Annotated in this window: 59 protein-coding genes, 1 tRNA gene, 1 other RNA gene, 1 pseudogene and 1 riboswitch; of the genes and pseudogenes, 30 read left to right on the forward strand and 32 right to left on the reverse strand. The window is 63.0% G+C overall.

Annotated elements, in window-relative coordinates; genetic code table 11:
- The 3 genes and pseudogenes from JOD78_RS13645 to JOD78_RS13655 form a co-directional block, all read left to right on the forward strand.
- A pseudogene (locus tag JOD78_RS13645) lies at nt 1-228 on the forward strand (ABC transporter ATP-binding protein); the annotation flags it as partial.
- A 15-nt stretch (nt 229-243) separates the two neighbouring features.
- Nucleotides 244-1011, forward strand: a complete 768-nt coding sequence (locus tag JOD78_RS13650) for an ABC transporter ATP-binding protein (RefSeq protein WP_034338203.1) — start codon at nt 244-246, stop codon at nt 1009-1011.
- A 15-nt stretch (nt 1012-1026) separates the two neighbouring features.
- Complete coding sequence (locus tag JOD78_RS13655; RefSeq protein WP_034331852.1) at nt 1027-1752, forward strand: ABC transporter ATP-binding protein; 726 nt, start codon at nt 1027-1029, stop codon at nt 1750-1752.
- A 125-nt stretch (nt 1753-1877) separates the two neighbouring features.
- On the opposite strand, the gene JOD78_RS13660 is transcribed toward JOD78_RS13655, so the two are convergent.
- Both JOD78_RS13660 and JOD78_RS13665 read right to left on the reverse strand, forming a co-directional pair.
- The gene (locus tag JOD78_RS13660; protein WP_034338206.1) at nt 1878-2342 is read right to left on the reverse strand and encodes a PA2169 family four-helix-bundle protein; all 465 of its coding nucleotides are present in this window, start codon (nt 2340-2342) and stop codon (nt 1878-1880) included.
- Between the two features lie 78 nt (nt 2343-2420).
- Entirely contained in the window at nt 2421-2582 is a 162-nt protein-coding gene (locus JOD78_RS13665; RefSeq protein ID WP_158601235.1) for a hypothetical protein, read from the reverse strand.
- A gap of 340 nt (nt 2583-2922) precedes the next feature.
- On the opposite strand from JOD78_RS13665, the gene JOD78_RS13670 reads away from it, so the two are divergent.
- From JOD78_RS13670 to JOD78_RS13735, 14 genes are all read left to right on the forward strand, one after another.
- Nucleotides 2923-3120 (forward strand): CsbD family protein, encoded by a 198-nt coding sequence (locus JOD78_RS13670; protein WP_034338209.1) that lies wholly within the window; start codon nt 2923-2925, stop codon nt 3118-3120.
- Nucleotides 3121-3158: 38 nt separating this feature from the next.
- Entirely contained in the window at nt 3159-3341 is a 183-nt protein-coding gene (locus JOD78_RS13675; protein ID WP_209568722.1) for a hypothetical protein, read from the forward strand.
- A 445-nt stretch (nt 3342-3786) separates the two neighbouring features.
- Nucleotides 3787-4101, forward strand: a complete 315-nt coding sequence (locus JOD78_RS13680) for a DUF883 family protein (RefSeq protein WP_034338215.1) — start codon at nt 3787-3789, stop codon at nt 4099-4101.
- 122 nt (nt 4102-4223) lie between these two features.
- The gene (locus JOD78_RS13685) at nt 4224-4787 is read left to right on the forward strand and encodes a ferritin-like domain-containing protein (protein ID WP_034338218.1); all 564 of its coding nucleotides are present in this window, start codon (nt 4224-4226) and stop codon (nt 4785-4787) included.
- Nucleotides 4788-4859: 72 nt separating this feature from the next.
- Nucleotides 4860-5072 carry a CsbD family protein gene (locus JOD78_RS13690; RefSeq protein WP_034338221.1) on the forward strand — a complete coding sequence of 71 codons (213 nt, stop codon included), beginning with the start codon at nt 4860-4862 and terminating at the stop codon, nt 5070-5072.
- Nucleotides 5073-5259: 187 nt separating this feature from the next.
- Nucleotides 5260-5637 (forward strand): hypothetical protein, encoded by a 378-nt coding sequence (locus tag JOD78_RS13695; RefSeq protein ID WP_034338224.1) that lies wholly within the window; start codon nt 5260-5262, stop codon nt 5635-5637.
- A 136-nt stretch (nt 5638-5773) separates the two neighbouring features.
- Nucleotides 5774-6103: a BON domain-containing protein gene (locus JOD78_RS13700; protein WP_209568721.1), complete on the forward strand. Its 330-nt coding sequence runs from the start codon at nt 5774-5776 to the stop codon at nt 6101-6103.
- Nucleotides 6104-6448: 345 nt separating this feature from the next.
- Nucleotides 6449-7078: a response regulator transcription factor gene (locus tag JOD78_RS13705; protein ID WP_006464715.1), complete on the forward strand. Its 630-nt coding sequence runs from the start codon at nt 6449-6451 to the stop codon at nt 7076-7078.
- A gap of 82 nt (nt 7079-7160) precedes the next feature.
- Nucleotides 7161-7658, forward strand: a complete 498-nt coding sequence (locus JOD78_RS13710) for a response regulator (protein WP_227022578.1) — start codon at nt 7161-7163, stop codon at nt 7656-7658.
- Nucleotides 7659-7697: 39 nt separating this feature from the next.
- Complete coding sequence (locus JOD78_RS13715; protein WP_166675041.1) at nt 7698-7838, forward strand: hypothetical protein; 141 nt, start codon at nt 7698-7700, stop codon at nt 7836-7838.
- On the forward strand, nt 7822-9855 hold the full coding sequence (locus JOD78_RS13720; protein ID WP_209568719.1) for a PAS domain-containing protein: 2034 nt from the start codon (nt 7822-7824) through the stop codon (nt 9853-9855). Before JOD78_RS13715 ends, JOD78_RS13720 begins: the two co-directional genes overlap by 17 nt.
- Before the next feature lie 289 nt (nt 9856-10144).
- Nucleotides 10145-10315 (forward strand): CsbD family protein, encoded by a 171-nt coding sequence (locus JOD78_RS13725; protein WP_034338233.1) that lies wholly within the window; start codon nt 10145-10147, stop codon nt 10313-10315.
- Nucleotides 10316-10575: 260 nt separating this feature from the next.
- Entirely contained in the window at nt 10576-10944 is a 369-nt protein-coding gene (locus JOD78_RS13730; protein WP_134134591.1) for a hypothetical protein, read from the forward strand.
- 44 nt (nt 10945-10988) lie between these two features.
- The gene (locus JOD78_RS13735) at nt 10989-11204 is read left to right on the forward strand and encodes a glycine zipper 2TM domain-containing protein (protein WP_008326509.1); all 216 of its coding nucleotides are present in this window, start codon (nt 10989-10991) and stop codon (nt 11202-11204) included.
- 117 nt (nt 11205-11321) lie between these two features.
- Here the strand turns inward: JOD78_RS13735 and JOD78_RS13740 are convergent, their stop codons facing one another.
- The gene (locus JOD78_RS13740; RefSeq protein WP_209568717.1) at nt 11322-11711 is read right to left on the reverse strand and encodes a hypothetical protein; all 390 of its coding nucleotides are present in this window, start codon (nt 11709-11711) and stop codon (nt 11322-11324) included.
- A gap of 226 nt (nt 11712-11937) precedes the next feature.
- Nucleotides 11938-12096, reverse strand: a complete 159-nt coding sequence (locus JOD78_RS13745) for a DUF3309 family protein (RefSeq protein WP_039788823.1) — start codon at nt 12094-12096, stop codon at nt 11938-11940.
- A 682-nt stretch (nt 12097-12778) separates the two neighbouring features.
- On the opposite strand from JOD78_RS13745, the gene JOD78_RS13750 reads away from it, so the two are divergent.
- From JOD78_RS13750 to JOD78_RS13765, 4 genes are read left to right on the forward strand one after another with little or no spacing between them, the layout of a single operon-like run.
- Nucleotides 12779-13951 carry a CmpA/NrtA family ABC transporter substrate-binding protein gene (locus tag JOD78_RS13750; protein WP_121040277.1) on the forward strand — a complete coding sequence of 391 codons (1173 nt, stop codon included), beginning with the start codon at nt 12779-12781 and terminating at the stop codon, nt 13949-13951.
- A 58-nt stretch (nt 13952-14009) separates the two neighbouring features.
- A complete protein-coding gene (gene ntrB, locus JOD78_RS13755) occupies nt 14010-14966 on the forward strand; it encodes a nitrate ABC transporter permease (protein ID WP_121040279.1) in 957 nt (318 codons plus the stop codon).
- Between the two features lie 13 nt (nt 14967-14979).
- On the forward strand, nt 14980-15792 hold the full coding sequence (locus JOD78_RS13760; RefSeq protein ID WP_121037827.1) for an ABC transporter ATP-binding protein: 813 nt from the start codon (nt 14980-14982) through the stop codon (nt 15790-15792).
- Nucleotides 15793-15848: 56 nt separating this feature from the next.
- Complete coding sequence (locus JOD78_RS13765; protein WP_121037830.1) at nt 15849-16538, forward strand: methyl-accepting chemotaxis protein; 690 nt, start codon at nt 15849-15851, stop codon at nt 16536-16538.
- Nucleotides 16539-16610: 72 nt separating this feature from the next.
- On the opposite strand, the gene JOD78_RS13770 is transcribed toward JOD78_RS13765, so the two are convergent.
- The 3 genes from JOD78_RS13770 to JOD78_RS13780 are packed head-to-tail and all read right to left on the reverse strand — an operon-like array spanning nt 16611 to nt 17983.
- Nucleotides 16611-16985, reverse strand: a complete 375-nt coding sequence (locus JOD78_RS13770; RefSeq protein WP_121037833.1) for a DUF423 domain-containing protein — start codon at nt 16983-16985, stop codon at nt 16611-16613.
- An 11-nt stretch (nt 16986-16996) separates the two neighbouring features.
- Nucleotides 16997-17515, reverse strand: a complete 519-nt coding sequence (locus tag JOD78_RS13775; protein ID WP_134040124.1) for a hypothetical protein — start codon at nt 17513-17515, stop codon at nt 16997-16999.
- A gap of 6 nt (nt 17516-17521) precedes the next feature.
- On the reverse strand, nt 17522-17983 hold the full coding sequence (locus tag JOD78_RS13780) for a hypothetical protein (protein ID WP_039788816.1): 462 nt from the start codon (nt 17981-17983) through the stop codon (nt 17522-17524).
- A 176-nt stretch (nt 17984-18159) separates the two neighbouring features.
- On the opposite strand from JOD78_RS13780, the gene JOD78_RS13785 reads away from it, so the two are divergent.
- Nucleotides 18160-19074 (forward strand): alpha/beta fold hydrolase, encoded by a 915-nt coding sequence (locus JOD78_RS13785; protein ID WP_121037839.1) that lies wholly within the window; start codon nt 18160-18162, stop codon nt 19072-19074.
- On the opposite strand, the gene JOD78_RS13790 is transcribed toward JOD78_RS13785, so the two are convergent.
- The gene (locus tag JOD78_RS13790; protein ID WP_166675531.1) at nt 19068-21242 is read right to left on the reverse strand and encodes a SulP family inorganic anion transporter; all 2175 of its coding nucleotides are present in this window, start codon (nt 21240-21242) and stop codon (nt 19068-19070) included. The two genes, JOD78_RS13785 and JOD78_RS13790, sit on opposite strands and share 7 nt — an antisense overlap.
- Nucleotides 21243-21573: 331 nt before the next feature.
- Entirely contained in the window at nt 21574-23421 is a 1848-nt protein-coding gene (locus tag JOD78_RS13795; protein ID WP_209568715.1) for an FUSC family protein, read from the reverse strand.
- A 131-nt stretch (nt 23422-23552) separates the two neighbouring features.
- Here JOD78_RS13795 and JOD78_RS13800 point away from each other — a divergent pair, with 131 nt between their 5' ends.
- Together JOD78_RS13800 and lldD are read left to right on the forward strand one after the other, a co-directional pair.
- The gene (locus JOD78_RS13800; RefSeq protein ID WP_034333759.1) at nt 23553-24290 is read left to right on the forward strand and encodes an FCD domain-containing protein; all 738 of its coding nucleotides are present in this window, start codon (nt 23553-23555) and stop codon (nt 24288-24290) included.
- Between the two features lie 25 nt (nt 24291-24315).
- Nucleotides 24316-25473: an FMN-dependent L-lactate dehydrogenase LldD gene (lldD, locus tag JOD78_RS13805; protein ID WP_134221639.1), complete on the forward strand. Its 1158-nt coding sequence runs from the start codon at nt 24316-24318 to the stop codon at nt 25471-25473.
- A 44-nt stretch (nt 25474-25517) separates the two neighbouring features.
- Here lldD and JOD78_RS13810 read toward each other — a convergent pair whose 3' ends face one another.
- The 11 genes from JOD78_RS13810 to JOD78_RS13860 all read right to left on the reverse strand — a co-directional run bounded on the left by JOD78_RS13810 (nt 25518) and on the right by JOD78_RS13860 (nt 34305).
- Nucleotides 25518-26720 carry a S1C family serine protease gene (locus JOD78_RS13810; RefSeq protein WP_121037850.1) on the reverse strand — a complete coding sequence of 401 codons (1203 nt, stop codon included), beginning with the start codon at nt 26718-26720 and terminating at the stop codon, nt 25518-25520.
- An 11-nt stretch (nt 26721-26731) separates the two neighbouring features.
- The gene (locus JOD78_RS13815; RefSeq protein ID WP_209568712.1) at nt 26732-27394 is read right to left on the reverse strand and encodes a hypothetical protein; all 663 of its coding nucleotides are present in this window, start codon (nt 27392-27394) and stop codon (nt 26732-26734) included.
- Between the two features lie 263 nt (nt 27395-27657).
- A tRNA-Lys gene (locus JOD78_RS13820) sits at nt 27658-27733 on the reverse strand.
- A gap of 102 nt (nt 27734-27835) precedes the next feature.
- Nucleotides 27836-28591 carry a tol-pal system protein YbgF gene (gene ybgF, locus JOD78_RS13825; protein ID WP_121037855.1) on the reverse strand — a complete coding sequence of 252 codons (756 nt, stop codon included), beginning with the start codon at nt 28589-28591 and terminating at the stop codon, nt 27836-27838.
- 5 nt (nt 28592-28596) lie between these two features.
- Nucleotides 28597-29118 (reverse strand): peptidoglycan-associated lipoprotein Pal, encoded by a 522-nt coding sequence (gene pal / locus JOD78_RS13830; protein WP_039788992.1) that lies wholly within the window; start codon nt 29116-29118, stop codon nt 28597-28599.
- A 43-nt stretch (nt 29119-29161) separates the two neighbouring features.
- On the reverse strand, nt 29162-30460 hold the full coding sequence (tolB, locus tag JOD78_RS13835; RefSeq protein ID WP_134134598.1) for a Tol-Pal system beta propeller repeat protein TolB: 1299 nt from the start codon (nt 30458-30460) through the stop codon (nt 29162-29164).
- 3 nt (nt 30461-30463) lie between these two features.
- On the reverse strand, nt 30464-31474 hold the full coding sequence (gene tolA / locus JOD78_RS13840) for a cell envelope integrity protein TolA (RefSeq protein WP_209568709.1): 1011 nt from the start codon (nt 31472-31474) through the stop codon (nt 30464-30466).
- Nucleotides 31475-31491: 17 nt separating this feature from the next.
- Nucleotides 31492-31926, reverse strand: coding sequence for a biopolymer transporter ExbD (locus JOD78_RS13845; RefSeq protein ID WP_039788988.1), 435 nt, complete (start codon nt 31924-31926; stop codon nt 31492-31494).
- Nucleotides 31926-32627: a protein TolQ gene (gene tolQ, locus JOD78_RS13850; RefSeq protein ID WP_034335154.1), complete on the reverse strand. Its 702-nt coding sequence runs from the start codon at nt 32625-32627 to the stop codon at nt 31926-31928. The genes JOD78_RS13845 and tolQ overlap by 1 nt, the downstream gene beginning before the upstream one ends.
- 235 nt (nt 32628-32862) lie before the next feature.
- A complete protein-coding gene (ybgC, locus tag JOD78_RS13855; protein ID WP_121037864.1) occupies nt 32863-33324 on the reverse strand; it encodes a tol-pal system-associated acyl-CoA thioesterase in 462 nt (153 codons plus the stop codon).
- Between the two features lie 228 nt (nt 33325-33552).
- On the reverse strand, nt 33553-34305 hold the full coding sequence (locus JOD78_RS13860; protein ID WP_121037866.1) for an SDR family oxidoreductase: 753 nt from the start codon (nt 34303-34305) through the stop codon (nt 33553-33555).
- 254 nt (nt 34306-34559) lie between these two features.
- A riboswitch (ZMP/ZTP riboswitch) is annotated at nt 34560-34659 on the forward strand.
- A gap of 141 nt (nt 34660-34800) precedes the next feature.
- Between JOD78_RS13860 and glyA the strand changes: the two genes are divergently transcribed.
- Both glyA and nrdR read left to right on the forward strand, forming a co-directional pair.
- Nucleotides 34801-36045, forward strand: coding sequence for a serine hydroxymethyltransferase (gene glyA / locus JOD78_RS13865; protein ID WP_008326559.1), 1245 nt, complete (start codon nt 34801-34803; stop codon nt 36043-36045).
- A 275-nt stretch (nt 36046-36320) separates the two neighbouring features.
- The gene (gene nrdR / locus JOD78_RS13870) at nt 36321-36800 is read left to right on the forward strand and encodes a transcriptional regulator NrdR (RefSeq protein ID WP_121037869.1); all 480 of its coding nucleotides are present in this window, start codon (nt 36321-36323) and stop codon (nt 36798-36800) included.
- Nucleotides 36801-36920: 120 nt separating this feature from the next.
- Here the strand turns inward: nrdR and ssrS are convergent.
- The 5 genes from ssrS to recG all read right to left on the reverse strand — a co-directional run bounded on the left by ssrS (nt 36921) and on the right by recG (nt 41140).
- Nucleotides 36921-37097, reverse strand: a non-coding RNA gene (gene ssrS, locus JOD78_RS13875) — 6S RNA.
- A gap of 183 nt (nt 37098-37280) precedes the next feature.
- Nucleotides 37281-37598: a cell division protein ZapA gene (locus tag JOD78_RS13880; RefSeq protein WP_121037871.1), complete on the reverse strand. Its 318-nt coding sequence runs from the start codon at nt 37596-37598 to the stop codon at nt 37281-37283.
- Nucleotides 37595-37831 carry a hypothetical protein gene (locus tag JOD78_RS13885; RefSeq protein WP_034330350.1) on the reverse strand — a complete coding sequence of 79 codons (237 nt, stop codon included), beginning with the start codon at nt 37829-37831 and terminating at the stop codon, nt 37595-37597. Before JOD78_RS13885 ends, JOD78_RS13880 begins: the two co-directional genes overlap by 4 nt.
- A 196-nt stretch (nt 37832-38027) precedes the next feature.
- The gene (locus JOD78_RS13890; RefSeq protein WP_039789792.1) at nt 38028-38714 is read right to left on the reverse strand and encodes a tRNA-uridine aminocarboxypropyltransferase; all 687 of its coding nucleotides are present in this window, start codon (nt 38712-38714) and stop codon (nt 38028-38030) included.
- 305 nt (nt 38715-39019) lie between these two features.
- Nucleotides 39020-41140, reverse strand: a complete 2121-nt coding sequence (gene recG / locus JOD78_RS13895) for an ATP-dependent DNA helicase RecG (RefSeq protein WP_209568747.1) — start codon at nt 41138-41140, stop codon at nt 39020-39022.
- A 220-nt stretch (nt 41141-41360) separates the two neighbouring features.
- On the opposite strand from recG, the gene queA reads away from it, so the two are divergent.
- Both queA and tgt read left to right on the forward strand, forming a co-directional pair.
- Nucleotides 41361-42377, forward strand: a complete 1017-nt coding sequence (queA, locus tag JOD78_RS13900; protein ID WP_039788976.1) for a tRNA preQ1(34) S-adenosylmethionine ribosyltransferase-isomerase QueA — start codon at nt 41361-41363, stop codon at nt 42375-42377.
- Between the two features lie 28 nt (nt 42378-42405).
- On the forward strand, nt 42406-43536 hold the full coding sequence (tgt, locus tag JOD78_RS13905) for a tRNA guanosine(34) transglycosylase Tgt (protein WP_121037880.1): 1131 nt from the start codon (nt 42406-42408) through the stop codon (nt 43534-43536).
- A gap of 56 nt (nt 43537-43592) precedes the next feature.
- Here the strand turns inward: tgt and JOD78_RS13910 are convergent, their stop codons facing one another.
- The 6 genes from JOD78_RS13910 to JOD78_RS13935 all read right to left on the reverse strand — a co-directional run bounded on the left by JOD78_RS13910 (nt 43593) and on the right by JOD78_RS13935 (nt 51802).
- Nucleotides 43593-45410 (reverse strand): hybrid sensor histidine kinase/response regulator, encoded by a 1818-nt coding sequence (locus JOD78_RS13910; protein WP_121037883.1) that lies wholly within the window; start codon nt 45408-45410, stop codon nt 43593-43595.
- A 3-nt stretch (nt 45411-45413) separates the two neighbouring features.
- Nucleotides 45414-46025 (reverse strand): response regulator transcription factor, encoded by a 612-nt coding sequence (locus JOD78_RS13915; RefSeq protein WP_121037886.1) that lies wholly within the window; start codon nt 46023-46025, stop codon nt 45414-45416.
- Nucleotides 46026-46152: 127 nt separating this feature from the next.
- Nucleotides 46153-47634, reverse strand: coding sequence for a PAS domain S-box protein (locus JOD78_RS13920; protein WP_121037889.1), 1482 nt, complete (start codon nt 47632-47634; stop codon nt 46153-46155).
- Nucleotides 47621-48589, reverse strand: a complete 969-nt coding sequence (locus JOD78_RS13925) for an HDOD domain-containing protein (protein ID WP_121037892.1) — start codon at nt 48587-48589, stop codon at nt 47621-47623. Before JOD78_RS13925 ends, JOD78_RS13920 begins: the two co-directional genes overlap by 14 nt.
- On the reverse strand, nt 48586-49623 hold the full coding sequence (locus JOD78_RS13930) for an HD domain-containing phosphohydrolase (RefSeq protein WP_209568707.1): 1038 nt from the start codon (nt 49621-49623) through the stop codon (nt 48586-48588). Before JOD78_RS13930 ends, JOD78_RS13925 begins: the two co-directional genes overlap by 4 nt.
- Nucleotides 49604-51802 (reverse strand): ATP-binding protein, encoded by a 2199-nt coding sequence (locus tag JOD78_RS13935; RefSeq protein ID WP_121037895.1) that lies wholly within the window; start codon nt 51800-51802, stop codon nt 49604-49606. The genes JOD78_RS13930 and JOD78_RS13935 overlap by 20 nt, the downstream gene beginning before the upstream one ends.
- 368 nt (nt 51803-52170) lie before the next feature.
- Between JOD78_RS13935 and JOD78_RS13940 the strand changes: the two genes are divergently transcribed.
- Complete coding sequence (locus tag JOD78_RS13940) at nt 52171-52470, forward strand: hypothetical protein (RefSeq protein ID WP_121037898.1); 300 nt, start codon at nt 52171-52173, stop codon at nt 52468-52470.
- A gap of 22 nt (nt 52471-52492) precedes the next feature.
- On the opposite strand, the gene chrA is transcribed toward JOD78_RS13940, so the two are convergent.
- A complete protein-coding gene (gene chrA / locus JOD78_RS13945) occupies nt 52493-53737 on the reverse strand; it encodes a chromate efflux transporter (protein WP_209568705.1) in 1245 nt (414 codons plus the stop codon).
- A gap of 271 nt (nt 53738-54008) precedes the next feature.
- Here chrA and yajC point away from each other — a divergent pair, with 271 nt between their 5' ends.
- A complete protein-coding gene (gene yajC, locus JOD78_RS13950) occupies nt 54009-54341 on the forward strand; it encodes a preprotein translocase subunit YajC (RefSeq protein ID WP_088757356.1) in 333 nt (110 codons plus the stop codon).
- Nucleotides 54342-54404 lie beyond the last annotated feature (63 nt).

The raw sequence follows: 54404 nt of genomic DNA on the forward strand, positions 1-54404 counted from the left end.
CTGGCCGCGCTGCCGGAAGTGTTGCGCCACGTGGTGGAGCCGCTGCAGATGGCCATCTTCGGCAAGGTGTGGATCGATGCGGAAGTGCTGCGCCAGCTGCTCTATGGCCTGGCCATGGTGATCATCATGCTGACCCGTCCGGCTGGCCTGTGGCCCTCGCCGCGCCATGAAGACCGTCCCGAAGTGGACCACACCAAAGTCGGTACCACCGGCGAAGTCAAAGCTTAATCTGGAGCACAGAACATGACACAAACACTGCTCAAGATCCGTGACGTCAGCAAGCGTTTCGGCGGCCTGCAAGCCTTGAATGGCGTGGGCATCACCATCGAGCGCGGCCAGATCTATGGCCTGATCGGCCCCAACGGTGCCGGCAAGACCACGTTCTTCAACGTCATCACGGGCCTGTACCAACCCGATACCGGCAGCTTCGAACTGGACGGCAAGCCCTATTCGCCGAGCGCCCCGCACGAGGTGGCCAAGGCCGGCATCGCCCGTACCTTCCAGAACATTCGTCTGTTCGGTGAAATGACCGTGCTGGAAAACGTGATGGTCGGTTGCCACGTGCGCACCAAGCAAAATGTTTTCGGTGCCGTGTTCCGCCACAAGGCAGCACGTGACGAAGAAGCGGCGATCCGCGCGAAATCGCAGCAGCTGCTGGACTTCGTGGGCATCGGCCAGTTCGCCAAGCGTACCGCGCGTCACCTGTCGTATGGCGACCAGCGCCGCCTGGAAATCGCCCGCGCCCTGGCGACCGATCCGCAACTGCTGGCGCTGGACGAACCGGCGGCCGGCATGAACGCCACCGAGAAACTGGCCTTGCGCGAGCTGCTGGTGAAGATCCAGGCCGAAGGCAAGACCATCCTGCTGATCGAACACGACGTGAAGCTGATGATGGGCCTGTGCAACCGCATCACGGTGCTGGACTACGGCAAGCCGATTGCCGAAGGCGTGCCGGCTGACGTGCAGAAGAACCCGGCGGTGATCGAGGCCTACCTCGGTGCAGGACATTAAGCGAGACCACAGAACATGACAACGAACATTCTCAAAGTCGACCAACTGAGCGTGGCCTATGGCGGCATCAAGGCCGTCAAGGGCATCAGCCTGGAAGTCAACGACGGTGAACTGGTTACCCTGATTGGTGCCAATGGCGCCGGCAAGACCACCACCCTCAAAGCCATCACCGGCACGCTGCCCAGCAGCAAGGTCGACGGCCACGTGTATTACATGGGCAATCCGTTGAAGGGCAAGAAGTCCTTCGAGCTGGTCAAGGACAAGCTGGCGATGGTGCCGGAAGGCCGTGGCGTCTTCACGCGCATGAGCATCCAGGAAAACCTGTTGATGGGCGCCTACACCAGCAATGACAAGGGCCAGATCCAGGCCGACGTTGACCGCTGGTTCGAGGTCTTCCCGCGCCTGAAGGAACGTGCGGCGCAGATGGCGGGCACTTTGTCGGGTGGCGAGCAGCAGATGCTGGCCATGGCGCGCGCGCTGATGAGCCATCCCAAGCTGCTGCTGCTGGATGAACCGTCGATGGGCTTGTCGCCGATCATGGTGGAGAAGATTTTTGAAGTGATCCGCAATGTGTCGGCGCAGGGCATCACCATCCTGCTGGTGGAACAGAACGCCAAGCTGGCGCTGCAGGCGGCGCATCGCGGGTACGTGATGGAGTCGGGCCTGATCACCATGGAGGGGCAGGCGCAGCAGATGCTGGATGATCCGCGGGTGAAGGCGGCTTATCTGGGTGAGGGTTGAGTCGATCGTTTAATTCGTAAATGATATAAATCATTTGTGATGTATCGACGAAAAAAGCGCAGCCGAGGCTGCGCTTTTTTTGCGTCATCCAACCACGATGACGCAGGGATGAACAATCGCTGCCATCAGGCCGCCTTGCGTGCCCGCACCTCATTGCGCAGGCTGCGCACCTTGTCATGGTTGGCCAGCACGCCCTGATACTGGCGCTCGATGACCAGGCGAATATCGGTCGGCAGCTCTTCACTCAAGGCCTTGCGATAGGCATTGACGGCGGCATCCTCGCCGCGTTCGCATTCGTCCAGAATGCTTTCGTCATCACGTCCGGTGATGGCGCTTTTCAGGTTCACCCATTGGCGATGCAGCGTGCCACCCAGCGTACTGTGGCTGGCCGGTTCGCCGCCCAGGCGCTGCACCAGGTCCTGCAGGTCCAGCGCGGCCTGGGCGCAGGCCGTCGCGCGTTCCCTGAAGGTTTCCTTGTAGGGGATATAGCGTTCCTGTGCATCATCGGCGCAGGCACGGAAGCCTTTTTCGCCATCGATGGAAATCTGGATCAGGTCGTTCAGGGTGGAAATCAGGTGGTCGTTGGTCATGTTGTCTTCCTTTCTTTTGGCTCGCCTTCTTCACGCACCGCTGCAGCGCGGATGCAAATGGAAGCGGCAGTGAGTCGGTCAGTGGACGAAGAAATAGATCAGCACCAGCAGAAATGCCGGGACGCCACACAGCCATGCGAGGAAATACTTGCCCATGATGTTCTCCTTGTCGGGTTCAGGTAAATGGTCAACGATCCGGTTTTCCCCTTGCTCACCTGCCGGACGAAACGGGACCGTCATTGCACGCTTCCATCCTAGGATCCGGGCGTATCGATTTCCATCGGACGGGACCGCAAGCCGATGTAGGAAACGGCCCAGCTTTTTGCTGCCTGAAACGCTACGGTGAGCAACACCCGACCCGGAGAAACGCCAATGCTGACAAGGCTTTCCGCTTTGTCCTACAAAACAATCGGCCGCCGTCCTATAGAGCAGAACAGTAGGCGCTCGCTATCATTTTTCCCATGATGTTCACGGTGACTCAGGCAGAAAAAAAGCTGCTGCGAATCGCGAACATGTCTACGCAAGACCTGCACCGCTCCTTTCAATCCATGTTGAACCCTTGACCACGAGGAACCACATCATGAACAAGAAGACGATCACCGGCCAGTTCAATTTTGCCCTCGGCAAGTTCCAGGAAAGCGTGGGATCGGTGCTGGGCAACGTGCAACTGCAGCGTGCGGCACAGCGCCGCCAGATGGACGGTCGCATCATGCACGCCGTCGGCGAAGCGCAGGATCTGATCAAGCGCTCCCTGCGCCAGCGTGCGGGTTCGCTGTAAGGCGACGCCGCTGCGACGCAAACCGAAGGAGAGCATTGATGAGTTTCGGAAAGACATTGTTGTGGGCCGCCGGCATCGCCGGTGTGGCCGTCGGTGCCAGCCTGCGCATGCTGGCTCGCCAGGCGCAGCGCCGCGACCAGCGCCAGCACGACATCGCCCTGCAGCGTTGGGAAGACGAGGGCGGCAGCCCGCCGCCGACGGCCCGCCGTCGCGTGCGGTGACAGGCGGCAAGGCAGGTTGATGGGCCTTTGTCCTACACGCCAATCGGGCTGACTCCGATACAAAGCGCAACAAGGCATCGGTATCGTGCACCTGACTCGCTGAGACAAGCGGCAACCCGCATCAGACATCGAGCGGATAGCGCGAAAGCAGCACCGTGCAATACAGGTAACAGACCAGGTAATACAAGGCAACACAGCAGCAGGACAGCATCAACGAAGGCGCCGGAAATTGCGTCGAGTCAGTCCGCAACCGCCCGGCATGACCAAGAACAAGGGAGGAGATCATGGACAAGCTCGTGCTCGGATGGCTTCTGGGTGTGCCGGTGCTGATGCTGATCGTGCTGCAGTACCTGATGTGAGCAACACCGTGAGAACGCCTCACCCCGGGTGGCCGGATCATCCCCGTCGCCCCGATCAAACCGTAACGCATACAAGGAGGCCAAGCATGCAAGCCAACAAGTTCAAGACCGCCCGTACCGACGTGCAATCCCTGCTGCAACAGGCGCAGGACCTGTTCGCCGAGGCAGCCAACGCCACCGGCAAGAAGGCCGACGATCTGCGCGCCAGCGCCCAGGATCTGCTGGAGCAGGCCCTCAACACCGCGCAGGATGCGCAGGCCGCAGTAGTTGAAACCGGTCGCCAGATCGTCACCAGCACCGACGATTACGTGCAGTCCAACCCGTGGCGTGCCATCGCCATCGGCACCGGCATCGGCCTGTTGGTCGGTCTGGCCGTGGGCCGCAGCGCGGACCGCTACTGAGCACTGCGCAGAGGATTTTCCCGGAACCCGGTGTGGCCCTCGCGGCCAGTCCGGATCCAGCCAGGCGCGCTGCCGGCGATGAAAGCTGAAGCGCGCATTAGTCAAGAAACCGGAGAGAAGGAATGACCATGACCAAGAATCCACCGAAAACCGACGTCAAGAGCAAGCAAAGCTTCCACCTCGACAAGGACGCCATCCGTGCCGCCGCCAAGAAGATCGATGACGGTGCCGTCACCGAAGGCTATCGCGGCAACCGCGAAGAAGTCGTGGCGATGTTGAACGATGCCCTGGCGACCGAGCTGCTGTGCGTGATGCGCTACAAGCGCCACTACTACACCGCCAAGGGCCTGAACGTGGAAGCGATCAAGGGCGAGTTCCTGGCGCACGCACAGGAAGAGCAAAGTCACGCCGACCAGATTGCCGAGCGCATCGTGCAACTCAATGGCGAGCCCGATTTCAATCCCAAGACCATTGCCGAGCGCAGCCATGCGCAATACGACGAGTCCGAGGACATCAAGGACATGATTCGCGCCAACCTGGTGGAAGAGCGTGTGGCCATCGAAGCCTATCGCCAGATGATCGAACGCATCGGCGACGACGATCCGACCACCAAGCACCTGCTGATCCAGATCATGGCGCAGGAAGAAGAGCACGCCGACGACATGAGCGATCTGCTGGGCCTGTAAGCCCGCTCAGAACGCACTGGAACAGCCGACCATTCCGGGAATTCGTTCCCGCAACTTTGCAAGGAGACTGACATGAACTGGGACATCGTTGAAGGCAACTGGAAGCAATTCAAGGGCAAGGCCAAGGAACAGTGGGGCAAGCTGACCGATGACGACCTCGACGTCATCGCCGGCAAGCGCGACCAGCTGGCCGGCCGCGTGCAGGAAGCCTACGGCGTGAGCAAGGACGAAGCCGAAAAGCAGATTCGCGACTGGGAAGATCGCAACAAGGATCTGCGCCAGTAAGCGCCCCTGCTTTTCGACGTACCGCCGCCGGGCGCGCAGTCCCGGCGTGGGTACGGCAAGGAGTTGGAGTGTGTGAGTGTGAGTGAGTGAGTGAGTGCAAGTGCAGGACGCAGGCCGGTCACCATGCCGGCCTGCATAAGAATACGGCCCCAGGCCGCAACCCAAGCAAACCATGAGGAAGGACACAATGAAAAAAATCATCGCAACCATGATCTTCGGCGCAGCCGCTATCGGCATGCATGGCGCAGTCTTCGCAGCCGATCCGGCAGCGGCCCAGTACAAGGCAGACAAGGCCAAGGCCGATGCCGACTACAAGGCGGCCAAGAAGAAGTGCGGTCCTTTGAAGGGCAACGACAAGGATGTCTGCGAGAAGGAAGCCAAGGCAGCTCACGAATCCACCATCGCTGACGCCAAGGCCAAGCGCAAGGGCGTGGAAGCCGACAAGGACGCCATGAAGGACAAGAACGACGCCAACTATGACGTCGCCAAGGAAAAGTGCGATGCCATGAGCGGCGACGCCAAGGACAAGTGCGTGGCCAATGCCAAGGCCAAGTTCGGCAAGTAATCCTGTCCCGCGCGATTGAGCGCAATGGCAGTGGATTTGCACCGGGCCAGGGGCCCGGGCGGATCCAAGGCAAATTCTTTATTTCGTTCCTGTCGCAGTCACCTGATTGCGCAAACCAACTCAAAGGAGTTTCATCATGTCGCTGACCAAAATGTCCCTGACCAAGCGTTTCCTCGGTTTCTTCCTGGCCTTGTTCATGGTTTCCCTGGTGGGCTGCGCATCCAGCCCGGGCAAGGAAGGCACCGGCGAGTACGTCGATGATGCCGTCATCACCACCAAGGTGAAGGCTGCCATCTTCAACGAGCCGGACCTGAAGTCCGCTGAAATCAACGTCGAAACCTACAAGGGCGTGGTCCAGCTGTCCGGTTTCGTCTCCAGCTCCACCTCCGCTGCCCGCGCTACCGAACTGGCCCGTGGCGTCAAGGGTGTGGTCTCGGTGCGTAATGACCTGCGCCTGAAGCAATAACGCGGGGAACTTGCAAGCGCGTGGCCGGTCTGTTGACCGGTCCGCGCTTTGTCAGCTTGTGGACGTGCCACTTGCAAAGCGCATCGGGCGATCCGGTGCGTTTCGCAAGAAGACAGGTCAGGGCCTGTCAGGTATAGTTGGAACCCGTTGCTGCCAGGCAGGGGCAGGCCAGCCGGCTTGTCAGGACAGGGAGGCAGCGATGCCGGCCGCAGGACGCGCGTGAATCGTGTACAGATTGCTGTACGGAATCGTGTGCAGGGTCCTCGCCGGAATCGAGTACAAACATAAAACAGGTCCAAGCAGCGCCAACGGCGCTGAAGTATCAATTCACCGCTCAAAAATGCCATGACAAAAATACTTGTAGTCGATGACCACGCGGTCGTACGGGCAGGTGTGCACCACTTCATTTCGGAAATTCCGTCGATGGAAATCGGCGGGGAGGCCAGCACGGCGGAAGAAGCCATTCGCCTGGTGCGAACCCAGGACTGGGATATCGTGTTGCTCGATATCGCCATGCCCGACAAGAGTGGCGTGGAAGTGCTGAAGCAGATCAAGCGAGAAAAGCCGGAATTGCCGGTACTGATGCTGTCGATGCACCCCGAGAGCCGCTATGCGGTGCAGGTGCTGCGCAGCGGTGCCTCCGGCTATGTGCAGAAGGAAGCGCTGGCGACCGAACTGGTCAACGCCATCAACACCATCCTGCGCGGGCACAAGTACATCAGCTATGGCGTGGCCGAGCTGCTCACCAGCGAACCGGTGGATTCGGAAAAGCCGTTGCATGAAACCTTGTCGCAGCGTGAGTACGAGATCTTCTACAAGCTCGGTCAAGGCCAGGGTGTGACGCAGATCGCCGACGAGCTGTGCCTGTCGGTCAAGACCGTGAGTACCTATCGTTCGCGCGTGCTGCAGAAGATGAGCATGACCAACAACGCGGACATCATTTATTACGCGATCAAGAACAATCTGATCGACTGAGCCGGGTTTCCCCCGGCGGATATGTCGCCGTCTCTGGCCATTCTGGCCAGGCGGCAGGCAAGGAAGAGTGGTACGGCGCATCATGGATGACAATCTCAACAGCAGGGCCCAGCGCGACAGCGACGGGACGCCCTTGCGGATCTTCCTGGTGGAGGATTCGGAGGACGTGCGGGACCTGATCGTGGAGAGCCTGTCGGAAATCGCCGGTGTGCGCCTGGTGGGCTACGCCGAAACCGAACTGGAGGCCTTGCGCCATCTGCAGCAGAACAGCTATGACGTACTGATCCTGGACATCCAGTTGAAGCAGGGCAATGGCATGAGCCTGCTGCAGTCCCTGGCGCGCTCCAATACGCGTCGCCAGAGCGAAGTGAAGGTAGTGTTCAGCAATCATGTGAGCCCGACTTATCGGCGCGTGGGAGTGCAATGCGGGGTGCAGCACTTCTTTGACAAGTCGTCAGAATTGCCGCTGCTGTGTGACCTGCTGGAAGAACTGGCACAGAAGAGAGCGGGCAAGTCCGGGCGCACCTCATCGAGCAGCAATACGCCGCCGCAGGGGCGGGCCCAGACGGGCGGAATGTAAGTTTATTTTTTGCTGCATCATGTGGTGCAGCTACCCAGCATGTCGCCAGGGCAGTTCGGCGCGACCTTGATGGATCAGACAATCAGAACCGATCATGGCAAGCAGGCCGCCACAGAAGGCGCGCAGGCGGCACGGGTCGCACCAAAGCAAGGGATTTTCGACGATGCAGAAGAACAATGACGGCCTTCGTCCGTCCTCCGCCGATCTCCAGAACAGCGCATCGGTGGAGTATTTTGCCGCGTCACACGCGCATTACAGCAGCATGGTGACGCTGGCCATGGGCCTGTCCATGGCGGTGATCCTGCTGGGCGTGGTGGTGCTGGTGACCGGCCTGCTGGGCGAAGAATATCGTCGCCTGCTCTCGGGCCTGCTGGCCGTGCGGGAGGTGACGGCGGGCGGGTTCATCCTGGGCGCTTCGGCGCTCTATTTCCGCTGCATGCATTCCGGCGCGCGCCGTCCTTCGGTGCGCAAGCTGGCCGTCGGCCTGGCGGTAGTGCTATTGGTGCTGGGCGTGGCCTCGCTGGTGCAGGGGATCATGTACTCGCCGGGCTGGTTGCCGCTGGATGGTGCGCATCCGATTTCGCCACTGGCCATTCCGCCCTTGCTGTCGGTGGGCTTCGTGCTGATGGCGCTGGCCTTGCTGCTGCACGACTGGCGTCTGCTGGGCGGGTACTACCCGGCGGAATACCTGGCTTTCACGCTCATGGCGCTGTCGGCCATTCCGCTGGTGGGCTACCTGTATGACGTGAGCCAGTTCATCTATCTCGATTTCCCGCTGCCCATCTCTTTGCTGTCGTCGCTGGTGTTTGCGCTGCTGGGCGCGGCCTTGCTGATGGCGCGTCCCTCGCATCCGCTCATGGCGGTGATCCTGCGCATGGCGCCCGGTGGCCAGATGCTGCGCCATCTGCTGCCGCAGACCCTGTTCCTGCTGCTGGCCTTCAGCCTGCTGCTGAACTGGGGCATGACGCATGGCTGGATCCTGCCGGAGCTGGTGCTGCCGACCCTGACGCTGATCAACGGCGTGATCGTGCTCTTCATCTTCTGGGGCTCGGCCAGCCGGCTCGACAGCGAATACGGTGAACGCACGCGCAACGCCCAGAAGCTGGCCGAAACCAGTGCGTTGCTCAATGCCGTCAGTGAAAGTACCAGCGACCCGATCTTCGTCAAGAACCGCCAGGGCCTGATGATCTTCGCCAACCCGGCCACGCTGCACAAGCTGGGCAAGACTTGGGAAGAGACCATGTACCGCTCGAGCCGTGAACTGTTCCTGGTCGAGGAAGAGGCCGACACCGTCGACCGCGATGATCGCCGCGTCATGGCCTCAGGCAAGCCCGAGAAGCTGGAGCAGACGCTCCACCTGCCCGAAGGCGTGGTGACCTTCCAGACTGCCAAGGTGCCGTGGTTCGGCAAGGATGGCAGCGTGCAGGGTGTGATCGGCATCAGCACCGACATCACCGAACGCAAGCAGGCCGAGGATGAATTGCGCGAGCGCGAGAGCCGGCTGGAAAAGACCGTCATCGAGCGTACGGCGCTGCTGCGCGAACTGACCAACCACCTGGAAACGGTGCGCGAGGAAGAAAAGCGTGCCATCGCCCGCGAGTTGCATGACAACATGGGCGCGTCGCTGACGGCCCTGTCGATGCACCTGGAAGGGGTCTACCAGATCCTGCCGCCGGATGAAAAATGGGCCGATCGCAAGACCCGCATGCAAGGCCTGATGAAGTCGCTGGTGGCCACCACCCGGCGCATCCAGACCGAGCTGCGTCCCAATACCCTGGACCTGTTCGGACTGAAGGCCGCGATCTCGGAACAGCTCGATGAATTGCACGAGCGCACCGGCATCGCCTGCCACGCCAGCCTGCCCGATGAAGACGTCGATGTAGGCCACGAGATGGAAATCGCCATCTACCGCATGCTGCAGGAAATGCTCAACAACGTGACCAAGCACGCCAAGGCCAGCAAGGTCGACGTGATTCTCGATGTCGATGAGGATCATGTGGCGCTGACCGTGCGCGACGATGGCGTCGGCATTCCCGAAGAGCGTCGCGACAACCACAAGACCTACGGTCTGCGCGGCCTGCGTGAGCGTGCCACCTTCTTTGGTGGCGAGGTCGATATCCGCTCCACGCCGGGCAAAGGCGCGCTCATCAGCATCAGCCTGCCGATCCGTCCGGAACTTGCTGCCAGCGAGACTTGACGGGCCGGCGCCCGACGGTATTCAAGATTGCGTCACACCCTCTGAAAGCCGCCCCCAGGGCGGCTTTTTGCGTTTTGGTGAGGTTTGTTTGGGGAGCGTTTTTCCTGCACCGTTTTTCGTTTTTTCCTACGCGTGAAAGGACGACTCTCTTATGTTCGCCCGACAGGCTCATCGGTACCATGGATTCATCGTCACTCACCGCCCGTCGGGCCGGCAAGGGTGGCGGAGCCGGCAGCCAGCCCAGTGCGGCACCGGGTAACCATCAGGCAAACAACCCAAAGGAGCCATCATGAACAAGGACCAGATCAAAGGCAGCTTGAAGGAAGTGGCAGGCAAGGTGCAGGAGAAGACCGGTGAGCTGACCGGCAATACCAGCCAGCAGGTCAAGGGTGCTGCCAAGCAGGTCGAAGGCAACGTCCAGAAGACCTATGGCGATGCCAAGGAAGCCGCCAAGGACTAAGTCCTGAATGTCCGTGTTCCGGTGACCTGATCAGGCACCGGCGGCACGGGCCGGCAGGGTGTGAAGGACATCTGAAGCAGGCAGCACAGCGCGTGTAGGAAAACGCCTACACCAATATCGGAAACGGCTGATTTTGTGATGCAGCAATTTCCGCGACCATGTGGTCATGGTGCTGGTAGAGCCGGGAATTGCAAAAGAGTTCACGGTTTGCCGCATGAAATTTTGCTCACCGCCAGAAGGGACCCCTGAAAGGGACGACCATGAAAAAAACAGTCGGTATTTGCATGCTGGCAGCCGCTTCGGCTTTCGCCTCTCACGCTTTCGCAGAAACTCCGCAAGCCGTCGACAGCGCATCGCGCTGGTCGGCTTCCACGATGGACCGTCACATGCCGGTGGATGCAGCGCGTCTGCACAAGCTGGGGCAGAAGAAATTCCGCTACATGGACATGGCCGAGAGCAAGCGCTCCAAGTCCCTCCAGAACGCCGTGCTGCTGTTTGGCGCACGAGCCGATGGCAAGGATCCGGCAGCGCAACGCGAACCGGCCAAGGCTGCGCCCAGCGCACCGGTTTATCGTGATCACGCACAACAGCCCAAGGCACCGCGCGTGATCATGCGTCCGTCGACCTGATCGGCGGCCGTATTCCCCTATTCGACAAAGAGGAAGGAGTCATCATGAAGACCATGCAAAAACTGGCAGTGACCTCGGTAGCCATCTGTGCCTTTGCCGCCCTGACCGGCTGCAGCGGCATGACCCAGCAAGACAAGAACACCGCCATCGGCGCAGGTGCCGGTGCCGTCGGTGGTGCCGTCCTCACCGGTGGCAGCGCCATCGGGACCGTGGGTGGTGCCGCCGTCGGTGGCGTCATCGGCAATCAGGTCGGCAAGTAATTCGCTGGCCGGCTGATCCCGGCCGCCGCTCCTCGCGCTGAGGAGCGGCCCACTACAACGCCGCGACAGGGTGACCTGGCGCGGCGTTGTTGCATTCAGGAGGTGGATGGCGGCCGCTTATCTTGCCGCCGACTTGGCGCCGTGCTTGTGCATCGGCTTGCGCTCGCCCTTGATGGGTGTCGCAGCGGGTTCGCCGCCCTGGTAGTCCTTGAAGATGCGCTGTGCCCGCGCAGTATCCTGCGACCTGGCGTCGGCTGCCTGCTTCCGGCAGGCTGCAGCATCCTTCCCGCGCATGCTGCGGCAGCCCTGCAGCGCTTCGGCATAGGCGGCCGCCGTTTCCTTGTTCAGGTTTTGCAGCCGGCCTTTGGCGCTGTTGTCTTCCTGGCACCAGCGCTGGGGATCGGCCTTGCTGACATCTTCTTCAGCAGCGTGCGCGGCGGCCGCGCAAAGCAGGCTCAGGGTCGCCAGGAGAGCGGGCAGGGGAGAAGCGAGGAATTTATTGTTCATTTGATGTCAGCCTCATCACGGTACGGGAGCAGGGAAAGCCGTGCGTGTGAGCTTGCCCCGGCAGTGCGAGGCGGCGTCCACAAGCAAACGGCGCGGACGGTGACAGGCACCGACCGTGCCGTTTTCCCGTCCGCCACCGGATGGTATCAGGCTTGCGGGAGGGAAGGGAGCGTCTGAAGGCTGGGGCCAGGGCAGCCGGACCGCACAGGCCGGCTGCCGCCCCGCCTTATATCTTGCCGAGCAGCAGCAGGATCAGCAGGATGATGACGATGGTGCCAGCGATACCGCTGGGACCATAGCCCCAGCTGCGGCTGTGCGGCCAAGCGGGGATGACGCCGAGCAGGATCAGGATCAGGACGATGAGCAGGATGGTGCCGAGGGTCATGGATTTCTCCTTTGTTATTGAGTTCGTTCTTGCCCGCCAGGGTGCAAGCGCCGGGTGATTCGTAAAGCTGGGGTCATCTTAGGGTCAGCCCGTCCGCCGCACGATCAGCGCCCATCGCAATGTGCTGTAGGAAAATCCGGCAAGCGTGAGTAGGTGGCCGCGCCCCCGGCTTGGCCAGCGCAGGCCATCGTTGCGACCCTGACAAATCGCTGCCAACTTGGTGCAAGGCACAACCGAAGTGCGGATCCCGCCCGATTTGATCGCGCCGCGCGGTCCTCCTCCTGCCGCTGAGGATCTCATCGTGTTCCCTCGCAACGCAGTTCCCATGCGGCTTTCCGAGGTGCGTCGCAGTTCTGGCACGCTCTTTGCTGAAGCTGATGCACAAGCGCAGCAATGCGCAAGCAACGTGAAGGTGTGGCCAATGGCGGTCGCGCCGTCCAGGACAAAGGCGTCTTCCGGTATGGGTCATCCATGTCGGAACACGCCTTTTTTTGTTTGGGCTTTCTTCAAATCGCAACGCAAGGGGAATGGTGCTATGGAATCCAAAGGTCAGGCAGGCAAGACAGGCGCGCTCGGCAGCGGCATGCAGGATGCACAGGACAGCGCGCTCAAGGCAGCGGACAGGGTGGACGGCAAGCGCCGCTCCCTTCTGCAGGGCGGTGTACTGGCCGCCGGCAGCGGCATGCTGGGCATGCTCCCGGGCGGTGCGTGGGCGGCCGGCTCGGACAAGCCGGAAAAGGAAGAAGTCAAGATCGGCTTCATCCCCCTGACCGATTGCGCCTCGGTGGTGATGGCCTCGGTGCTGGGTTTCGACAAGAAGTACGGCATCAAGATCGTCCCCAGCAAGGAAGCCTCCTGGGCCGGCGTGCGCGACAAGCTCACCAACGGCGAACTGGATGCGGCCCACGTGCTGTATGGCCTGATCTATGGCGTGCAACTGGGCATCGGCGGCCAGAAGAAGGACATGGCGGTGCTGATGGGCCTGAACCATAACGGCCAGGCCATCACCTTGTCCAAAAAGCTGGCTGACAAGGGGGCAGTCGATGGCGCATCGCTCTACAAGCTGATGCAGACCGACAAGCGCGAATACACCTTCGCACAGACCTTTCCGACCGGCACCCACGCGATGTGGCTGTATTACTGGCTGGCCGCCAACGGCATCAATCCGATGAAGGATGCCAAGGTGATTACGGTCCCGCCGCCGCAGATGGTGGCCAACATGCGGGTGGGCAACATGGATGGCTTCTGCGTGGGCGAGCCCTGGGGCCATCGCGCCATCGTCGATGGCGTGGGCATCACCGCCATCACCACCCAGGACATCTGGAAGGATCATCCCGAGAAGGTGCTGGGCACTTCGCTGGAGTTCGTGCAGAAGTACCCCAACACCTGTCGCGCCATGATGGCCGCCATCCTGGAGGCCAGCAAGTGGATCGATGCCTCGCTGGCCAACAAGAACAAGATGGCCGAGGTGATCGCCGACAAATCCTATGTGAACACCAGCAAGGACGTGATCGACCAGCGCATCCTCGGGCGCTACCAGAACGGCCTGGGCAAGACCTGGGACGATCCCAACTACATGAAGTTTTACGACGAAGGCCAGGTCAACTTCCCCTTCCTCTCCGATGGCATGTGGTTCATGACCCAGCACCGCCGCTGGGGCCTGTTGAAGAGTGATCCGGATTACCTGGCCGTGGCCAAGTCGGTCAACCAGATCGATCTCTACAAGGACGCTGCCGCGATGACCAAGACACCGCTGCCCAAGGACGTCATGCGCAGTTCCAAACTGATGGACGGCACGGTGTGGGACGGCAAGAATCCGGCGGCCTACGCGCAGGCGTTCAAGATCAAGGTGTAAGCGGGTGCGGCCTGCGCCGTGTCCATCAAGGTGAAGTGCTTAGAGCAAGGGGAAGATGATGAGTGCAGTCGCAGAAAGCATCATGGGTGAGAACGCCAAGCCCGCCGGCAACGGCCACGCCGGCGTGTCTGCTGCCGGCGAGCCGGTGCGTGCAGCCGCCGCCAACGAAGCGCAGGTGGCACCCGCCGCCAGCGCTGCCGGCAGCGTGAAAGCGCGCAGCCTGCGCAAGAAGATCATCGCGGGCGGACTCTTCATGCGCGTGGTGCCGCCCCTGCTGGGGGTGGCGCTGCTGGTGCTGGTCTGGCAGATCATCGCCTTGAAGACCGCCAGCTTCCCCACGCCATGGGTGACCCTGAAGGAAGCGGGCGTGATGTTTTCCGATCCCTTCTACCGCAACAGTCCCAACGACCAGGGCATAGGCTGGAACGTGCTGGCTTCGCTGCAGCGGGTCGGCATGGGCTTCGGACTGGCGGCGCTGGTGGGCATTCCGCTGGGCTTTGCGATTGGCCGCGTGGAATTCCTCTCGCGCATGTTCGGCCCCATCATCAGCCTGCTGCGTCCGGTCTCGCCGCTGGCCTGGCTGCCCATTGGCCTGCTGGTGTTCAAGTCGGCCAATCCGGCGGCGATCTGGTCGATCTTCATCTGCTCGATCTGGCCGATGATCATCAACACGGCCGTCGGTGTGCAGCGCGTGCCGCAGGATTACATGAACGTGGCGCGCGTGCTCAATCTCTCCGAATGGAAGGTGCTGACCAAGATTCTGTTCCCTTCGGTGTTGCCCTACATGCTGACCGGCGTGCGCCTTTCCATCGGCACGGCCTGGCTGGTGATCGTGGCCGCCGAGATGCTGACCGGCGGCGTCGGCATCGGCTTCTGGGTCTGGGATGAATGGAACAACCTGAACGTGCCGCACATCATCATCGCCATCGTCGTCATCGGGGTGGTCGGGCTGGTGCTGGAACAATTGCTGGTGGCGCTGGCCAAGGCGTTCACCTACGAGCAGGTCAACAACTGAGGAGGGCAGGATCATGGACAACATCAATGGCAAGTTCATCGACATCCACGGTGTGGAGATGGTGTTCCACACCAGGAAGGGCGTCTTCCATGCACTGCGCGAGATCAACCTGACGGTGGCCAAGGGCGAGTTCGTCACCTTGATCGGCCACTCCGGCTGCGGCAAGTCGACCTTGCTGAACCTGATTGCGGGCCTGCTCAAGCCCAGTGATGGCGTACTGCTGTGTGCCAATCGCGAGATCGGTGGTCCGGCCCCGGAGCGTGCAGTGGTGTTCCAGAACCACTCGCTGCTGCCGTGGCTGACCTGCTATGAAAACATCTATCTCGGTGTGGAGCGGGTGTTCGGTGCCAGCGAAAATCGCACCCAGTTGCGTGACCGCACGCGCGCCGCGCTGGCCTTGGTCGGCCTGACGGCGGCCGAGAGCAAGCGGCCCAATGAGATCTCCGGCGGCATGAAGCAGCGTGTCGGCATTGCCCGCGCGCTGGCGATGGAGCCCAAGGTCCTGCTGATGGATGAACCCTTCGGCGCACTCGATGCACTGACCCGTGCGCACCTGCAGGATGAGTTGTTGAAGATCGTCGCCAAGACCGAATCGACGGTGGTGATGGTGACCCACGATGTGGATGAGGCGGTGCTGCTGTCGGACCGCATCGTGATGATGACCAATGGTCCCGCTGCCACCATTGGCGAGATCGTGGAAGTGAAGCTGCCGCGTCCGCGCGACCGTGTCTCGCTGGCGCAGGATGCGCAGTATGGTGCCTATCGCACGGCGGTGCTGGAGTTCCTGTATCGCAAGCAGGCGCATCCGGCGCGGGAAGCGGCGTAAGCCCGCGTCAGACCCTTCTGCCGGCCACCTGTCCAATGCAATTGAAGGAGATGTCCATGAGCAGCCTGGCTGTCATCGAGGAGGCCCCTGTTGAGGGCGCTGAGGAGTCCGCACTCGTTCCGCTCTCGGGCGAAGTGTTTGGTGCCCTGATCAATCTCTCTGGCCGCCGCCGCTTCACGTCGCAGCGCTTGGTGTTGTACGCGGTGCTCGCAGCACAGGGCCAGCAGGGGGCTTGTGCCACTGCGCGCGAGGCATTGGGACTGTTCCGCAGCGCCCATGCGGCCTTGCTCAAGCGCTCCGGGGACTTGCCCGGCGTATTCTGCCCGGAGCTGGAAGAGGTGTATTTCGGACGCAGCCGGGGCGATGCGCGCATCACCAGTTTTGCCGAACTGGCGCAACGTGCGCTCAATGCCATCGAGGACAAGCTCAAGACCGGTCCGGCCCTGCTGGAACAGCTGGTGCAGGAAACCACGCCGCTGCTGGCCGTGTTGAACGAGATCACGGCGGTCTACGAAGCGCAGTCGAAGAAGCATGCGCGCCTCATGCGCGAGCAGTTGCGCGGCATCATGACCGACATCGAAACCATTGCACGCGAAGCCAAGATGGTGGCCTTCAATGCCCGCATCGTGGCAGCGCGATCAGGACAGGCTGGCAGGGAATTCTCGGTGGTGGCTGGTGTGCTTTCCAACATCACCGGTGAAATCGATGAACTGGTCAAGGAAGCGCTGAGTGGCGCGGCGGCCTGAATGCGCCTTCCTGGTACCATTCATCTGCGTTTAATGCTCTTTTCCAGAGCATTGAATTTTGCTTAATGCTGCTTATCGGCTCTTCAGCGCCGCCCACGCCACCAGCAGCCACGCTGCGAGAAAGGCCACACCGCCAAACGGCGTGATGGCACCGAGGATGCGGGTGCCGGTCAGGGCCAGCAGGTAGAGGCTGCCGCTGAAGATGACGATGCCCGCCAGCATCAGCCGGCCGGCCCAGTGCAGCGCGGCACCGGCCATGCGCGGCATCAGCAGCGCCACGGCGATCATGCCCAGCGCGTGCATGACCTGGTAGGTCACGGCGGTATGCCAGATCGCCAGCATCTCTTCGGAAATCATTTTCTTCAAACCGTGCGCGCCGAAGGCGCCACAGCCCACGGCCACGAACATGTTCAGCGCGCCAGCGGCGATCAGGGTGCGTTCTTTCATCGGTCTTGCTTTCAGTCGGGAAGATTCAGGGTTTCCAGTTCCGTCTCCGGCAGGCCATCTTTGCCCGCCGTCTCGACGGCATCCGGATAACAAGCGCGATGCTGTTCCTTGCCGCTGCTGCGTTCACGCACCACCAGTCCGGAGGAATCCTTGGGGAGGTTCTGCCCCTTGAAACCGGTGCGAATCATCCGGTCGTAGTAAAAATAATCGTAGCTGTCGGTACTGAAACGGACATGCGATTCGTAACCACCCGAATACATGGTGTAGCTGCGAAAGAATCGTCCTTCCGCAGGCTGGGGCGTATCGGGAAATTGCATTTCGATCTTGCTTGCAGTCCCGAAGCGGTATTGCAAGCGACTGCGCTTGTCGGGATAGTCCGCCGAGGCGCATAGTGACGCCGTTTTCTTGCGCGCGGTCTGGCAGCTGTAAATGATTTTCTCTCCCGGTTTGCAGAGGCTCTGGGGCAGGGGCGCTGCCAGCGCAGGAAACGACGGCAATCCAAGTAACAGGACGAGTATGCGTATTTTCATTTTGATTCAATAAGTCGGACGTACGCCTTTGCCCAGCCGATATTCATGCCGCAACACGAACTGCGATGTGGCGATCAGCCCCGACAATCCCAGTATCAGTTGCGTCAGCGTATCCGGCGGCAGCACCCAGACGCTGCCTGCGGGGGCCGGCACGTTGGCGGCAGCGCTGATGACCGGGGCCGCCCATGAGGCTTCCTCGCTCACGTCCAGCAGGATCTGGCCTTCGGGCGTGGTGTGCAGATGGATCTCGCCGCCCAGCTCCAGCGTGAAGCAGATGCCCTGGCCGGCGTTGACGGTGTTCATCTTGTGACGGAATACCACGGCCTGCAGCTCGCGGTTGTAGGTGTCGATCCAGGTCTCCACCTCCTGCACGTTCTGCAGCACGATCCATGCGCGCGGTGCGGGGATGGTGTCGGCACCGGCAACGGCGTCATCGGGGAAGATCGGTTCGGGGGCTTGCTCGGACATGGTCAATGCAGGACCGCGCCACGCGCGGCCCGTGGTGGCTACGGGGAAGGCAGCAGTATATAGGATCGCCGTGACTGGAGGCGCCAGCCGTCGACTTGCAAAAGTGCTTGCCTGGCGCTCGGCACTGGCGGTAGCTTATGCGCTCCGGCCTGCTCGGCCCTCATCATAAAAATTCCATGCGCCAATTCTCTTTCTTCGCCTTCGGCAGGCTGCTGTCGACACTGGGCCTGTGCGGCCTGCTCCTGGTTCCCTTCTCTGGACGCGCCCAGCAGCTGGCACTGGACATCAACGAATCGGTCACCAGCATCGATGTCAGCGTCAAGGACCTGTATGGCCGGCAAGAGAGCGGCAAGGTCGTCATCACCCAGTTCAAGCCGGCCGGACCGGGGCCTTTTCCGGTGGTCATCCTCAGTCACGGACGCAGTCCCACCAATCGTCAGGATCCGCCGCGATTTCGCTTCACCAGGCAGGTGCGCTACTTCGTCTCGCGCGGCTTTGCCGTCTTCGAGCCGACCCGCATCGGCTACGGCGCCTACATGACGCAGTTCGATCCCGAGGACAGCGGCAGTTGCTCCAGCAAGGATTACGCGCCCATGGCCGAGGCCGGCAGCACCGAAATCCTGGCCGTGCTGGATTACGCCAGGCAGCAGCCGTATGTTGATGCCAAGCGTGTGCTGTTGGTGGGACAGTCGGTGGGGGGCTACCTCACGGTGGCTGCTTCCGCGCGCAATCCCGAGGGGGTAGTGGGCGCGATCAATTTTGCCGGCGGCTCCGGCGGCGATCCGGAAAAACGTCCCGGCAATCCCTGCGCCCCCCAGCTGCTGGAAGAGATGTATGCCCGCTTTGGCCATGCCGCGAAGATGCCCATGTTGTGGATCTATACCGAGAACGACCTCTACTTCGCCCCGGTCCACAGCAAGGCGTGGCACGAGGCCTTCGTCAAGGCCGGTGGCAATGCAGACTATCGGCTCCTGCCGCCCTTCGCCCAGAACGGGCATACGCTCTTTGCCCGTGGCCCCGAGATCTGGGAGCCCATTGTCGGCGAGTTTCTCGACAAGCTCGGCCTGCCGGCACTGCGTGCGGCTCAATAAGCCAGCCGATACGCCTCATTGGTCGATTCCAGCCGGCTGGCAATGACCTTGACCACATACGCATGCAGGCGCAAGGCCGTGGCCGGGTCCTCTTGCTCCAGCTGGCGCAGGCTGGCCAGCGTCAGTTGCCAGGCCAGTGTGGGGCGGTCGGTGACGACGTCGGCGGTGCGCCGCTGGCCGCGATAGAGCGCCATCTCGCCGACGATGGTGGCACTGCCGAAGGAACGCAGTCGCATGCGGCCGCCGCCCTCCAGCGGCAGCGAGATGCTGACCATTCCCTCGTCAATGAAATACATCGAATCACCCGCATCGCCTTTGCGGAACAGCAGCGTGCCAGCGGCCAGTTCCACCTTCTCCAAGCGCGCCATGAGCGACGCCATTTCGCGCGCATCAAAATGCTCGGCCAGGCTGCTGTGCAGGGCATCGCGCGATTCATTGCGCATGGCCTGTTCCAGCAGGCGGTCTTCCACCCATTCGAGGGCCAGGTCGAGATCGGCAAACTCGCGCGGTGCCGTGCCGCTGAAAGCGGCACGCGCAATCGGACGGCGGATGGGATCGGCAATGCCGGTCAGGATCAGGGTCACCTTGTATTGCTCGCACACCTGCGCCAGCTTGACGAAGCTTTGCGAGGTGGAAGCATCCAGTCCCTGCACGTGGCGGAAGTCGATGATGATGAACTGGCGCGGCGACTGCAATTGCTCGCGCACCCGATGCACGATCTGGTTGGCGCTGCCAAAGAACAGGAAACCCTGGAGGCGCATGCCGAACACGCGCTGGCCCAGCTGCTTGAGTTCCGCATGGGCGGCGGCACCGCGCTCCAGCTTGGAGTGCAGGGTGGCGCCGGTGAATTCCATCTTCACGCAGGACACCCGGCCATAGTCCAGCACGAACAGCACGCAGGCCACCACCACGCCCAGCGCCACGCCGGTGACGAAGCCATAGCAGGCCACCACCGCCACGATCAGCACGATCAGGAAATAATCCCCGCGCGCCAGACGGCGGCTGCGGACCAGCCATTCATTGAGCAGTCCGCCACCCAGGCCGATCAACAGCCCGGCCAGCACCGGCTTGGGGAAATAGCCCAGCAGCGGAATGAAGAACAGCGCGCACACCAGACACAGCACCGCCGCCAGCAGGGTGGCGACGCGATCGCGCGAGCCGAAGCGGTAATTGAGCAAGGTGCGCGAGAGCGAATGGCAGCCGACCACGCCCCCGAAGCATCCGCTGAGCATGTTGGCCAGGCCGGCACTGCGCAGTTCGCGGTTGAAATCCACTTCGCGCCGCGTGGCCAGACTCACACCGGTGGCATTGAGCAGGATCGCGAGCGTGGTCACGGCGATCAGGGCCAGCAATTCTCCATAGTGGCGCCACAGGATGTCCCAGTGCACCAGCGACCAGGAGACCTGCACCGGCAGCTGCACATGGCCCAGGCTCAGCGGCGCGAACATCCAGCCCAGCGCACGGGCCTGCGCCAGCGACAGTCCGCTGGCCGCCAGCGCGCCATAGAAGGCCGCACTGGCCAGTGCCAGCGAGACCGGCAGCGCCAGCGGATGATCGAACTTGCGTCCCGGCAGGCCCAGCATGCCGATCACCACGATGGCCACCGGCAGCAGTTCCTGCCAGTGCAGGTCGATGCCGGTGCGCAGGACATCCAGTCCCAGGGGATGTCCGGTCAGCACCGTGAAGGCACCGCTCCAGAGCAGATAGCCGGTCCCGGCGAGGAAGCCGCCGACCACCGGGAACGGCACGAACAGCACCAGGTTGCCGCGCCGCAGCGCGCCCAGCGCCATGAGCGCCAATCCGACCAGGAGGCTGCTGAGGGTGATGGCGATGGTGACCGTGGCCAGGATCTCGGCCGCAGAGAGCTGGGCGCGCTGCATGGTGGCGCTGATGCCGCCGACCATCAGCGAGAGCAGGCCGACCGAATTGGAGTCCGCCCCGCCCAGCATGAAGGGCAGCGAACTGGTGAAGCAGATCACCAGCAGGCACAGCACGCTGGTGACGAACATCAGCGGCAGCCCGGCCTGCAGCAGGGCATCGCCGCTGCCGCCAAAGATCATGACGGCATAGCTGACCGCATAGCTCACCGACACCAGCGCCACCACGCAAGCCGCCGGCAGGCTGCCCAGCCAGTGGCGTGCGCGCGCCAGCAGTGTGGATTGCGGCATCAGATGACTTTCCCCGAAGGCTGCGCGTTTGTGCGGCATGCCTGTACCCCCATCGATAAGGACCGGTCGTTGCTGCCGGTCGTTGTTGTTGTCTGGCGTGTGCCTGCGCGCCCCCGCGCGCGTTACCGGCCCGGCGCTTCGCGCTGCATGCCGCAGTCGTCGCCGTTGTTCCGGTAGTGCCAATCATGAAGCGCAATCTATCACACGAAAATGACAGGATGACAACATTGCCCCGGTTTGATGAGGGAAGTGAAGGTTTGGGCAGATATCCGCGCCGGTATTGCTGTTGCGCTCTTTCCCTCCGGAAAAAGATGAAGGGAAGCGCCGTTTTTCAGGGAGCGTCGGCGCGGCCGTTTTGCCGGTGCCACTGAACCGAGGCTTGCCCGGCCAGTTCACGCAGGCTGCGCAGGGAAGCGACTTCATCGGCGCTCAGGGCGTCGCGCTGGCGGCGCAGACCGCCGAGCTCGTGCAGCGCGGTTTCGGCCTCGATGCTGGCCAGTCCGGCCTGGCGTTGCAGCTGTCGCAGCACAGGAGCTGGCTGCTGCGACTGGACGGCGTTCAGATAGGCGCGATTGGCTTCCAGTCCGGCCGCGATGCGCTGGCGCGGCGTAGCGCCGAGATCGGGCCACAGCGCCAGCGCGGCCAGCAGGGCGGCAGCGCTGCCGATCAGGTTGTCCAGTGCGCGGGCCGAGGCGATCCCGGTGCCGGGCTGCAGCATGTCGGTCACGCAGATGAAGAGCATGGTCAGAAACACCACGAACACCGTGTAGTTCACCAGCCGCAGGGCAATTGCCAGCCCTGCCAGCAGGACCGCCACCAGCGGCAGCAGCAGCCCGTGGGCCGGGACCAGCTGCAGCAGCGTCAAGGCCAGCAGGCCGCCCAGCAGGCTGCCCAGGATGCGTTCCAGGCAGCGTGTCCAGGTCTGGCGCGCCGCGCCCTGCAACACCACGACCACCGCCATCGTCGCCCAATACGGATAGCCCAGATGAAAGGCCTCGGCCGCATAGAACACGGCGGCCACGCCGGCAGCCTGGCGTCCCCCCTGTTGCAAGCCCCGCAGCAGGCCGGCGCGCAGGCGCTTGCGGGGCGGGACCGCCGGGGCAGGCGAGGACGTCGACGAGCACGGGCCGGCGTGCGTGGCTTGCCGTGCCTGCAGCAGGCGGTCGGCTTGCGCCAGGGCGCGCAGGCAGCCGGCGATCAGGGGATCGGCTGCTGCAGCGTGCGGTCGGGCGCTGCGCGGCCGGTTGGCCTTCGCGGGGGATGTCTCCAGAACGGCGAGGGCGTGCAGCAGCACGGCGATGGCCACACGCGCAGCCCGGCGGCGCTCGCCCGGACTGGCCAATTGCTGGATGGCTGCATGCTCCAGTGCGATCAGGGTGTGGAAGAGCATTTCGCAGGCTTCCAGCCGGCGTTCCCATGCATCCGCCTCGGCCATGGGGGTGCCCGCATGCCGCTGCAGCATGGTCCGCAGGCGTTCCAGCGCCAGCCGTGTGGCGCGGCGGTGTTCGCCGTGCTCACGGTGCCAGTGCTGGTCACGGTGCTGTCCGGGCGGCGCGGCCAGCAGGGCCAGGCTCATGTCCATCATGCGCAGCAGCGCTGCGCGGGCCGCCTGGCGCAGGGCAGCCTGGTCGTCGAGACGCCAGGCCAGATTGATCAGCAGCCAGGCCCAAGCGGCACCGGCGCAGAAGGAGGCGGCCTGCAGCGCGGCCATCGCCGCCCCGTGCGGAAAACCAGCCGCCACCACGGCGACTACCGCCAGCAGCGTCCCCAGCAGGGTGCCGGACTCGATGGCAGCGGTCAGCGTCACCACGCCCAGCACCATCAACGGCGCGCTCAGGAGGGCCGCGTGCGGGCCCCAGGAGGCGCTCCAGGCACCGAAGAAGGCCACCGCCGTGCCTGCCACGGCAAAGCCGCCCAGCAGCCTGCGGCGTTGTGCGTGCGGCCCCGGCGCGTCGCACAGGCAGGTCCAGAAGGCCGCGAACACGGCCCATGCCAGCCAGCGCTGGCCGCTCAGCATCGCGGCTGCCAGCGGCAAGGCAATGGCCACGCCGGCGCGCGCGCCTTCCCCGGCATTGAACTGCTCCTGCAACAGCGGGAAGGAACGCAGTTCCAGCCGCCGGGCAATGCGGCGGGCATGGGCAGCGAGTGGACGGGCAGATGAACGGAGCAGGAGTCGCATGGTGAATACGGAAGTGGTCGGACCACTATGCAAAGGCATTGTGTCGTCCGAGAAGCGAATACTACAATCGACTGCAATTCCTCCCCAAGGATCCTGCAAAGTGGTCCGACCACCAAGAAAGTGAGTTGCCGATGACTGCCTCTCCCCTGGTTGATCGCCTGGCCAGCCTGATTGCCCGGCAAGCGCTGGCACCGGGCCAGAAGCTGCCATCTGAACGCACGCTGGCGGCCGAGTTCGGGGTGTCGCGTTCGTCCCTGCGCGAGGCCATTGGCGTGCTGGCCAGCCGGGGTGTGCTGGTGGCGCGTCACGGTGGCGGCACTTTCATGGCGGACGACGAGCAGGCGGCGCTGACCGACCCGATTGCCGAGGCCTTGCAGCCGCTGGCGCCACTGGCGCGCAGCGATGCCGGGTACTGGAAGGACGTGGCCGAGATCCGCTTTTCGCTGGAAGGCGATGCGGCCTATTTCGCCGCCCTGCGCGCCAGCGACGACGACAAGCGCCGCCTGCAGCAGGCCTATCTTGCAGTCTCCACTGCGCCGCTCGACGATCTGGCCGCGCAGGCGCGCACCGATGCGGCCTTCCATCTCGCCATCGCCCAGGCCTCGCGCAATGTGGTGTTGCGGCAGGTGATGTCGGGCCTGTTGCGGCTGCTGGAGATCAGCATTGCCGACACCCTGCGCCAGCTGTATCGCCTGCCGGACATCGTGGCCCAGCTGGATCAGCAGCATCGCCAGATCCTCGATGCCATCCTCGCCGGCCGCGCCGAGGAGGCGCGCCAGCATGCCAATGCGCATCTCGACTTCGTGCAGCAGCGCCTGCTGGACATCGAAGAAGCCCCCGCCCGTGCGCGGCGTGCCGCTGCCGTTTGATTTCTTTCACGTTACCAGGACCATCATGATCATCTCTTCCACCCACGATTACCGCGAAGCCGCCCGGCGTCGCTTGCCGCGTTTCCTGTTCGACTACATCGACGGCGGTGCCTACGATGAACACACGCTGGCGCGCAATTCGCTGGACCTGCGCCAACTGGCCTTGCGTCAGCGGGTACTCAAGGAAGTGGGCGAAGTCGATCTCTCCACCACGCTGCTGGGCCAGTCGCTGGCCATGCCGCTGGCGCTGTCGCCGGTCGGCCTGACCGGGATGTATGCCCGGCGCGGGGAAGTGCAGGCGGCGCGGGCAGCGGAGAAGGCGGGCATCCCCTTCACCTTGTCGACGGTGTCGGTGTGCCCGATCGAAGAGGTGCAGCAGGCGGTGACGCGGCCGATCTGGTTCCAGCTGTATGTGCTCAAGGATCGCGGCTTCATGAAGAACGTGCTGGACCGCGCCTGGGCGGCGGGTGTGCGCACGCTGGTGTTCACGGTGGACATGCCGGTGCCGGGCGCACGCTATCGCGACCGCCATTCGGGCATGTCCGGGCCCAATGCGGCGCTGCGCCGCTATCTGCAGGCCGTCACGCATCCGCGCTGGGCGTGGGATGTGGGTTTGCTGGGACGTCCGCATGATCTCGGCAACGTCTCGGCCTATCTCAACAAGAAGACCGGACTGGAAGATTACGTAGGCTGGCTGGGGGCCAATTTCGATCCGGGCATCGGCTGGCATGACCTGCAGTGGATACGCGATTCCTGGCAGGGCAGCATGCTGTTGAAGGGCATCCTTGATCCCGAGGATGCGCGCGAGGCGGTCCGATTCGGTGCCGATGGCATCGTGGTCTCCAACCATGGTGGCCGCCAACTGGACGGCGTGCTGTCGACTGCGCGCGCCTTGCCGGAGATCGCCAGTGCGGTGAAGGGGGATCTCGCCCTGCTGGTGGATTCGGGCGTGCGTTCGGGGCTGGACGTGGTGCGGCTGTTGGCATTGGGTGCCGATACGGTGATGCTGGGGCGCGCCTTCATCTATGCACTCGCTGCCGAAGGGCAGGCTGGCGTGGAGAATGTGCTGGGTCTCTTTGCCAAGGAAATGCAGGTGGCCATGACCTTGACGGGGGCGCGCAGGATCGGCGAGATCAGTACGGACAGCCTGGTGAAGGCGGGTGCCAGCGCCCCCGTGATCTGAGCCTGAGAACCGGGGGCCGCTGCTGCTTCATGTTCGGTGGCCCTTCACATCTTCGCAATCACCAGCTCGCACTTGCGAACTGATTCCTGGCCGCGCAGCATGTCGCCCTTGAGCGCATAGATCGGTGCACCGGCGGTGATGCTGCCGGTAAACCGGAATTGCCACATCCGGTCGGGATCGTTGACGCGGTAGCCGAAGCCGGTGATATCGAGCCGGTTGCTGCCGAACTGGCCGGTCAGGTTTTCCGCCCGTATGGCATCGCGGCGATGCAGGGAGATCGCGACCTTGCCCACTTCCGCCTCGAAATGCGCCTGATAGGCTTGCGAGAACTCGCCGTTGTCGGCGCGCGCTCCGCAGGTCATCAAGCCGTACCAGCGTTCGCCACTGCGCACGCTGTTCGGATTGGCCGGCACTGATGGAGCGGCCCCGGCGGGCGGCAACTGGGCTGGCGGACGAACCGGCTGGGCGGGCAGGGCGGCGGGCGGAGCCATCGCGACGGGAGGCGCTGCCGGCGCAGGCAGCGCGGCCGGAGGCTGCGTCAATGCCGGGGGGGCGGGTGTGGCTGCGGTGGCCGTGTTGACCGTGCTGTTGCGCTTGGCGAGGACAGCGCGGCCGCGGGTCTCCAGATCGCGTATCCATTCGGCCGGTACTGCGAAGGAGAGATTCTGCACGGTGGCCCCGGCAATCATGGCGGTAGTGATGCCGATCAGCTCGCCCTTGTCATTGAACAGCCCGCCGCCGCTGGAGCCCGAGGAAATCGGCGCCGAGGTCTGCAGGAAACGCAGCTTGCCCTCGTTATCCAGCCGCAATGCCGAGAGCAGGCCATCGCTGATGGTCTCTTCCAGCGCGCGCGGTGCTCCCAGCGTGAAGACCTTCTGCCCGACCCGCAGGCTGCGCGCCGGAGCGATGGTGACGGCGGGTGCCTTGAGGCCTTCGGCACGGACCTGGCAGAGATCGCGCTCCGGATCCGGAAACTCCAGCTTGCCCCCCAGCGTGAGATTGCCGCGCCGCAGCTTGAAGCTGCTGGCGCGCGCCAGCACGTGGCAATTGGTGACCAGCCGTTCCGGCCCGATCACGACGGCCGAACCGGTACTGAAGATCTGTCCTTGCGCGTCCATGGCCTGCACTACCCAGATACTGGGCGAGAGCTGCTGGAACAGGGTTTCGGCATCCAGTGCGTGGGCTGGCGGCGCTGCAGCGAGCAGGGGGCCGAGCAGGCCAAGGAGCTTGGTCAGGCGGGATCTCATGGAGGTGCGTCTCAGGGGGTAGGCAGGAGGTTCTTGAGGTCGTCGATGGTGACCTGGCCATTGCGCCGCTGTTGCGCTGCCGGCAGGGGCGTGAAGACCAGGGCGGACTTGATGACGTCCTGTTCGGGGGGAGCGGGTGACTGGCCTGCGCTTTTCACGTAGGGGCCGATGAGCCGCAGGACCACTTCGGCGCTCAGCACGGCCTGGCCGGGATACTCGGCGGGCTTGCGCAGCATCTTGACCACGGCATTGCCGGAGTAGGTGATGATGGGCGTGCCGGGTGTGTAGATGTAGATCGGGGCAGCGTGGGTGGCGGTGGGCGTGAGCCGGGCCAGGGGATCGTTGCCGTCTAGCGGGTCGCTTTGCCAGGAGGTATTGGTCATCGGCGGCGCGACCGGTTTGGGGACGGGATCGCTGGGCTTGAGGATGATGAAGTGGGAGTAGCCCTGTTGCTGCGTCAGTTCTGCGCAGCGATAGATCCAGTAATGCCAGACCATGTCGCGGCTGGTTTTGCCGTTGCCGGAGAAGGTGACGCGGTACAGGTCATCGGCCAGTTTGGCATCGGTATAGCCCCCGGTCAGTCCGCGCGGCCCGTAGGCGGTGGCGCAGCCGGCCAGCATTGCCGCTGCCAGCACGATGCCGGCAACGCCCCTGAATGATGATGTCAGCATCATGTTGTTCTTTGTTGTCGTGGATGATGTGGGCCCGTTTTGGCCGGTATGAAGTTCTCATCCGGCAGGGCCTTGATTCAATGTGTGAATCTTCACATGGCGTTCTGACAAAGGGCTGACGGGGGCGCTGACGGGGAGTTTTCTTCAGAGAAAATTGAAACGAGCGCTGGCGAGGCGCTTCGCGGAAATTCGGGGATGTGAAGGAAGGGGCAAAAACAAAAAGGGCCCCAGCGAACTGGAGCCCTTCTCATGTACTGCTGAATTTCTGGTAGGCCGTGCGGGATTCGAACCTGCGACCAACGGATTAAAAGTCCGCTGCTCTACCAGCTGAGCTAACGACCCGAAAGACCGCTATTATAGGCAAACTCTATCGACGGTGTCAACACTGTGCCTTCACAAACGATCATGATCGTTCATCAAACACCATCACCGCGATGAACCCGCTTACTTGAGCGACGCCATCCTATCCTTGCCGGTCTGTGCGGCAGGGGTGTTCGGATACTTGGCGATCAACTGTTCCAGGGTCTTCTTGGCCGCTGCCTTGTCCTTCAGTTCAGCTTGCGAACTGGCGATGTTGAGCAGGGCGTCAGCGGCCTTGGGGTTGTCCGGATAATTCTTCACCACCACCTGCTGCGCAGCGATGGCACCCTTGTAGTCGCGCTGGGCGTACAGGGCATTGCCTTGCCAGTATTGCGCCGAGGCGGCGTAGCCGGATTGCGGATAGCGCTTGATGAAGTCGGCAAAGGCGTTGGCCGCTCCCTTGTAGTCGCCACCCTTGAATTGCGACAGGGCCGCATCATAGGCCTGCTGTTCGGACACGCCCACAGCCACGGTCTGGCCATCGACTTGCACCTGCTGCGGCTCCAGCTTGCGCAGGCGTGCATCCAGGTCGACGTAGAAATCCTTCTGGCGTTGCTGGGCGTTGGTAATCTCGTTGGTCAGCACCTCGATCTGGCCGCGCAGCGCCGCAATCTGGGATTGCAGGTTGTCGTTGCGGTCCGAGAGCGTCAGGACACTGTTCTTGTCAGCCTTGTTGGCGACATCACGCTGCAGGGCTTCGATCTTGGAACGAATGTCCAGGATGGCCTTGCGCGCCTCGTCATCATCAAACAGGCCGGCACGGGCGGTAAGCGGTAGGAAAGCCGTGGCGGCCAGCAAGGCCGCCACGGTTACCGATTTCAGTTTGAAAGCGGTATGCATGTCGATTATTGGTAAGCGATGTCAGCGCGACGGTTCTCGGCGTAGGACGCTTCATCCTGGCCCAGTGCCTTGGGCTTTTCCTTGCCGAAGGAAACCGCTTCCACTTGTGCATCCGACACGCCCAGCAGGACCAGTGCCTTGCGGACGGCTTCTGCACGCTTCTGACCCAGGGCCAGGTTGTACTCGGCGCCACCGCGATCATCGGTGTTGCCCTGGATGATCACCTTGCGGTCCTTGTGGGCCACCAGGTACTTGGCGTGGTTTTCGATGACGGTACGGTATTCCGGCTTGACAGTGTAGCTGTCGTAGTCGAAGTACACGCTACGCTTGGCCAGCACGCCTTGCGGGTCGTTCAGCGGATCAACCGAACCGGCGTTGACGGTGCCGACGGCACGGGTGTCAGCGGCGCCGTTGCTGGCACCGTTCTGCACGGGAGCGTTGGCCTTGTCGTCCAGCTTGGTCGACGAGCAGGCGGCCAGCAGAACAGCGCTGGAGACGATGAGGGCGAAGGTACTGATAGTGCGCATTTTGGATTTCTCCTTGTCGTGATGAAAGCAATATTGGATTTCTTTATTTCATGAACGGACCCCAGGTCGGTTCCCTGATATCACCGGCCTGCGTCGTCAGACGCTGTTTGATTCGGCCATCGACGGAAACGACGGCCAGGGATCCGCGACGACCAGCTTCCGTCGCGTACATGATGTATTTGCCATTGGGCGCAAAGCTGGGCGACTGGTCGCGGCTGCCATCGGAGAGGCGAATCTCCTGGCCATTGGTCAGGTCCAGTGCATACAGCTGGAACAGACCGTCGCGACGCGAGATGAAGGCCAGCGTCTTGCCATCCGGCGAAATGCGCGGGCTGATGTTGTAGCTGCCATTGAAGGTGACGCGCTGGGGCGAGCCACCATCCAGGCCCACCTTGTACACCTGCGGGCCGCCGCTGCGGTCGCTGGTGAAGTAGACGCTACCGCCATCAGGCGAAAACTGCGGTTCGGTATCGATGCCGGCACTGTTGGTCAGGCGGCGCAGGCCCGAACCGTCGGCATTGATCACATAGACCTGGGTCAGGCCATCGCGCGTCAAGGCCACGGCCAGGCGCGAGCCATCCGGCGACCAGGCCGGGGCCGAGTTGCTGCCCTTGAAGTTGGCCACGATGGAGCGCTGGCGGGTCACCAGGTTCTGGATGTAGACCACCGGCTTCTTCATCTCGAAGGAGACGTAGGCAACCTTGGTGCCATCCGGCGACCAGGACGGCGAAATGATCGGCTCATTGGAGCGCAATGCCACCTGCGTGCCTTCCCCATCGGCATCGGCCACTTCCAGGCGGTATTCGTTGCCGGACTTGGTCACATAGGAGATGCGGGTGGAGAAGATGCCCGGGATGCCGGTCAGCTTCTGGTAGATGTCGTCGGCGATCTTGTGCGCGGTCAGGCGCAGCAGTTGCGGCTGGGCACCGATGGACAGGGCCGAGAGCTGGCTCGACTGCACCGTGTCGAACAGGCGATAACGCACATCGAAACGGCCATCGGCCAGGCGCGTGACGCTGCCCACGGCCAGCGCATTGGCCCCGCGCTTCTGCCAGTCGGCATAGTTGATGGCCGAGGAATCCGAGAGCGCATCGCTGTTGTCGATCAGCTTGAAGATGCCGCTGCGGGCCAGGTCGGCCTTGACCACCGAGGTGATCTGCTGCGGAGCGGATTCTTCACCCGGGAAGGCGGCGATGGCCACCGGGATCTGCGAGGCACCCACGCCGGTGATCTCGAAGCGGATCTGCGCCTGCGAGGCCGGGGCGAAGGACAGGCCGGCCACGGCCACCATGGCAGTGGCCATGCGGGTCAGGGACAGGGTCAGGTAACGGGCTTTAATCATCGTTTACTGATCTTTCGGATAATGGGTGAATGTGAAGCTGGACGGCACCTTGCCATCCGTATCGGCCGGGAAGGGCTGGGACTTCATGACGGCAGTCCGCACGGCATCGTCGAAGCCAGGGACACCTGAAGGCTTGTTCACACGCACGCTGCGTACCGTCCCGTCCGGGAACAATTCGACAGTGTACTCCCCGGCAGGGTTTCCGCTGACGCCGCTATTGTCGAAGACCGTGTTGCTGCGGATCTTGGCGCGCAACTTGTTGGCGTAGCTGGGGCTACCCTTCGGACCTTGCGACTTCTCGGCCGTACCGGTCCCACCGGTGGCACTGGTGGCCTGGCCCATCATGCGTTTCAGGTCTTCCTGGCGACGCTGTTCAGCCGCCTTGGCGTCGGCCGCGGCTTGCTGCTGCTTCTTCTTGTCGGCAGCCTGCTTCTCGGCGTCGGCCTTCTTCTTGGCTTCTTCTTCCTTCTGCTTGTCTTCCTTCAGCTTCTTCTGCTTCTCGGCTTCCAGCTTTTCCTTCTTCTCGCGTTCAGCCTTGTCCTTCTCGGCCTGTTCCTTCTTCTCGCGCTCGGCCTTTTCCTTCTCTGCCTTGAGCTTGTCGGCCTTCTCCTGTTTCTCCTGCTCTTCCTTGCGCTTCTTTTCCTTCTCTTTTTGCAGGGCGATATCGGGCTTGTCGAGCTTGGGCTCGTCGATCACCTTGGGGGCGACGGTCTTGGGCTCGATCACGGGCTGCGGCTTGGGCGGCTCGACCACCGGATCAGGTTCGGGCTGCGGCTTGGGCGGCTCGACCACCGGATCAGGTTCGGGCTGCGGCTGTGGCGGCGTGGGCAGGGGCGCGGCTTCCTTGTACTGCGGATCCCAGATCTCGGCTTCCACCGTCAGCGGTGTTTCGCTCTGCCAGCGGATGCCGATCCAGAAGAACAGGAACAAGGCCACGTGCATCACCAGCGCCAGCGTGATGGCGCGCCAGCGGCCGGGTGGCTTGGGGATGGTGTAGTGTGCGTTATCGCTCATATCACTCGGCTGTGCGCTTACTTGGTGGCCAGGCCGACCCGCGCGATTCCCTGTTTCTTGGCTTCCGAGATGACTTGCACCACGTCGTCGTACTTGATTTCCTTGTCGGCCGAAATCATCACCGCCAGGTCCGGATTGTCCTCATGCAGCTTGCGCAGGCGTTCCGACAGGTCGGTCTTGCCAGTCACGGTCTCGGCCTTCTTGCCGCCGCTCTTGGGGCCGTTGATGCGAATGGTGGCCTGGGCGTTGGGCTTCAGGGCGATCTCGATGTAATCCGACGGCGGCTGCGTGGACTTGCCCGCCGTGGGCAGGTTGATCACGCTGGGATTGGTGATGGGCGTGGCCACCATGAAGATGATGAGCAGCACCAGCATCACGTCGATGTAGGGCACGACGTTGATCTCGGACTTGAACTTGCGGGGACGGCCCCCGCGCATCGATGAGCCAGCCATTAGCGTGCCTGACGTTGCAAGATGTTGGAGAACTCTTCGATGAAGCTCTCGAAGCGGATCGCCAGACGGTCGATGTCGTGCGAATAGCGGTTGTAGGCCACCACCGCCGGAATCGCCGCGAACAGGCCGATGGCCGTGGCGATCAGGGCTTCGGCAATGCCGGGCGCCACCGCAGCCAGGGTGGCCTGCTGCACGTTGGCCAGGCCACGGAAGGCATTCATGATGCCCCACACGGTGCCGAACAGGCCCACGTACGGGGACACCGAACCGACCGAGGCCAGGAAGGCCAGGTGCGATTCCAGCGCATCCATCTCGCGCTGGTAGGCGGCGCGCATGGCGCGGCGGGCACCGTCGAGCAGCAGGCCGGGTTCGACGGCACCGCCACGCGCGGCGACCGATGCCTTGGCCTTGGTGAATTCACCCATGCCAGCCTGGAAGATGCGCTCCAGCGCGCCACCGGCACCGGCCTTGCGGCGGTTGGACAGGGCATCCTGGTACAGCGCCGACAGGTTGCCGCCGGACCAGAAGACGCGTTCGAATTCCTCGGTCTGCACACGGGCCGAGCGGATGGTGAACATCTTGCGGAAGATGTAGGTCCAGCTGATGATCGAGGCCGACAGCAGCAGCAACATCACGAGTTGCACCAGGACGGACGCGTTGGCGATCAGTGAAATGAAGGACAGGTCTTGTGTGACGTTCATGGGGAAGTGTGGCGGCTTGAAGGCGGCGTTGGGGTGAGGAGGCTAGGTTAAAAATCTGTTGTTTTGTGTGATCGTTCAGTGAGGCGGTGACGCTATATGAAACGGTACGAAACAAAAGACGGCAAATGTGCAGAGAAGTTTTCCACGGCGCAGATTGTCCCAACCGACGGGAATGTGTCGCCACAAGGCGACAGTCCCAGCACCATAAAGGCCCGGATGAGCTTTTCCGTTGACATCATGTTGTCTTCTTGATGCGATTCAGCAATTCGTCAGGAATCGGACGCGGCCGGAAGGTGGCCTGATCCACGCAGACTACGGTGATGCTGCCTCGTGCCAGCAGACGCGGTGCGCTGCCATCGGGGCCTGCGCTACCTGAGCCGTCCCCCGACGGCAGGCACCAGGCCTCCTGGATGAATTGCATGGAGGCATTTCGAATTTTTTCGACCACGACGGTCAGGCGGAGTTCATCGTCCAGGCGGGCGGGCGAGAGATAGTCGACGCTGGTGTTCTTGACGACGAAGATGGCACCGGTGGTTTCGGCCAAGTGCTGTTGCTGGAAACCGAAGGAGCGCAGCCATTCGGTGCGGGCGCGCTCAAAGAACTTCAGGTAGTTGGCGTAGAAAACCACGCCTCCGGTGTCAGTATCTTCGTAATAGACCCGGATCTTCCAGTCGAATGGACTACTGGCGGCACTCATATGCTTCTTGTTATTGGGAAATCTGCTGTGGCAGGGGAGAAAGAATCAGGAAATCAGGAAAAGTGAACCAGGAAATCCATCGCAATCCGCGATGATGCCGTCAGGCAAGCGAACGAATTGACGGCTGCTCGCTGCCTGTAGAACTTGTCCATCAGCCAAGGTCGGGCGAGGATGGCGTTCTTGCGGTGCCAGGGCACCTTCGGCAAAAACGCCATTCTACTCCATCCCTTACTGTTTGCGCTTGATGTTGAAGGGGCTGAAGCCCTGGCAGGTCGGCATCAGTTCCATGTAATTGATGTTCACATGGGCGGGCATGGTGGCGACCCAGAAGGCGGCTTCCGCGATGTCTTCAGCCGTCAGCGGGGTCGTTCCTTCATAGACCTTCGCCGCCGCGCCATCGTCGCCCTTGAAGCGCACGTTGGAGAACTCGGTGCCGCCGCACAGGCCGGGCGCCAGGTTGGTGGCGCGCACCCCGGTACCGACCAGGTCGGCGCGCAGGTTCAGGGTGAACTGGTCAACGAAGGCCTTGGTGGCACCGTAGACGTTGCCGCCCGGATAGGGATAGGCTCCGGCCACCGAGCCCAGGTTGATGATGGTGCCGCTGCCGCGCTTGACCATCTCCGGCAGCAGGGCGTGGGTGATGGTGACCAGGCCCTTGACGTTGGTGTCGATCATGGTTTCCCAGTCCGACAGCGCCACTTCGTGGGCCGGACCCAGGCCCAGCGCCAGGCCGGCGTTGTTGACCAGCACGTCGACCTGCTTCCACTCGCCCGACAGGCTCTCCAGGCCGGCGTTGATCGATTCCTTGCTGGTCACGTCCAGCACCAGGGGCAGCACCTTGTCGGCACCCAGTTCCTTGACCAGGTCATCCAGGCGCTCCTTGCGGCGACCGGCCGCGATCACCTTGTGACCGTTGCCGGCAAATTTGCGTGCCATGGCGGCACCGAAGCCTGCGGTTGCTCCTGTAATCAACACGACCATCTCTTGATTCTCCTGTTGTGTGGCGATGAGACCGGCGCCGGCCAGTGAAACTGGATAAAGCTTCACACCGGCGTTCCGGAAGTAAAAACGAAAGAAGCGAAATTGTAGCCCAAAGCCGCTTTTTACGAGGATGGGCTCGCTTTTTTCGGGTTTTTTCCAGTTTTTTCTTTCATATCGGCTCGGGACCGGGGCTGTTGCGCGGCCACCATGGTTCTTGCCCAAATCGCCCCGTTTCACTACAATGCGCTCACCATTTCGTCTCACGTGACTGGCGAAACGCCGGGTAAAACCGGCCAAGATGGGGATCCATCGGGAAGCGTGAGATTTCAACAGCCGTGCGCCTGGGCAGCCGAATGGACAGTACGACTGAGGCTGCCCGCAATCCCATTCCATTTTTCCGGCCCTCATTCGATTTCGGAAGTCGAGCCCCCGGCATGTCCGCATGCTGCCGGTGACGCGATCTTCGGCCCCAGCTCATCAATTTGGAGAAAAGCCATGTTTGACAAGAACCAGACTCTCGCGAAAGTCGATCCCGACCTGTGGTCTGCCATCCAGAAGGAAAACACCCGCCAGCAGGATCACATCGAGCTGATCGCGTCTGAAAACTACACCTCGCCGGCCGTGATGGAAGCGCAAGGTTCGCAGCTGACCAACAAGTACGCCGAAGGCTATCCGGGCAAGCGCTACTACGGTGGCTGTGAATTCGTGGACGTGGCCGAGCAGCTGGCCATCGACCGCCTGAAGGCCCTGTTCGGCGCCGAAGCCGCCAACGTGCAACCCAACTCCGGTTCCCAGGCCAACCAGGGCGTGTTCTTCGCCATGTTGAAGCCGGGCGACACCATCATGGGCATGTCGCTGGCAGAAGGCGGCCACCTGACCCACGGCATGGCACTGAACATGTCGGGCAAGTGGTTCAACGTGGTCTCCTACGGCCTGAACGAAAAGGAAGAGATCGACTACGACGCCATGGAACGCCTGGCCCGTGAGAAGAAGCCCAAGCTGATCATCGCTGGCGCTTCGGCTTACTCGCTGCGCATCGATTTCGAGCGCTTCGCCAAGATCGCCAAGGAAGTCGGTGCCTACTTCATGGTGGACATGGCCCACTACGCCGGCCTGATCGCCGCAGGCGTGTACCCGAACCCGGTGCCCTTCGCCGACTTCGTCACCTCGACCACCCACAAGTCCCTGCGCGGTCCGCGCGGTGGCGTGATCCTGATGAAGGCCGAGCATGAGAAGGCCATCAACTCGGCCATCTTCCCCGGTATCCAGGGCGGCCCGCTGATGCACGTCATCGCGGCCAAGGCCGTGGCCTTCAAGGAAGCGGCTTCGCCGGAATTCAAGGCGTATCAGCAGCAAGTGGTGAAGAACGCCGACGTTCTGGCCAAGACCCTGATCAAGCGCGGCCTGCGCATCGTCTCGGGCGGCACCGAGTCGCACGTGATGCTGGTGGACCTGCGTCCCAAGGGCCTGACCGGCAAGGAAGCCGAAGCCATCCTGGGTTCGGCCCACATGACCTGCAACAAGAACGGCATCCCCAACGATCCGGAAAAGCCATTCGTGACCTCCGGCATCCGCCTGGGCAGCCCGGCCATGACCACCCGTGGTTTCAAGGAAGCCGAAGCTGAAAAGGTCGGCAACCTGATCGCCGACGTGCTGGACAACCCGCACGATGCCGCCACCATCGAGCGCGTCAAGGCCGAAGTGAAGAAGCTGACCGAGGCCTTCCCGGTCTACGGCTGATTGACGGCGGAAATGCCGGCCCGTTGGGGGCCGGCGTGAAGTTTTCTGCCAAAAAGCGGAAACTGCACCTGTCGTAGAAGATGTTCCGGACGGCGCCCGTTACTGCGGGCGCCGTCGCTTATTTGGACCGGCCGGTTTGCCCTCGCATACGATGGCCGGGCCGGCCTGGGGATGCAACACTGTGGTGCTGGCCATGGCGTGGCCGGCGCGTCATCGAAGTACCGGGCCCCGGCCCTCATTGTCCAGCTCAATCCAACTACTGCCTCACTGCCACCATGAAGTGCCCATTCTGCAATCACGAAGATACCCCGGTGCTGGATACGCGCCTGTCCGAGGACGGCCATTCCATTCGCCGCCGCCGCCGCTGCGGCAATTGCGACAAGCGCTTCACGACTTACGAGCGCATCGAGCTGACCATGCCGGTGATCGTCAAGAAGAATGGCAGCCGTACCGACTTTGATCCGGCCAAGCTGCGCGGCAGCCTGATGCTGGCACTGCGCAAGCGCCCGGTATCGGCCGAGGCGGTCGATATGGCCATCCAGAGCATCCAGGACAAGCTGCTGCAAAGCGGCGAGCGGGAAGTGATGTCGGGGCAGGTCGGGGAGCTGGTGATGCGCGAACTGAAGCGTCTGGACAAGATAGCCTATATCCGCTTTGCCTCGGTCTACAAGAGCTTCGAGGATGTGACCGAATTCCAGGATGTGATCGATGAAGTGGGACTGGAGCGCAAGGGCGCGAAGAAACGCGAGAGCTGAGTGGGGCGAAGAGGGGGCGGCGCTGCTTGGTCCTCCGTCACGCCAGCAAACAGGCGTAACAAAGAGGCATTACAAACAGGCATAAAAAAACGGCTGCGAATGCAGCCGTTTTTCTTCAATCCAAGTCCCGCCTGTGCCGCTGTGCCGGCATCCTGAACCTGACGGTTCAAGTTGGCTGCGGTAGTTCAATTTCGGGTTCATCGGACTAGCGACGCTCACGCCCATCAAACGATCCCACAGCCTATGCTCGTAAATGGTTCAAGGAATATATGGCAATCGCGAACACGGCAGGAGTACGAAGTCTAACCGATTCATCTTCGTCCTCCAAGACCTTCCTCAAAAATAAGTCGACGATTTTGTAACCGGATTTTCTTCAGGGGAAGTGCTTGCTCCGGGAAAGCAAAATGGCTGCGCAAGGCAGCCATTTTCTCAAGCATGCGTAAAGAATTTCCGCGTGTCAGCATGGCGCTGACAGCGCACTCAAAACAGTTTTTCCTGCGGGGCCAGCGCCTGGTCCACCACTTCGGTGATGGCGGCAATCTGCTGCTGCCATTGCGCAATGGTCAGGCCGGCGAAGGGACCTTCAGCACGTTGCATGCTCAGCAACTCGGCAGCGATGCCCAGTCCGGCCATCACGGCGATGCGGTCGGTGCCCTTGATGCGGCCGGCGTCGCGGATGGCGCGCATCTTCTGGTCGAGATAGGCCACGGCATGATGCAGCGCGGCCTGTTCGCCTTCCTGGCAGGCCAGCGTATAGGACTGGCCCATGATCATGGCATTGATCTGGATGGTGGTCATGCGGCCTCCTCACCGGCGGCAGCCGCTTCTTCTTCCACTTCGGCCACGGGCAGTTGCGCCAGCACGGCGGAGACGCGCTGGTAAGCCTGGTCCACGCGGGAGGCGAGGGTGGTGTTGTCTTCGGAGAGCAGTTTGACTTTCCGGCGCAGCTCGGCATTTTCTTCGCGCAGGCCTTGTGCCAGCTTGGCGAGCTGAGTGACTTTTTCAGCCAGTTGCAGGAATTCGGAACTCATGTGTTGATTTGTTCGCAGGGATGGGATGACGCCGGCCGGCGTCAACGTATGTCAGAGATGTTCAGGACCACAACGTCTCAATCGCACAATTATAAGCGCATTGCCACGCCACCTGAACAAGAACGGCCGCACGGAGCGGCCGGATGGGTTTGGTCAGCGGTCAGTGCCTTTGGTTCCCCTGCGCCAGGCGGATCGCCTATTCGCTGCGCCGCGTCGCCTGGCCGTGCATGCGCATGTAGCCCTGTTGCAGGACGAAATTGTCGAAGGCCGTCAGCAGCGGATGATATTTCTCGCTGTTGCGTTCCAGCTGCATGAGCGCGTAGCCGGTTGCTTCCAGCGTGGCCAGCTGTTCGGGCTTGTGCGACTTGCGGATGGTGTAGCGCGAGGTCGGGGTATCGATCAGCATCATGCGCGGCAGGGTTTGCAGGATCGGGTTTTCGAACAGCATCTTGCGGCTCTTGCGCCAGGTACCGTCGATGATCACCAGGCGCACGCGCTTGAGCGTCTCCTGCTTGTCCACCATCATGGTGCGCGCATCGAAGTAGCGGGTCTCGGGCGTGCAGACATCGTCCGTGTACAACAGCACCGGATGCACCGGTTCGGTCGAAGAGACGCCGCGCAGGCGGGACGGAGCGTGCATCATTGCGTGCAGTTCCTCGGCATCAAACACCGAGCCGACCACCAGCTTGCTGTACGGCAGGCTCAGGTGCAGCAGCCGCACGCTGTTTTTGGCATTGCTCACTTCCAGCGGATGCTGAAGGATCAGCACATCGACGGCATGATCGATGGGAGAGGTCCAGTGGCAGATGCAAGCCGTCAGTGCGCGTTGGCAGATGGGGCAGAGCAGTCTGCGGGCCAATTGTTGATCGTGGTTGGAAACCAAAATGTTCAGCCTTCTGTAGTTAGCGATGGTCATCCGGCGCAACGGGAAGCCGGTGAACCAGCGTGCGCCGCGCGATCCTTCATGAACCCGTTCACCGTGGGCCGTAGATTGGACTCAGTACTGCTCTCCGTCAATCGACATAAAGCGAAGAAATTCTCGATTTTTGCGGAAATCTGGTTGGCATTTTGCTGATTTGCGTTTGCAGCCCTTGCATTGGCCTGCCGCGTGAGAGATGCTGGAAAGCTTTGCAAAAGACCAAGCCCGAAGCCCCGCGAGGCGGCCTCTGCGGCGGCCTCGCGGGTGTTTCATACCTTCAGGAAATCTTCCCGTCCGCCAAGCCAGCGTGCCAGATGGCGATCCACGATATCGGGCGCATGCTGCAGCAGTGCCTGTGCCGTATCGCGCGCTTTTTCCACCAGCCACTGGTCGGTGGCCAGATCGGCAAAACGCAGCATGGCCTCACCGGATTGTCTTGCGCCCAGGAACTCACCCGGCCCGCGAATATCGAGGTCGCGCCGTGCGATCTCGAAGCCGTCGGTAGTCTCGCGCATGGTCGCCAGGCGCTGTTTGGCGGTGCCGCCGAGGGGGCCTTGATACAGCAGCAGGCACACGCTGGCTGCCGAGCCCCGCCCCACGCGTCCGCGCAACTGGTGCAGCTGCGACAGGCCAAAACGCTCGGCATGTTCGATCACCATCAGTGAGGCATTGGGCACGTCCACGCCGACTTCGATGACGGTGGTCGCCACCAGCAGATGGATCGCCCCCCGGCTGAAGCCTTCCATGACGATCTGTTTTTCCACCGGCTTCATGCGGCCGTGCACCAGGCCGATCTGCAGGTCCGGCAGCGCGGCCGAGAGGGCGGCATGGGTGTCGGTCGCGGTCTGCAGTTGCAAGGCTTCGGATTCCTCGATCAGCGGGCAGACCCAGTAGATCTGCTTGCCTTCCAGCGCTGCCGCATGCACCCGTTCAATGACTTCATCGCGGCGGTTCTGGTCGATCACGCGGGTGACGATAGGTGAGCGGCCTGGTGGCAATTCATCGATCACCGAGACTTCGAGGTCGGCGTAATAGGTCATCGCCAGCGTACGCGGGATGGGGGTGGCCGACATCATCAGCTGGTGCGGCACGGCAGCCGCTTCGCGGTCGGCCGGATTGAAGCTCTTGTTGCGCAGGGCCAGGCGCTGGCCCACGCCGAAGCGGTGTTGCTCATCGACGATCACCAGGCCCAGGTTCTCGAATTGCACCGTGTCCTGGATGAGCGCGTGGGTCCCGATGACCAAGCGCGCCGCACCGGATTCGATGTGGGCCAGGGCCTCGGTCTTTTCCTTTTTTTTCTGGCTGCCGGAGAGCCAGGCCACGCCGACATTGAGCGGTTCCATCCAGGCCGCAATCTTGCGGAAGTGCTGTTCGGCCAGGATTTCGGTCGGTGCCATCAGCACTGCCTGGCAACCGCTGTCGATGGCCTGGGCGGCGGCCAGCGCGGCCACCACCGTCTTGCCGCTGCCCACATCGCCCTGCAGCAGGCGCTGCATGGGGAAGGACTGGCGCAGGTCGGCGCGAATCTCTTCGAGAACGCGCTGCTGGGCACCGGTCAGCTGGAAGGGCAGGACCTTGGTCAGTTCCTCGGTGATGCGCCCGGTGACCGGCAGTGCGCGCGAGGTCTTGGCGCGGCGCGCGGCCTGGGCGCGCTTGAGCGAGAGCTGCTGCGCCAGCAATTCATCGAACTTCATGCGGATCCAGGCGGGATGGGAACGTTCGATCAGGGCATGCTCATCCACGTCCGGCGGCGGATTGTGCAGCAGCCGCACGGACGGCTCGAAGCCGGCCAGGTTCAGGGTCTCCAGCATCGAAGGCGGCAGCGTATCGCTCCAGTCCAGGCGGCTCATGGCATTGGCGATGGCCTTGCGCAGATAGGCCTGGGAGAGGCCTTCGCCAGCCGGATAGACGGGCGTGAGGACATCGGGCAGCGGAGCGCCTTCGTTGACCACCTTGTAAGAGGGATGGACCATCTCGGCGCCGAAGAAACCATGCCGCAATTCGCCGCGCACCCGCACCCGGGTACCTTCGGCCAGTTGCTTGGTCTGGCTGCCGTAGAAATTGATGAAGCGCAGGGTCAACTGCCCGCTGTCGTCGCCGACTGTCACGATCAACTGCCGGCGCGGGCGGAACTGCACGTCGCAGGCAGTAACCACGCCTTCGACCTGCACCGTCTGCAGGCCCCGCATGGAGGCCTCGGCGATGCTCATGAGGGTGGTTTCATCCTCATAGCGCAGCGGCAGATGCAGCACCAGGTCCATGTCATTGTGCAGGCCCAGCTTGGCCAGCTTGTTTTCGGGCTTGGCGGCAGGCTTTGCGGTGGCCTTGGCAGCGGGAGCCGCTTTTTTCTTCGAGGCCGGCGGGGTGGTTTTCTTCGCGGTAGCGGGCATGCGGTCGGCGTGGTATGGACGGAGGGCCATTGTGGCTAGTCGCACGCGCATATGGGAAAAACGCGCAGACAGCGTAAAATAACGGGTTACGCTATTTTACTGTGAATATTTACAGTATCAATCCCGCCGGCAACACTTCTTGCCCGGGAAGTGCCCCGGCACCGGGCCATTTGGCCATGTTGGCTGCCGTGCGCATCGCCTCCACCCATATTTTGCAAGCATGTACTCTCTTTCCGACTTCGATTTCGAGCTCCCCCCCGAGCTCATCGCCCAGACCCCGCTGGCCGAGCGCAGCGCTTCGCGCCTGCTGCAGGTGCAGGGTGCGCAACTGACCGATCGCCGCTTCTCCGACATCGTCGAGCTGCTGCAGCCCGGCGACCTGCTGGTCTTCAACGATACCCGCGTCATCAAGGCGCGCTTGTTCGGTGTGAAGGAAACCGGCGGCAAGATCGAGGCCCTGGTCGAGCGCATCCTCGATCCGCGCACCGTCCACGCCCAGGTACGCGCCTCCAAGTCGCCGCCACCAGGTACCCGCATCCGCCTGGCCGATGCCTTCGATGTCACCGTAGGTGAACGTTTCGGCGAATTCTTCACCCTGCATTTCCCCGCCGATGCCTTCGAGTTGCTGGAGCAATACGGCAGCCTGCCGCTGCCGCCCTACATCGACCACGAGGCCGATGCCTATGACGAGACGCGCTACCAGACCGTCTACGCCAAGGAACCCGGTGCCGTCGCTGCACCGACCGCCGGCCTGCACTTCGATGAAGCCCTGCTGCAGCAACTGGCCGCCCGTGGCGTCAAGCAGGCCTTCGTGACCCTGCACGTGGGTGCCGGCACCTTCCAGCCGGTGCGGGTGGAAGACCTGTCGCAGCACAAGATGCACAGCGAGTGGTACACCATCTCGCCCGAGACGGTAGAGGCCGTGCGTGCCACCAAAGCCGCAGGGGGCCGTGTCATCGCGGTGGGGACCACCAGCATGCGCGCCCTGGAGTCCGGCTCGCAGAGCGGCCAGCTCCAGGCCGGCAGCGATGACACCCAGCTCTTCATCACGCCCGGCTACACCTTCAAGACCGTCGACCAGCTGGTGACCAACTTCCACCTGCCCAAGTCGACCCTGCTGATGCTGGTGTCAGCCTTCGCCGGCTATGAACACATCCGCGCAGCCTATGCGCACGCCATTGCGCAGCAATACCGTTTCTTCAGCTATGGCGATGCCATGCTGCTGACCCGTACCTGAGAAACCCGGAAAGAAAACAGAGAGCACCATGCTGGAATTTACCCTGCTGAAAACCGACGGAAAGGCCCGCCGCGGCCGCGTCAAACTGAACCACGGCACCGTCGAGACGCCCATTTTCATGCCGGTGGGCACCTATGGTTCGGTCAAGGCCATGTCGCCGCTGGAACTGAAGGAAATCAACGCCCAGATCATCCTCGGCAATACCTTTCACCTGTGGCTGCGCCCGGGACTGGAGGTGGTCAGCAAGTTTGGTGGGCTGCACAAGTTCATCGGCTGGGACAAGCCCATCCTGACCGACTCCGGCGGCTTCCAGGTGTTTTCGCTGGGCGAGATGCGCAAGATCACGGAAGAGGGCGTGCACTTTGCTTCACCCATCAACGGTGACCGCCTGTTCCTCTCGCCGGAGATCTCGATGCAGATCCAGCGCGTGCTCAATTCGGACATCGTCATGCAGTTCGATGAATGCACGCCTTACGAGATCGATGGCCGTCCCGCCACTCGCGAAGAAGCCGGCAAATCCATGCGCATGTCGCTGCGCTGGGCCAAGCGTTCCAAGGATGAATTCGATCGCGGCGAAAATCCGAACGCGCTCTTCGGCATCGTCCAGGGCGGCATGTTCGAAGGCCTGCGCGATGAATCGCTGGCTGGCCTGGAAGAACTGGGCTTCGATGGTTTCGCCATCGGCGGCCTGTCGGTGGGCGAGCCCAAGGAAGACATGATGCGCGTGCTGGAACATGTCGGCCCGCGCCTGCCGGCCGACAAGCCGCACTACCTGATGGGCGTGGGTACGCCGGAAGACCTGGTGGAAGGCGTCTCCAACGGCGTGGACATGTTCGACTGCGTCATGCCGACCCGCAATGCGCGCAATGGCTGGATCTTCACGCGCTATGGCGACGTCAAGATCAAGAACGCCAAGTACAAGAACGACGACCGCCCCTTCGACGAGAGCTGCGACTGCTACGCCTGCAAGAACTTCTCGCGCGCCTACCTGCACCACCTGCATCGCGCCGGTGAAATCCTGGGGGCCCGCATGAACACCGTGCACAATCTGCACTACTACCTGCAACTGATGCAGGAGATGCGCGACGCCATCGACGCCGGCACCTTCCAGGACTTCGTCAGGAAATTCAAGGAAGACCGCGCACGCGGCGTGGATTGATCCATTGATGCGTTAGTGCGCTGATGTGTTGGTGCCCGCCATTGCGCATCAACCCATCATTGCGGATGCACGCCTCCAGTCTTCGCCGCCAGCCGCAGCAGTGCCTCCCACAATTGCGCCGGGGCCACCGGTTTGTGCAGCATGGGAATGCCGCTCTCGCTGGCTTCGCGCAGCCGGGCCGGTGCCGTATCCCCGGTGATGAGCAGCGCACCGACATGCTCCCGGCTGGCAGCGCGGACTGCCGCAATGGCTTCGGTGCCATTGCGATGCGCACGCAGGCGGTAGTCGCTGATGACCACGTCGAATTCCTGTGAGTGGGCCAGCGCTTCGGCCTCTTCCAGGCCTTCGACGTCGATGCAATGGCAGCCCCATTGGCCCAGCAGCTGCGCCATGCTGTCGCGCACACGCTGGTCGTCATCGATCAGCAGAATGCGCAGGCCGTGCAGGTCCCGCTGTGCCGTGAGCGCGGGTACCGGCTTGCCCGGATGCGCCGGCAGCGGCATGAGCGCCGCCGGCAGTTGCAGCCGGAAGACACTCCCTCGTCCCGGACGTGACTGGACCGTCAGCTGCAAGCCCTGCATCTTCGCCAATCCCTCGGCAATCGCCAGACCCAGACCCATCCCCTTGTTGTGATCGCGTTCCGGATTGCCCAGCTGGTGGAATTCGCGAAAGATTTCCTGCTGCTGCTCCGGCGCGATGCCGATGCCGGTATCCCATACCTCCAGCCACACCTGTGGACCCCGCTGACGGCAGGCCACCAGCACGCCACCACGTTCGGTATAGCGGATCGCATTGGACACCAGATTGCGCAGGATCAGTTCGGTCAGCCCCGCATCGGCGCTGGCCACTGCCTGGCTCTCGCGGGTGCGAAACACCAGACCCTTGGCCTCGGCCTGCGCGGCCATCTCGCGGCTGATGCGATGGATCAGCGCCTGCGGGCGGAAAGGGGCTAGCTGCGGTGTCACCACGCCCGCTTCGATGCGTGAGTAATCCAGCAGGGTATGCAGCATGTCGGCGCAATTGTCGGCGGCATTGCGCAGGCGTCCGACCACCTCGCGCTGCATGGGATCGAGCGGGGTATTGGACAGCACTTCCAGGAACAGCCCCTGGGCATGGATGGGTTGCCGCAGGTCGTGGCTGGCCCCGGCCAGGAAACGCGACTTGGCGGCATTGGCCTGTTCGGCTTGCTGCAGGGCTTGCTGGGTTTTTTCGGATTCGCGCTGCAGGCGCTCGATGAGCGCGTTGTTCTCGAAGCGCAGCATGATGGCTGCGTGCGCCGCACGCGCACTGTTGCGCGCCTGGACCATGAGCGAGGCGACGTAGAGCAGGGCGGCCACGGCCAGCACCTGGAGTGCATCTTCATGCGTATGCCAGGCGCTGGCCGCCAGCATGCCCAGCTCCACCAGGCAGAAGGAGACGAAGGCCGGCAGCACCGGCGACAGGATCGACATGGAATTGCCGGCCACCCCCGCCAGCACCCCGATGAGCAGGATGCTTCCACCCGGGCTGGCGGTATCCAGCGCCAGCGGTGCCAACAGGCCCCAGGCGGCACCATCGATGCCATGCAACACGACCAGGCGGCGCTTGATCTGGTCGATGTTGGCGGGCGTGATTTCCATGCGCAGCATGCGCCGCGCATCGGCGTAGTCGAACAGTTTGGAGGCGATCACCCCGGCAGCCCACCCCAGCAGTGGCCACAGACCGGCGCTCTCGCGCAGTGCATAGGCCACCAGCAGCGCCACCAGAATGCCCGGCAGCACCGAGCTGCCCAGATTGCCGCACAACAGCCGCACCTGCTCCACGCGGACGCGGTGCAGCGTGTCGTCGCCCGCCGCGTGCACAGGTGCGCTCCCCAGCGCGCCGTCGCTCTTCATGCGTTAGCTCACCAGGCCGCGCCGGCGGGCGGCAAAGGCGGCTTCGGCGCGGTTGTCCACGTCCAGGGCCAGCAGGATGGCCTGGACATGGCCGCGGATGGTGTTTTCCGAGAGATTGAGCCGGCGGCCGATGGCCTTGTTGGTCAGGCCTTGGCTGAGCAGGCCCAGTACCTCGTACTGGCGTGGCGTGAACTGGGGTTTGCCGGTGGCATCGGCGGCGACATCGGCCACAGGGAGGACATGCCGTCCGCCAGCCACCTCCAGCAAGACCCGCAGGATGTGGTCAGCGGTGGCTGCCTTGGAGACGAAGGCGGCCGCGCCGCGCCGGGTGGCTTCACGCACGGTTTCGTCGGTATCGTCGGCGGAAAGAATGATGACCGGCACCTGCGGCCACTTGCGCGCCAGCACGGACATGCCGTCGATGCCATTGAGCCCGCCCAGCTGGATGTCCAGCAGCACCATGCCGGGCGGCTGGCCGTCCTCAAGGCGCATGGCGTCCTCCAGCGAGGCGGCCTCGCCGATGTTGGCGTGCGGCAAGGCGGCCTGCAGCACCAGCCGCAGGCCGCAACGAAAGAGCGCATGATCGTCAATGATCAGGAGACGTGAAGTCGGCATGTTTGGAAACCCTCCCGCAGCCATGCTCCCCACGGGAAGCAGCCTTCGGAAACTGTTTTTGTTGTGCCGCGATTCTACGCTGTTGTGGTGGATTGGCGCACGCCGAGATGTCACGGCATGCGCTGGCTCAAGTGCTCTCTTCGAGGCAGAGCGTGAAACGGCTGCCGGTCCCGACCCGGCTTTGTACCGTAATCGTGCCGCCCATGTGGTTGGCCAGCTTCTGGCTCAGGTAGAGGCCCTGGCCCATGCCCTCGTGCTTGCGCGAGGCGGTGGCGTCGAGCTGGGTGAAGGCGCGAAACAGCTTCTGCTGGTCCTGTTCGCTGATGCCGCAGCCGCTGTCGCTGACCTCGATCCAGCTGGTCAGGGTCTTGTCGTGGTGTTGCTGGCGCAGCTTCACCAGCACCTGGCCGCGATCGGTGAACTTGATCGCGTTGCCGACCAGGTGCATCAGGATCTGCGCCAGGGCGCGCCGGTTGGCATGGATGCGCACTTCGCCCGCATAGGGTGCCAGCTCCAGCTGCAAGCCTTTCTTCATTGCGGCCGGGCGCAGTACGGCCACGGCTTCCTCGATCAGTTCCGAGCAGAGCAGGGCCTCGGGGATCAGGTCTTCCGCCTCGGCCTCCATGCGCGAGACATCCAGCAGGCTGGTGATCAGTCCCAGCAGATGCTGGGCGCTTTCATGCACGGTCTGCAGCTGTTGTTCCTGCTCGGCCGTGAGCGGTCCGCCCATGCGTGTGAGCAGGATTTCGGTAAAGCCCAGGATGGCGTTCAGGGGCGTGCGCAGCTCGTGCGAGGTATTGGCCAGGAAGCGGTTGCGCGACTCCACGGCCTCCTGCAAGGCGCGGTTCTTTTCGGCCAGATCTTCTTCGATGCGCTTGCGGTCACTGATGTCGCGCACGGCGATCATGAGGAAGGTCTCGCCCTCGATGGCCAGCGGGCTCAGGCTGACGTCAACCGGGAATTCGCTGCCATTGCGCTTGAGCCCGCACAGGTCGGGCGTGGTATTGCTGGCCGGAGCGGCGCGGCCGGACAGGTACTCCGCCAGGTTTTGCGCATGCATGGCCAGGAAGCGCTGCGGGATCAGGACATCGATGGCACGGCCGGTCAGTTCGCCAACCTCCCAGCCGAACAGCTCGCCGGCGCGGCGATTGGCCAGCACCACGCGGTCCAGCGCGTTGACCACGATGATGCCGTCGGGCAGCGAATCATAAAGCCCGTGGACACTGGCCGCGATCAGGCTGATGTCACGCTGCACCGTGGCCTGGCTGATGTCCCGCTTGCAGGACAGCACGTATTGCGGTTGCCCTTGCTCATCGCGCAACAGCTTGTTGGAGACTGACAGGTGCAAGAGCGAGCCGTCCTTGCGGCGGCGGATGGACTGGCATTCGGCCCGGCCCAGCGCCAGCGTATCGGCGAACACCCGCTCTTCCTCTGCGCGCCGCTCGGGCGGCACGATGAAGTCCGACAGATGCTGGCCCAGCACTTCCTGGCCGCTGTAGCCGAAGATCTGTTCGGCGCAGCGGTTCCAGTAGACCACGCCGCCTTGCATGTCCATGAGGACATAGGCGTCGGGTGCTTCGCTGAGCAGCAGTTGTTCAAGTGCCTGCATCGTCTCCGCCGACGGCCTCTTGCAGGCGCAGCAGTTTGTCGTGGACCTGCCCCGGGAGACCCTGCCACAGGGTCTTGGCGGTCAGGTGCATGGTCTGGGTCCAATCCTGCCAGTCCTCCCCTGCGGCCTGATACAGCGCCGGGAAATCATTCGGTGCCAGTTGCAGTTGCGGCAGCGCCCGCGCGATCTTGGGCAGGGCGGCCTCGGCGACCTGCGGTGTGCCGCAGCCCAGTTCGGCCATGGCGGCCGAGAGATACAGGGTCCAGATGATTTCCAGCGGGCGCGGAGCCGGCAGCTCCTCCGGCAGGGCCGGGGCTTCGTAGTGCAGCACGGCATCGCAGAACAGTTCCGGGATCTTCCAGTCCTGCATCAGTGCCGCCGCGATGTTGAGGTGATTGAAGCCAAACAGCGATTGTTCCATCGCTAGTTGCCCCGACGGTTCCAGCGGGCGCGTCAGCAGCGACGAATAGCCGGCCGGATGGGCCGAGGCCAGGGTCAGCTTGCCGATGTTGGCCAGCAGGCCGGTGGTGAACATTTCTCCCAGCGGTGCCACGCGGGTGTGGCCACTGATGGCCTGGGCACTGCAGGCCATGGCGAAGCTGTGGGCCCAGAAGGCCGGCAGCTTGAAGTTGGCGCAGGAGGCCGGGGCCGTCGTTTCCGCCAGCGACAGCGCCAGGGCCAACTGGCGCACGGCCTGCAGGCCGACCAGCAGCATGCTGTCCATGCTGACCGAGGCGATCGGGCGCACGCGGTCGGCATTGAGTACGTTGACGATGCGGATGATGCGCCCGGACAGGGCCGGATCGGCCTGCACCAGGTGGATCAGTTCATGCATGTCGGGATCATCCTGCGCACACAGGCGCATGATGGTCAGGCGCACCCCGCCGGGCGAGGGCAGGGCTTGGGCGCTCCTGAGCTTCTCGAACAGCGTGGGTTCAATGAAGGTGAGCATCATTTGCCGTCCTGGTTGCGGTTGTAGATATCGACCACTTCCTCCCAGCCGGCAAAGAAGGCTTCCACGCAGCGCGGATCGAAGTGGCTGCCCGCATTGTCGCGCAGATAACGCGCTGCGTCTTCCAGGCTCCAGCCTTTTTTGTAAGGTCGCGAGGAGGTCAGCGCATCGAACACGTCGGCCACGGCCACGATGCGGCCATACAAAGGAATCTCGTCGCCCTTGAGCGCATTGGGGTAGCCGCTGCCATCCCATTTTTCATGATGGGTCTCCGCGATCCGGGAGGCCGTCTGCAGCAGGGAGGACGGACTGCCGCGCAAGATGTCGGCACCGATCTGCGCGTGCAGGCGCATGACCTTCAGTTCTTCCTCGTCCAGCCGTCCGGGTTTGAGCAGGATATGGTCGGGGATGCCCATCTTGCCGATGTCGTGCATGGGGGAGGCTGCCAGCAGCAGGTCCTGCTCCTCCTTGGGCAAGCCGAGATGGGCGGCGATGATGCGGGTGTAATTGGACATGCGCACCAGGTGTTCGCCCGTTTCCGGATCGCGATAGCCGGCCGCGCGCGAAAGCAGGTCCACCGAATTGAGCGCCAGGCTGGTGCTCTGCTGCGCCTTCTGTTCCACCTCTTCAGACAAGTCTTCGATCTTCCGGCTCATGGCCAGCTGCGACTTGCGCATGGCCAGCATGTTCTTCACCCGCGCCAGCAGTTCCACCCGGTTCACCGGCTTCGACAGGAAATCATTGGCCGACATCTGCAGCGCCTTGTGCCGCACCTGCAGGCCCATGTCGGCGGTGATCATGATGACCGGCGTCATTTCCTGGCCAGGCATGGCGCGAAAACGCGAGAGGAAATCGAGGCCATCCATGCCCGGCATCATGTAGTCCAGCAGGATCAGGTCCGGATCGTGGCTGCCGCACCAGTCCAGCGCTTCGTACGCATCGGGGCAGGTGCTGATGCTGGTATCGGGCAACTGCGCCAGCATGTGCGTGAATAGCGACAGATTGGTCTTGTCGTCGTCAACGATCAGAATCTTCATGTGTTCCCCCGGCCCTCTCTTTTAGGTGTTGTCGCAAGGCGGCGAAGGCGCTTGCGCACTCCTCGGCGAGCTTGCGCACGTGTGCCAGTTCGCCCTGGCGTGCCGCCAATTCCATGTTGCGTCCCGCCTGTCCCAGCGCCTGGATGCCCAGGTTCAGGCAGCTGCCCGCCAGCCGGTGGCCCAGCGCCTGGATCTCGCCCAGCAGCGGATCGCTGGCCTGGCAATGCCGCGCCAGATCGTCCATGACCGGCGTAGTGTGTTCGACGAACATGTCCAGCATCTGGCCAGCCAGCACGGTGTCCTCGCCGAACAGTTCCTGCAGGCGGCTCTCGTCGAGCATGAGCGGCGCAGCACCGGTGTCGGCGGCCGCTTCCTGCGCCGCCGGCAGGTAATGCTCCAGCATCGCCGCCAGTTGCGAGCGCAGCAAAGGCTTGGTCAGGTAATCGTCCATACCGGCCTCCAGGCACTGTTCCCGATCCCCGGCCATGGCATTGGCGGTCATCGCGACAATGGGGGTGTGGGCCAGCTCGCCCTGCAGACGCCGGATGCGGCGCGTGGTTTCGTAGCCATCCAGCACCGGCATCTGGCAATCCATCAGGATCAGCGCGTAAGCGCGCCGTGCCAGCTTCTCCAGCGCCTCCGCACCGTTGGAGGCGATATCGACCGCGTAGCCCATGGCATTGAGCTGGTACACCGCCACCTTCTGGTTCATCACGTTGTCTTCCACCAGCAGGAGTTCGCGCTGTTCCTGCTGCCCCTGTTGCCCCGGATGGGACGCCCGGGCCGGGCGCGCTGCCGTCAATTCCCCGTCGGCCGCGTCCTTGCCTCCCGCCTGCGGATCGACCGCACGCAGCAGCTGTTGCTTGCGCAGCGGCAACTGCAGGGCTGGCGACGTTGATTTTCCGTCTATATTAAGGCCGTGTACGCCATGGTCAAGCAGCACGCACGTAACTGTCGGCCTTTCCGCGTGCAGGCGTGCCAGCACTGCGGCCGGCGGCACATCCCGGATCTCGCTGCTGACGATGAGGGTATCGATGCCGGTGGCCGTGGCCGCCGGGCCGGTCAGCGCCGCCAGGGCGTCGCTGGCACTGCTGTAGCGCACCGTTTCCAGCCCGGCCCCGCGCAGGTATTCGTGCAGCATGGCGGCACTGGCATCGTGCGTTTCGAGCAGGGCCACCTGTCGTTTTTTGGCTGCATGCGGACGGGTGGCGAACTGCGCGGGTTGCGCCACGGGAATGCCCAGTTCGAACCAGAAGCAGGAACCGTTACCGGGCGTGCTCTCCACGCCGATCTTGCCGCCCATCAGTTCCACCAGGCGCTTGCAGATCGACAGGCCCAGGCCGGTGCCGCCGTATTGGCGGGTGACCGAGTTGTCGGCCTGCGAGAAGGGCGAGAACAGGCGGCGCAGCGTATCGTCATCCATGCCGATGCCGCTGTCGCGCACCTCGAAACGCACCCGGCAGTGATCGCCCGACACGTGCAAGGCCTGCACCCGCAGCAGCACTTCGCCCACATGGGTGAACTTGAGCGCGTTGCCCAGCAGGTTCAGGAGGACCTGGCGGATGCGTCCGGGGTCGCCCAGCAGCCGCACCGGCAGGCGCGGATCGACGTGCGCCAGCAAGCGCACGCGCTTTTCGTGCGCCTTGAAGGACAGCGCTTCGGCGCTGGCTTCCACCACTTCCAGCAGGTCGAACTCGACCACGGCGATGTCCATCTTGCCGACGTCGATCTTGGAGAAATCCAGCACGTCATTGACGATGCCCAGCAGGGCATTGGCCGAATCCTCGATGGCCTTGGCGAATTCGGCTTGCTGCGTATCCAGGCGCGTGGTGCGCAACAGTCCGGCCATGCCCAGTACCGCATTCATGGGTGTGCGGATTTCGTGGCTCATGGTGGAGAGGAAGGCCCCGCGCGTGAGCATGGCCTGGTCGGCCGCTTCCTTGGCCAGGACCAGGTTGCGCGCGGCACGCTGATGGTCGCGCAGCAGGCGCAGCAGGATCAGGGCCCGTACCAGCCACAGCGCCAGCAGTCCCACGATCAGCCAGGGCGGCAGGTCGGCATGCCACAGCGCGGCCACCGTCAGCACGGCAAAGCCGGCCTCGGCCAGCGCCAGCGGCAAACGCCCGTCGCGCGGGCGCGCCGGGGCGTGCTGCGCATTGTTGTGGGTGCTGCCTGGCATCACGAGCTTGTCTCCATGTTTCCCGACTCCGGTTCGATTCCGCCCGCAAGTGCGAAGAGGCAGTGCGGGTTTGAATGGAATCAATTATAACGAATCGGTTCGCAAATTGCCGAAATTGTTTTATTTGTTCCGCTGGGGAAGCCCGTCTGTGGTCAAAATGCGGCACAATGATGAGCTTGTCATTGCGATAATAATTGGCCTCTGTCACGCTGCTGCTGGTACTGCGCGGCTTCCGCTGCAAGTTCGAAATAAGCAATATTATTATTTTGTTCTGTCAAATTAATTTTATTGATTTATTCGATTAATTTATTTAAGATGACCGCACAACCAAACAATGCAGTGGCCCAACCCGAAAAGGAGCCCGCACCATGGCACATCCCCCCTCGATGGCACGCGCCCGACTGGCCCGTCCTGACCTGCTGCGCTGGCATGCCGCGCTGCTTCTGCTCACGCTTGGCTGCTGGGCCTGGCCGCATTTGCAGGCGGCCACCACGGCCAAGCTCTCCATCTCGGTGCTGGTGACTACGCGCTGCAACGTGGTGGTCAATATCATCAATGGCATGGCGGCCGTGACCAATACCTGTGGTGCCGCGCCGGTGGGCAGCCCGGATGGGCGTGCCTTTCTGCTGGTGAACCAGCAGGAGCGTTCGGTGGTGGTGGTTTACTGAGTCCGCTGCAACTGCTCGCCAGTCAGATCCCGGCCAGCGCCGGCAGGGCCGCGGCCAGCACCGCCAGCAGCACGACCGCCCAGGAGGGCAGTTTCAGCCACACCAGAGCAGCAAGGGCCGCCAGCGCAATGAGCAGGTCACGCCCGCCGAAGATGGCGCTGGTCCACACCGGCTGGTAGAGCGCTGCCAGCAGCAATCCCACCACCGCGGCATTGACGCCCGCCAGCACCGCCTGCATCGCGGCCTGACGGCGCACCGCATCCCAGAACGGCAGCAGCCCGGTCACCAGCAGGAAGGACGGCGCAAAGATGGCCAGCAGGCACAGTACGCCACCGGCCACCCCATTGGGCCAGGAAGACATCACCACGCCCAGATAGGCCGCCAGTGTGAAGAGCGGGCCGGGGATCGCCTGGGCTGCGCCATAACCGGCCAGGAAAACATCCTTGTCGACCCACCCCGTGGGCACCAGCTCGGCCTGCAACAGCGGCAGCACCACATGGCCGCCCCCGAAGACCAGGGAACCGACGCGATAGAAGATGTTGATCTGCTGCAGCCAGGCCGCCGGATGGAGCGCGGCCAGCAGCGGAATGCCCGCCAGCAGGACGAAGAACAACAGCAGGCAGGCGCGCCCCGTGCGGCGGCTGACCACCAGTGGCAGATGTTCCTGCAGGACAACTTGCGGGCCGTGCAGCAGCAGCCGTCCGGCCAGACCGGCGGCCACGATCACCCCCAGCTGTACCAGGCTGCCCTGCAGCTGCCAGGCCGCCAGCGCGGCCAGCACCATGATGGCCAGGCGCACCGGTCCCCGGCACAGCGTCTGCGCCATCCCCCATACCGCCTGCGCCACGATGGCCACGGCCACGATCTTCAAGCCGTGCACCACCTCCCCGGAGAGCCAGTGCGCATCCTCCAGCACCGACAAGGCCACCACCATCAGCAGCAGCGCCGAGGGCAGCGTAAAGCCCAGCCAGGCCGCCAGCGCACCGCGATAGCCGCCCCGGATCAGGCCGATGGCCAGCCCGACCTGGCTGCTGGAGGGGCCGGGCAGGAATTGGCACATGGCTACCAGGTCGGCATAGGTCTGTTCGGACAGCCAGCGCCGCCGGGCCACGAATTCATGGCGGAAATAGCCGAGATGGGCGGCCGGCCCGCCAAAGGAGGTCAGCCCCAGCCGCAGGAAGACCAGAAAGATCGCCCACGCCGGTTGGCGCGGGGCGGCGGGCAAGGCAGTGGGGGTGGCGGGTTCGGGAGCGGGGGAGGCAGGCATGCGGTGTCGGATCGGGGTGAATCGGGCGCGCGGGGCAGGAGGCCGGCGCGCCGTCTATATTAGGGGCGGCTTGAGGGCGAAATGAAGCTTTTTTCATGTGCTCTGCCATTTCATGCGGGATACGCCGCTTTTCCAGTTTGCGCAGGTGACAAAAAGCCCGATTTTGCCTGGTGCCCCCTTGATCTGCGGCAATGCACCCCGATTTGGCGGTTTGGTGCCTGCGCAGTGCTAGAATGCAGGGCTATTTTTCAATCAACCTTTGGAGCCTTACGTGTTTATTTCCGACGCATACGCGCAAACGGCCGCAGCAGCCCCTGGTGGCGCGATGGGCAACCTGGCCAGCTTCCTGCCGATCATCCTGATGTTCGTGGTCCTGTATTTCCTGATGATCCGCCCGCAGATGAAGCGTCAGAAAGAACAGAAAGCCATGATGGACGCACTGGGCAAGGGCGACGAAGTCGTCACCTCCGGTGGTCTGCTGGGCCGCATCACCAAGGTGGCCGATGGTTACATCACCATCGAAGTCTCCGAAGGCACCGAAGTCATCGTGCAAAAGGGCGCTGTCACCACCTTGCTGCCCAAGGGCACCATCAAGGGCCTGTAATCGGCCTCACCGGTTGGCCGGCCTGAACCGGCGAACCCATGGGCGCATCGCTGATGCGCCCAT

It is taken from the genome of Herbaspirillum sp. 1130 (assembly GCF_017833835.1).
Taxonomy (GTDB): Bacteria; Pseudomonadota; Gammaproteobacteria; order Burkholderiales; family Burkholderiaceae_D; genus Herbaspirillum; species Herbaspirillum huttiense.

Coding starts and splice junctions, on each gene's coding strand:
- JOD78_RS13650 (WP_034338203.1), top strand. CDS start 244: ATGACACAAACACTGCTCAAGATCCGTGACGTCAGCAAGCGTTTCGGC.
- JOD78_RS13655 (WP_034331852.1), top strand. CDS start 1,027: ATGACAACGAACATTCTCAAAGTCGACCAACTGAGCGTGGCCTATGGC.
- JOD78_RS13660 (WP_034338206.1), bottom strand. CDS start 2,342: ATGACCAACGACCACCTGATTTCCACCCTGAACGACCTGATCCAGATT.
- JOD78_RS13665 (WP_158601235.1), bottom strand. CDS start 2,582: ATGACGGTCCCGTTTCGTCCGGCAGGTGAGCAAGGGGAAAACCGGATC.
- JOD78_RS13670 (WP_034338209.1), top strand. CDS start 2,923: ATGAACAAGAAGACGATCACCGGCCAGTTCAATTTTGCCCTCGGCAAG.
- JOD78_RS13675 (WP_209568722.1), top strand. CDS start 3,159: ATGAGTTTCGGAAAGACATTGTTGTGGGCCGCCGGCATCGCCGGTGTG.
- JOD78_RS13680 (WP_034338215.1), top strand. CDS start 3,787: ATGCAAGCCAACAAGTTCAAGACCGCCCGTACCGACGTGCAATCCCTG.
- JOD78_RS13685 (WP_034338218.1), top strand. CDS start 4,224: ATGACCATGACCAAGAATCCACCGAAAACCGACGTCAAGAGCAAGCAA.
- JOD78_RS13690 (WP_034338221.1), top strand. CDS start 4,860: ATGAACTGGGACATCGTTGAAGGCAACTGGAAGCAATTCAAGGGCAAG.
- JOD78_RS13695 (WP_034338224.1), top strand. CDS start 5,260: ATGAAAAAAATCATCGCAACCATGATCTTCGGCGCAGCCGCTATCGGC.
- JOD78_RS13700 (WP_209568721.1), top strand. CDS start 5,774: ATGTCGCTGACCAAAATGTCCCTGACCAAGCGTTTCCTCGGTTTCTTC.
- JOD78_RS13705 (WP_006464715.1), top strand. CDS start 6,449: ATGACAAAAATACTTGTAGTCGATGACCACGCGGTCGTACGGGCAGGT.
- JOD78_RS13710 (WP_227022578.1), top strand. CDS start 7,161: ATGGATGACAATCTCAACAGCAGGGCCCAGCGCGACAGCGACGGGACG.
- JOD78_RS13715 (WP_166675041.1), top strand. CDS start 7,698: ATGTCGCCAGGGCAGTTCGGCGCGACCTTGATGGATCAGACAATCAGA.
- JOD78_RS13720 (WP_209568719.1), top strand. CDS start 7,822: ATGCAGAAGAACAATGACGGCCTTCGTCCGTCCTCCGCCGATCTCCAG.
- JOD78_RS13725 (WP_034338233.1), top strand. CDS start 10,145: ATGAACAAGGACCAGATCAAAGGCAGCTTGAAGGAAGTGGCAGGCAAG.
- JOD78_RS13730 (WP_134134591.1), top strand. CDS start 10,576: ATGAAAAAAACAGTCGGTATTTGCATGCTGGCAGCCGCTTCGGCTTTC.
- JOD78_RS13735 (WP_008326509.1), top strand. CDS start 10,989: ATGAAGACCATGCAAAAACTGGCAGTGACCTCGGTAGCCATCTGTGCC.
- JOD78_RS13740 (WP_209568717.1), bottom strand. CDS start 11,711: ATGAACAATAAATTCCTCGCTTCTCCCCTGCCCGCTCTCCTGGCGACC.
- JOD78_RS13745 (WP_039788823.1), bottom strand. CDS start 12,096: ATGACCCTCGGCACCATCCTGCTCATCGTCCTGATCCTGATCCTGCTC.
- JOD78_RS13750 (WP_121040277.1), top strand. CDS start 12,779: ATGCTGGGCATGCTCCCGGGCGGTGCGTGGGCGGCCGGCTCGGACAAG.
- ntrB (WP_121040279.1), top strand. CDS start 14,010: ATGAGTGCAGTCGCAGAAAGCATCATGGGTGAGAACGCCAAGCCCGCC.
- JOD78_RS13760 (WP_121037827.1), top strand. CDS start 14,980: ATGGACAACATCAATGGCAAGTTCATCGACATCCACGGTGTGGAGATG.
- JOD78_RS13765 (WP_121037830.1), top strand. CDS start 15,849: ATGAGCAGCCTGGCTGTCATCGAGGAGGCCCCTGTTGAGGGCGCTGAG.
- JOD78_RS13770 (WP_121037833.1), bottom strand. CDS start 16,985: ATGAAAGAACGCACCCTGATCGCCGCTGGCGCGCTGAACATGTTCGTG.
- JOD78_RS13775 (WP_134040124.1), bottom strand. CDS start 17,515: ATGAAAATACGCATACTCGTCCTGTTACTTGGATTGCCGTCGTTTCCT.
- JOD78_RS13780 (WP_039788816.1), bottom strand. CDS start 17,983: ATGTCCGAGCAAGCCCCCGAACCGATCTTCCCCGATGACGCCGTTGCC.
- JOD78_RS13785 (WP_121037839.1), top strand. CDS start 18,160: ATGCGCCAATTCTCTTTCTTCGCCTTCGGCAGGCTGCTGTCGACACTG.
- JOD78_RS13790 (WP_166675531.1), bottom strand. CDS start 21,242: ATGCCGCAATCCACACTGCTGGCGCGCGCACGCCACTGGCTGGGCAGC.
- JOD78_RS13795 (WP_209568715.1), bottom strand. CDS start 23,421: ATGCGACTCCTGCTCCGTTCATCTGCCCGTCCACTCGCTGCCCATGCC.
- JOD78_RS13800 (WP_034333759.1), top strand. CDS start 23,553: ATGACTGCCTCTCCCCTGGTTGATCGCCTGGCCAGCCTGATTGCCCGG.
- lldD (WP_134221639.1), top strand. CDS start 24,316: ATGATCATCTCTTCCACCCACGATTACCGCGAAGCCGCCCGGCGTCGC.
- JOD78_RS13810 (WP_121037850.1), bottom strand. CDS start 26,720: ATGAGATCCCGCCTGACCAAGCTCCTTGGCCTGCTCGGCCCCCTGCTC.
- JOD78_RS13815 (WP_209568712.1), bottom strand. CDS start 27,394: ATGATGCTGACATCATCATTCAGGGGCGTTGCCGGCATCGTGCTGGCA.
- ybgF (WP_121037855.1), bottom strand. CDS start 28,591: ATGCATACCGCTTTCAAACTGAAATCGGTAACCGTGGCGGCCTTGCTG.
- pal (WP_039788992.1), bottom strand. CDS start 29,118: ATGCGCACTATCAGTACCTTCGCCCTCATCGTCTCCAGCGCTGTTCTG.
- tolB (WP_134134598.1), bottom strand. CDS start 30,460: ATGATTAAAGCCCGTTACCTGACCCTGTCCCTGACCCGCATGGCCACT.
- tolA (WP_209568709.1), bottom strand. CDS start 31,474: ATGAGCGATAACGCACACTACACCATCCCCAAGCCACCCGGCCGCTGG.
- JOD78_RS13845 (WP_039788988.1), bottom strand. CDS start 31,926: ATGGCTGGCTCATCGATGCGCGGGGGCCGTCCCCGCAAGTTCAAGTCC.
- tolQ (WP_034335154.1), bottom strand. CDS start 32,627: ATGAACGTCACACAAGACCTGTCCTTCATTTCACTGATCGCCAACGCG.
- ybgC (WP_121037864.1), bottom strand. CDS start 33,324: ATGAGTGCCGCCAGTAGTCCATTCGACTGGAAGATCCGGGTCTATTAC.
- JOD78_RS13860 (WP_121037866.1), bottom strand. CDS start 34,305: ATGGTCGTGTTGATTACAGGAGCAACCGCAGGCTTCGGTGCCGCCATG.
- glyA (WP_008326559.1), top strand. CDS start 34,801: ATGTTTGACAAGAACCAGACTCTCGCGAAAGTCGATCCCGACCTGTGG.
- nrdR (WP_121037869.1), top strand. CDS start 36,321: ATGAAGTGCCCATTCTGCAATCACGAAGATACCCCGGTGCTGGATACG.
- JOD78_RS13880 (WP_121037871.1), bottom strand. CDS start 37,598: ATGACCACCATCCAGATCAATGCCATGATCATGGGCCAGTCCTATACG.
- JOD78_RS13885 (WP_034330350.1), bottom strand. CDS start 37,831: ATGAGTTCCGAATTCCTGCAACTGGCTGAAAAAGTCACTCAGCTCGCC.
- recG (WP_209568747.1), bottom strand. CDS start 41,140: ATGCCCGCTACCGCGAAGAAAACCACCCCGCCGGCCTCGAAGAAAAAA.
- queA (WP_039788976.1), top strand. CDS start 41,361: ATGTACTCTCTTTCCGACTTCGATTTCGAGCTCCCCCCCGAGCTCATC.
- tgt (WP_121037880.1), top strand. CDS start 42,406: ATGCTGGAATTTACCCTGCTGAAAACCGACGGAAAGGCCCGCCGCGGC.
- JOD78_RS13910 (WP_121037883.1), bottom strand. CDS start 45,410: ATGAAGAGCGACGGCGCGCTGGGGAGCGCACCTGTGCACGCGGCGGGC.
- JOD78_RS13915 (WP_121037886.1), bottom strand. CDS start 46,025: ATGCCGACTTCACGTCTCCTGATCATTGACGATCATGCGCTCTTTCGT.
- JOD78_RS13920 (WP_121037889.1), bottom strand. CDS start 47,634: ATGCAGGCACTTGAACAACTGCTGCTCAGCGAAGCACCCGACGCCTAT.
- JOD78_RS13925 (WP_121037892.1), bottom strand. CDS start 48,589: ATGATGCTCACCTTCATTGAACCCACGCTGTTCGAGAAGCTCAGGAGC.
- JOD78_RS13930 (WP_209568707.1), bottom strand. CDS start 49,623: ATGAAGATTCTGATCGTTGACGACGACAAGACCAATCTGTCGCTATTC.
- JOD78_RS13935 (WP_121037895.1), bottom strand. CDS start 51,802: ATGCCAGGCAGCACCCACAACAATGCGCAGCACGCCCCGGCGCGCCCG.
- JOD78_RS13940 (WP_121037898.1), top strand. CDS start 52,171: ATGGCACATCCCCCCTCGATGGCACGCGCCCGACTGGCCCGTCCTGAC.
- chrA (WP_209568705.1), bottom strand. CDS start 53,737: ATGCCTGCCTCCCCCGCTCCCGAACCCGCCACCCCCACTGCCTTGCCC.